Annotated in this window: 58 protein-coding genes, 2 tRNA genes and 1 riboswitch (2 of these 61 cut by a window edge); of the genes, 30 read left to right on the top strand and 30 right to left on the bottom strand. The window is 59.7% G+C overall.

Translation table 11 applies throughout. The features are described from left to right. Together aztA and AC0Z8Z_RS03080 are read right to left on the bottom strand one after the other, a co-directional pair. Positions 1–133, bottom strand: the 5' portion of a protein-coding gene (aztA, locus tag AC0Z8Z_RS03085; protein ID WP_485617803.1) for a zinc ABC transporter ATP-binding protein AztA. Its footprint begins 620 nt before the window's first position; only the first 133 of its 753 coding nucleotides appear in the window; it begins with the start codon at positions 131–133; the stop codon falls past the left edge of the window. After that, positions 130–267 (bottom strand): hypothetical protein, encoded by a 138-nt coding sequence (locus AC0Z8Z_RS03080; protein WP_166650490.1) that lies wholly within the window; start codon positions 265–267, stop codon positions 130–132. The genes aztA and AC0Z8Z_RS03080 overlap by 4 nt, the downstream gene beginning before the upstream one ends. A 182-nt stretch (positions 268–449) precedes the next feature. On the opposite strand from AC0Z8Z_RS03080, the gene AC0Z8Z_RS03075 reads away from it, so the two are divergent. Beyond that, entirely contained in the window at positions 450–1058 is a 609-nt protein-coding gene (locus tag AC0Z8Z_RS03075; protein ID WP_485617802.1) for a flavin reductase family protein, read from the top strand. 80 nt (positions 1059–1138) lie between these two features. Here the strand turns inward: AC0Z8Z_RS03075 and AC0Z8Z_RS03070 are convergent, their stop codons facing one another. Then, the gene (locus tag AC0Z8Z_RS03070; protein ID WP_485617800.1) at positions 1139–2719 is read right to left on the bottom strand and encodes an aldehyde dehydrogenase (NADP(+)); all 1581 of its coding nucleotides are present in this window, start codon (positions 2717–2719) and stop codon (positions 1139–1141) included. Positions 2720–2849: 130 nt separating this feature from the next. Next, entirely contained in the window at positions 2850–3554 is a 705-nt protein-coding gene (locus tag AC0Z8Z_RS03065) for a hypothetical protein (RefSeq protein ID WP_485617798.1), read from the bottom strand. Positions 3555–3743: 189 nt separating this feature from the next. On the opposite strand from AC0Z8Z_RS03065, the gene AC0Z8Z_RS03060 reads away from it, so the two are divergent. After that, positions 3744–4088, top strand: coding sequence for a hypothetical protein (locus tag AC0Z8Z_RS03060; protein ID WP_122536207.1), 345 nt, complete (start codon positions 3744–3746; stop codon positions 4086–4088). Between the two features lie 349 nt (positions 4089–4437). On the opposite strand, the gene AC0Z8Z_RS03055 is transcribed toward AC0Z8Z_RS03060, so the two are convergent. Then, positions 4438–4514, bottom strand: a tRNA-Met gene (locus AC0Z8Z_RS03055). A 432-nt stretch (positions 4515–4946) separates the two neighbouring features. Here AC0Z8Z_RS03055 and AC0Z8Z_RS03050 point away from each other — a divergent pair. Both AC0Z8Z_RS03050 and AC0Z8Z_RS03045 read left to right on the top strand, forming a co-directional pair. Next, a complete protein-coding gene (locus AC0Z8Z_RS03050; RefSeq protein WP_485617796.1) occupies positions 4947–7004 on the top strand; it encodes a methyl-accepting chemotaxis protein in 2058 nt (685 codons plus the stop codon). Between the two features lie 148 nt (positions 7005–7152). Beyond that, entirely contained in the window at positions 7153–7809 is a 657-nt protein-coding gene (locus tag AC0Z8Z_RS03045; protein WP_485617794.1) for a class I SAM-dependent methyltransferase, read from the top strand. Between the two features lie 123 nt (positions 7810–7932). Here AC0Z8Z_RS03045 and ychF read toward each other — a convergent pair whose 3' ends face one another. The 8 genes from ychF to AC0Z8Z_RS03005 all read right to left on the bottom strand — a co-directional run bounded on the left by ychF (position 7933) and on the right by AC0Z8Z_RS03005 (position 14770). Further along, on the bottom strand, positions 7933–9033 hold the full coding sequence (ychF, locus tag AC0Z8Z_RS03040) for a redox-regulated ATPase YchF (protein ID WP_485617792.1): 1101 nt from the start codon (positions 9031–9033) through the stop codon (positions 7933–7935). Positions 9034–9054: 21 nt separating this feature from the next. Further along, complete coding sequence (gene pth, locus AC0Z8Z_RS03035) at positions 9055–9639, bottom strand: aminoacyl-tRNA hydrolase (RefSeq protein ID WP_108120616.1); 585 nt, start codon at positions 9637–9639, stop codon at positions 9055–9057. A 75-nt stretch (positions 9640–9714) separates the two neighbouring features. After that, a complete protein-coding gene (locus AC0Z8Z_RS03030) occupies positions 9715–10326 on the bottom strand; it encodes a 50S ribosomal protein L25/general stress protein Ctc (RefSeq protein WP_122622594.1) in 612 nt (203 codons plus the stop codon). A 140-nt stretch (positions 10327–10466) separates the two neighbouring features. Further along, entirely contained in the window at positions 10467–11408 is a 942-nt protein-coding gene (locus AC0Z8Z_RS03025; protein ID WP_037018241.1) for a ribose-phosphate pyrophosphokinase, read from the bottom strand. 47 nt (positions 11409–11455) lie between these two features. Then, positions 11456–11530, bottom strand: a tRNA-Gln gene (locus AC0Z8Z_RS03020). A gap of 36 nt (positions 11531–11566) precedes the next feature. Further along, on the bottom strand, positions 11567–12418 hold the full coding sequence (gene ispE, locus AC0Z8Z_RS03015; protein ID WP_485617790.1) for a 4-(cytidine 5'-diphospho)-2-C-methyl-D-erythritol kinase: 852 nt from the start codon (positions 12416–12418) through the stop codon (positions 11567–11569). Positions 12419–12420: 2 nt separating this feature from the next. Beyond that, positions 12421–13038 carry a lipoprotein insertase outer membrane protein LolB gene (lolB, locus tag AC0Z8Z_RS03010; protein WP_122622592.1) on the bottom strand — a complete coding sequence of 206 codons (618 nt, stop codon included), beginning with the start codon at positions 13036–13038 and terminating at the stop codon, positions 12421–12423. 4 nt (positions 13039–13042) lie between these two features. Then, the gene (locus AC0Z8Z_RS03005; RefSeq protein WP_485617788.1) at positions 13043–14770 is read right to left on the bottom strand and encodes a tetratricopeptide repeat protein; all 1728 of its coding nucleotides are present in this window, start codon (positions 14768–14770) and stop codon (positions 13043–13045) included. Positions 14771–15027: 257 nt separating this feature from the next. On the opposite strand from AC0Z8Z_RS03005, the gene hemA reads away from it, so the two are divergent. The 6 genes from hemA (at position 15028) to AC0Z8Z_RS02975 (ending at position 20410) form a co-directional block, all read left to right on the top strand. After that, complete coding sequence (gene hemA, locus AC0Z8Z_RS03000; protein WP_122536200.1) at positions 15028–16305, top strand: glutamyl-tRNA reductase; 1278 nt, start codon at positions 15028–15030, stop codon at positions 16303–16305. Then, entirely contained in the window at positions 16302–17384 is a 1083-nt protein-coding gene (gene prfA, locus AC0Z8Z_RS02995; protein WP_122536199.1) for a peptide chain release factor 1, read from the top strand. Before hemA ends, prfA begins: the two co-directional genes overlap by 4 nt. Then, positions 17385–18218: a peptide chain release factor N(5)-glutamine methyltransferase gene (prmC, locus tag AC0Z8Z_RS02990; RefSeq protein WP_485617787.1), complete on the top strand. Its 834-nt coding sequence runs from the start codon at positions 17385–17387 to the stop codon at positions 18216–18218. It abuts the gene before it with no gap. Next, a complete protein-coding gene (locus AC0Z8Z_RS02985) occupies positions 18212–18985 on the top strand; it encodes a molybdopterin-synthase adenylyltransferase MoeB (protein WP_485617786.1) in 774 nt (257 codons plus the stop codon). Before prmC ends, AC0Z8Z_RS02985 begins: the two co-directional genes overlap by 7 nt. Next, positions 18978–19778, top strand: a complete 801-nt coding sequence (murI, locus tag AC0Z8Z_RS02980) for a glutamate racemase (RefSeq protein WP_485617785.1) — start codon at positions 18978–18980, stop codon at positions 19776–19778. Before AC0Z8Z_RS02985 ends, murI begins: the two co-directional genes overlap by 8 nt. 113 nt (positions 19779–19891) lie before the next feature. Next, the gene (locus AC0Z8Z_RS02975; protein WP_065991785.1) at positions 19892–20410 is read left to right on the top strand and encodes an acyloxyacyl hydrolase; all 519 of its coding nucleotides are present in this window, start codon (positions 19892–19894) and stop codon (positions 20408–20410) included. Between the two features lie 156 nt (positions 20411–20566). Here the strand turns inward: AC0Z8Z_RS02975 and AC0Z8Z_RS02970 are convergent, their stop codons facing one another. The 6 genes from AC0Z8Z_RS02970 to AC0Z8Z_RS02945 form a co-directional block, all read right to left on the bottom strand. After that, positions 20567–20878 (bottom strand): YkgJ family cysteine cluster protein, encoded by a 312-nt coding sequence (locus AC0Z8Z_RS02970; protein ID WP_074883972.1) that lies wholly within the window; start codon positions 20876–20878, stop codon positions 20567–20569. A 53-nt stretch (positions 20879–20931) separates the two neighbouring features. After that, the gene (gene phrB / locus AC0Z8Z_RS02965; protein WP_485617784.1) at positions 20932–22377 is read right to left on the bottom strand and encodes a deoxyribodipyrimidine photo-lyase; all 1446 of its coding nucleotides are present in this window, start codon (positions 22375–22377) and stop codon (positions 20932–20934) included. A gap of 9 nt (positions 22378–22386) precedes the next feature. Further along, positions 22387–23325 (bottom strand): MerR family transcriptional regulator, encoded by a 939-nt coding sequence (locus AC0Z8Z_RS02960; RefSeq protein ID WP_172609717.1) that lies wholly within the window; start codon positions 23323–23325, stop codon positions 22387–22389. Between the two features lie 2 nt (positions 23326–23327). Beyond that, entirely contained in the window at positions 23328–24308 is a 981-nt protein-coding gene (locus AC0Z8Z_RS02955; protein ID WP_485617783.1) for a YbgA family protein, read from the bottom strand. A gap of 170 nt (positions 24309–24478) precedes the next feature. Then, the gene (locus tag AC0Z8Z_RS02950) at positions 24479–24694 is read right to left on the bottom strand and encodes a TIGR02450 family Trp-rich protein (RefSeq protein ID WP_485617782.1); all 216 of its coding nucleotides are present in this window, start codon (positions 24692–24694) and stop codon (positions 24479–24481) included. Further along, positions 24691–25677, bottom strand: coding sequence for an NAD(P)/FAD-dependent oxidoreductase (locus AC0Z8Z_RS02945; RefSeq protein ID WP_485617781.1), 987 nt, complete (start codon positions 25675–25677; stop codon positions 24691–24693). Before AC0Z8Z_RS02945 ends, AC0Z8Z_RS02950 begins: the two co-directional genes overlap by 4 nt. A 299-nt stretch (positions 25678–25976) precedes the next feature. Between AC0Z8Z_RS02945 and AC0Z8Z_RS02940 the strand changes: the two genes are divergently transcribed. Both AC0Z8Z_RS02940 and hemH read left to right on the top strand, forming a co-directional pair. Continuing rightward, positions 25977–26879 carry a TIGR01777 family oxidoreductase gene (locus AC0Z8Z_RS02940; protein WP_485617780.1) on the top strand — a complete coding sequence of 301 codons (903 nt, stop codon included), beginning with the start codon at positions 25977–25979 and terminating at the stop codon, positions 26877–26879. Between the two features lie 14 nt (positions 26880–26893). Further along, positions 26894–27922: a ferrochelatase gene (hemH, locus tag AC0Z8Z_RS02935; RefSeq protein WP_172609712.1), complete on the top strand. Its 1029-nt coding sequence runs from the start codon at positions 26894–26896 to the stop codon at positions 27920–27922. A 219-nt stretch (positions 27923–28141) separates the two neighbouring features. On the opposite strand, the gene AC0Z8Z_RS02930 is transcribed toward hemH, so the two are convergent. Further along, entirely contained in the window at positions 28142–29422 is a 1281-nt protein-coding gene (locus AC0Z8Z_RS02930) for a uracil-xanthine permease family protein (protein WP_037018282.1), read from the bottom strand. Continuing rightward, the gene (gene upp / locus AC0Z8Z_RS02925; RefSeq protein ID WP_122536186.1) at positions 29422–30060 is read right to left on the bottom strand and encodes a uracil phosphoribosyltransferase; all 639 of its coding nucleotides are present in this window, start codon (positions 30058–30060) and stop codon (positions 29422–29424) included. Before upp ends, AC0Z8Z_RS02930 begins: the two co-directional genes overlap by 1 nt. 197 nt (positions 30061–30257) lie before the next feature. Here upp and AC0Z8Z_RS02920 point away from each other — a divergent pair, with 197 nt between their 5' ends. The 4 genes from AC0Z8Z_RS02920 (at position 30258) to AC0Z8Z_RS02905 (ending at position 32563) form a co-directional block, all read left to right on the top strand. Next, a complete protein-coding gene (locus tag AC0Z8Z_RS02920; RefSeq protein ID WP_037018287.1) occupies positions 30258–30815 on the top strand; it encodes a hypoxanthine-guanine phosphoribosyltransferase in 558 nt (185 codons plus the stop codon). Positions 30816–31034: 219 nt separating this feature from the next. After that, on the top strand, positions 31035–31520 hold the full coding sequence (locus AC0Z8Z_RS02915; RefSeq protein ID WP_122536185.1) for a hypothetical protein: 486 nt from the start codon (positions 31035–31037) through the stop codon (positions 31518–31520). 66 nt (positions 31521–31586) lie between these two features. Then, positions 31587–31874 (top strand): PA4642 family protein, encoded by a 288-nt coding sequence (locus AC0Z8Z_RS02910; protein ID WP_122536184.1) that lies wholly within the window; start codon positions 31587–31589, stop codon positions 31872–31874. A gap of 227 nt (positions 31875–32101) precedes the next feature. After that, a complete protein-coding gene (locus tag AC0Z8Z_RS02905; protein WP_485617779.1) occupies positions 32102–32563 on the top strand; it encodes a hypothetical protein in 462 nt (153 codons plus the stop codon). Positions 32564–32676: 113 nt separating this feature from the next. On the opposite strand, the gene mqo is transcribed toward AC0Z8Z_RS02905, so the two are convergent. The 3 genes from mqo to AC0Z8Z_RS02890 form a co-directional block, all read right to left on the bottom strand. Continuing rightward, positions 32677–34182 carry a malate dehydrogenase (quinone) gene (gene mqo, locus AC0Z8Z_RS02900; protein WP_485617778.1) on the bottom strand — a complete coding sequence of 502 codons (1506 nt, stop codon included), beginning with the start codon at positions 34180–34182 and terminating at the stop codon, positions 32677–32679. After that, positions 34182–34376, bottom strand: coding sequence for a hypothetical protein (locus AC0Z8Z_RS02895; RefSeq protein WP_485617777.1), 195 nt, complete (start codon positions 34374–34376; stop codon positions 34182–34184). Before AC0Z8Z_RS02895 ends, mqo begins: the two co-directional genes overlap by 1 nt. Before the next feature lie 539 nt (positions 34377–34915). Next, positions 34916–35149: a hypothetical protein gene (locus tag AC0Z8Z_RS02890; protein WP_172609709.1), complete on the bottom strand. Its 234-nt coding sequence runs from the start codon at positions 35147–35149 to the stop codon at positions 34916–34918. 224 nt (positions 35150–35373) lie between these two features. On the opposite strand from AC0Z8Z_RS02890, the gene AC0Z8Z_RS02885 reads away from it, so the two are divergent. Next, positions 35374–35955 (top strand): YajG family lipoprotein, encoded by a 582-nt coding sequence (locus AC0Z8Z_RS02885; RefSeq protein WP_122536180.1) that lies wholly within the window; start codon positions 35374–35376, stop codon positions 35953–35955. A 99-nt stretch (positions 35956–36054) separates the two neighbouring features. Here the strand turns inward: AC0Z8Z_RS02885 and AC0Z8Z_RS02880 are convergent, their stop codons facing one another. Continuing rightward, positions 36055–36258, bottom strand: a complete 204-nt coding sequence (locus tag AC0Z8Z_RS02880) for a hypothetical protein (protein WP_205486732.1) — start codon at positions 36256–36258, stop codon at positions 36055–36057. A gap of 140 nt (positions 36259–36398) precedes the next feature. Here AC0Z8Z_RS02880 and AC0Z8Z_RS02875 point away from each other — a divergent pair, with 140 nt between their 5' ends. Continuing rightward, positions 36399–36668, top strand: coding sequence for a hypothetical protein (locus AC0Z8Z_RS02875; RefSeq protein ID WP_485617776.1), 270 nt, complete (start codon positions 36399–36401; stop codon positions 36666–36668). A gap of 4 nt (positions 36669–36672) precedes the next feature. Here the strand turns inward: AC0Z8Z_RS02875 and AC0Z8Z_RS02870 are convergent, their stop codons facing one another. Then, positions 36673–39741 carry an autotransporter domain-containing protein gene (locus AC0Z8Z_RS02870; RefSeq protein WP_485617831.1) on the bottom strand — a complete coding sequence of 1023 codons (3069 nt, stop codon included), beginning with the start codon at positions 39739–39741 and terminating at the stop codon, positions 36673–36675. Between the two features lie 197 nt (positions 39742–39938). Further along, positions 39939–41102: a 1-acyl-sn-glycerol-3-phosphate acyltransferase gene (locus tag AC0Z8Z_RS02865; RefSeq protein ID WP_172609706.1), complete on the bottom strand. Its 1164-nt coding sequence runs from the start codon at positions 41100–41102 to the stop codon at positions 39939–39941. Between the two features lie 214 nt (positions 41103–41316). On the opposite strand from AC0Z8Z_RS02865, the gene AC0Z8Z_RS02860 reads away from it, so the two are divergent. The 4 genes from AC0Z8Z_RS02860 to AC0Z8Z_RS02845 all read left to right on the top strand — a co-directional run bounded on the left by AC0Z8Z_RS02860 (position 41317) and on the right by AC0Z8Z_RS02845 (position 43429). Continuing rightward, positions 41317–41499, top strand: a complete 183-nt coding sequence (locus AC0Z8Z_RS02860; protein WP_485617775.1) for a CPXCG motif-containing cysteine-rich protein — start codon at positions 41317–41319, stop codon at positions 41497–41499. Then, positions 41499–41759 carry a putative signal transducing protein gene (locus tag AC0Z8Z_RS02855; RefSeq protein ID WP_122536174.1) on the top strand — a complete coding sequence of 87 codons (261 nt, stop codon included), beginning with the start codon at positions 41499–41501 and terminating at the stop codon, positions 41757–41759. Before AC0Z8Z_RS02860 ends, AC0Z8Z_RS02855 begins: the two co-directional genes overlap by 1 nt. 51 nt (positions 41760–41810) lie before the next feature. Beyond that, on the top strand, positions 41811–42455 hold the full coding sequence (locus tag AC0Z8Z_RS02850; RefSeq protein ID WP_485617774.1) for an SOS response-associated peptidase: 645 nt from the start codon (positions 41811–41813) through the stop codon (positions 42453–42455). Between the two features lie 155 nt (positions 42456–42610). After that, positions 42611–43429: a M48 family metallopeptidase gene (locus AC0Z8Z_RS02845; RefSeq protein WP_485617773.1), complete on the top strand. Its 819-nt coding sequence runs from the start codon at positions 42611–42613 to the stop codon at positions 43427–43429. Between the two features lie 172 nt (positions 43430–43601). On the opposite strand, the gene AC0Z8Z_RS02840 is transcribed toward AC0Z8Z_RS02845, so the two are convergent. The 3 genes from AC0Z8Z_RS02840 to AC0Z8Z_RS02830 form a co-directional block, all read right to left on the bottom strand. Further along, positions 43602–44186 (bottom strand): TMEM165/GDT1 family protein, encoded by a 585-nt coding sequence (locus AC0Z8Z_RS02840; protein ID WP_485617772.1) that lies wholly within the window; start codon positions 44184–44186, stop codon positions 43602–43604. A gap of 89 nt (positions 44187–44275) precedes the next feature. Continuing rightward, a riboswitch (yybP-ykoY riboswitch) is annotated at positions 44276–44396 on the bottom strand. Between the two features lie 39 nt (positions 44397–44435). After that, positions 44436–45434: a methyltransferase gene (locus AC0Z8Z_RS02835; RefSeq protein ID WP_485617771.1), complete on the bottom strand. Its 999-nt coding sequence runs from the start codon at positions 45432–45434 to the stop codon at positions 44436–44438. A 97-nt stretch (positions 45435–45531) separates the two neighbouring features. Then, positions 45532–46497, bottom strand: a complete 966-nt coding sequence (locus tag AC0Z8Z_RS02830; RefSeq protein ID WP_485617770.1) for a 2-hydroxyacid dehydrogenase — start codon at positions 46495–46497, stop codon at positions 45532–45534. 88 nt (positions 46498–46585) lie between these two features. On the opposite strand from AC0Z8Z_RS02830, the gene AC0Z8Z_RS02825 reads away from it, so the two are divergent. From AC0Z8Z_RS02825 to AC0Z8Z_RS02790, 8 genes are all read left to right on the top strand, one after another. Beyond that, positions 46586–47215, top strand: a complete 630-nt coding sequence (locus AC0Z8Z_RS02825) for a LysE family translocator (protein ID WP_172609700.1) — start codon at positions 46586–46588, stop codon at positions 47213–47215. 287 nt (positions 47216–47502) lie between these two features. Next, complete coding sequence (locus AC0Z8Z_RS02820) at positions 47503–49518, top strand: S-type pyocin domain-containing protein (RefSeq protein ID WP_485617769.1); 2016 nt, start codon at positions 47503–47505, stop codon at positions 49516–49518. After that, positions 49515–49778, top strand: a complete 264-nt coding sequence (locus tag AC0Z8Z_RS02815) for a bacteriocin immunity protein (RefSeq protein ID WP_485617768.1) — start codon at positions 49515–49517, stop codon at positions 49776–49778. The genes AC0Z8Z_RS02820 and AC0Z8Z_RS02815 overlap by 4 nt, the downstream gene beginning before the upstream one ends. After that, entirely contained in the window at positions 49744–49935 is a 192-nt protein-coding gene (locus AC0Z8Z_RS02810) for an HNH endonuclease signature motif containing protein (RefSeq protein ID WP_485617767.1), read from the top strand. Before AC0Z8Z_RS02815 ends, AC0Z8Z_RS02810 begins: the two co-directional genes overlap by 35 nt. Next, positions 49925–50188, top strand: a complete 264-nt coding sequence (locus AC0Z8Z_RS02805; protein ID WP_485617766.1) for a bacteriocin immunity protein — start codon at positions 49925–49927, stop codon at positions 50186–50188. The genes AC0Z8Z_RS02810 and AC0Z8Z_RS02805 overlap by 11 nt, the downstream gene beginning before the upstream one ends. A gap of 44 nt (positions 50189–50232) precedes the next feature. Then, the gene (locus AC0Z8Z_RS02800; protein ID WP_485617765.1) at positions 50233–51135 is read left to right on the top strand and encodes a hypothetical protein; all 903 of its coding nucleotides are present in this window, start codon (positions 50233–50235) and stop codon (positions 51133–51135) included. 218 nt (positions 51136–51353) lie between these two features. Then, positions 51354–53030 (top strand): fatty acid--CoA ligase, encoded by a 1677-nt coding sequence (locus AC0Z8Z_RS02795; protein ID WP_485617764.1) that lies wholly within the window; start codon positions 51354–51356, stop codon positions 53028–53030. 363 nt (positions 53031–53393) lie between these two features. Next, positions 53394–54218, top strand: partial view of a DUF1302 domain-containing protein gene (locus tag AC0Z8Z_RS02790; RefSeq protein ID WP_122622572.1) — the 5' end (the start) only. The gene runs 1098 nt beyond the window's last position; the window shows 825 of its 1923 coding nt (coding positions 1–825); the start codon lies at positions 53394–53396; the stop codon falls past the right edge of the window.

Genomic DNA, 54218 nt, shown 5'->3' with positions numbered 1-54218 from the left:
TGGATTTGCCGGCGCCGTTGGGACCGACGATTGCCGTCAGGCTGCCTGCCGCGAATCGGCCGTTGGCGTGATGCACTGCGGGACGGCGCTCATAGGTCAGTGTCAGATCATGGAGGTCGATGGCGGCACTCATGGAATTGCCACCGCCCAGGCAACGCCGATCCACAGCAGGACCAGCACGGCGAGGGAAATCAACACGCGTTTGCCAGCCGATTGAGCCAGTGCGGACGTTGCCAGGGAGGGGGAAAGCCGGGAATCGCGTTTCACAGAAAGGACTGCCTGAAATACTTTGTTATAGTATTACATCACCTTTAGCTTCCTCTGCAAAGCGCGATTTGGGCGAAGTTCAGGGAGGCGACAGTTTCTTTCTGCCAGCGAAGCGCAGCGTTTCCCCGGCGCGATAAACCCTGTAGTTTTCGATCACTTTTTTCGCAGCCAGGATGATTTTCATGACCGCTTCTCATCGGCGTCCCGTACCCCTCGCCAAATGCTATCGCCTGCTCAACCACGGCCCGACCGTGCTGATCAGCGCAGCCCACGACGGTCAACGCAACATCATGGCAGCGGCGTGGGCAATGCCGCTGGACTTCCAGCCGCCGAAAGTCACGGTCGTGCTGGATAAGTCTGTCTGGACGCGGCAGTTGCTTGAGGCCTCCGGCACGTTTGTGATCAACGTGCCGACCCTCAGCCAGATCGATATCGTCGAAACGGTCGGCTCGACTTCAGGGCTGGACATCTCCCAGGAGCAGGGCCTGGATAAATTCAAGGCGTATGGTCTGGAGACCTTCGCGGGTTCTCACGTTGAAGCGCCGTTGCTGGAAGGCTGCGCAGGCTGGCTGGAGTGCCGATTGATTCCCGAGCCGCACAACCAGAGTGCGCACGATCTGTTCATCGGCGAAGTGGTCGCGGCGTGGGCGGATGAACGCGTGTTCTCCGACGGGCACTGGCATTTCGAGGGGCATGACGCGCTGCGCACCCTCCACCATGTGGCGGGCGGGCATTTTCTGGTGATCGGCGATGGGGTGGACGGCAAGGTGCTGCAGCGATCTGCTGACTGACTGTGGCGCGTCTGCTATGACCGCGCCCCTGATCGAAAAGGACGCGGTAAGCGGGTTCAGCCGCCCGATGTGGATGCAGCTCAGTCCTTCGACAGTTCGCCGTTCACAAGACGCCAGGTCTTCAACGGATTGCTGGCTTTTAACGCAGTTGGCAGCAGCGAGTCCGGCACGTTCTGGTAACAAACAGGACGCAGGAAGCGATCAATAGCGGTCGCGCCCACCGAGGTGCTGCGGCTGTCGGAAGTGGCTGGGAACGGTCCGCCATGGACCATCGAATAACTCACTTCGACACCGGTCGGGAAGTCGTTGAACAGAATCCTTCCCGCCTTGCGCTCCAGGATCGGCATCAGCGACTGGGCGGTTGCCTCGTCGCCGTCGTCGAACTGCAGCGTCACGGTCAGTTGCCCATCGAAGCTGGCAGCGACTTTCTGCAGATCGGCGACGTCGGAGCAGACGATCAGCAGCGCGCTTGGGCCGAAGTTTTCATCCTCCAACGCGGGGTTGGCGAGGAAGGTGGCCGAGTCGGTCCGGAAGAAGGCCGCGCGGGCCTGGAATGAACCTTCGGCCTCCTGACCCTCTGCTACCAGCGTCACGCCTGATGCGCTGTGCAGGTGATTCAGACCGTTGCAGTAAGCGCCGTGGATGTTCGGCGTCAGCATGGTGGTCGGTAGCTTCTCGGACAGCGCCTTGGCCGAAGCCGACACGAATGTTTCCAGCGCGTCGCTTTCCAGCGCCAGCAGAATGCCCGGGTTGGTGCAGAACTGCCCCGCACCCATGACCAGCGATTCAACAAAACCCTTGGCGATCGTTTCGGCGCGGGCCAGCAAAGCAGCGGGAAGCAGGAACACCGGGTTGATGCTGCTCATCTCGGCATACACGGGAATCGGGACCGGACGCGCTTGCGCCGCCGCCACCAGCGCCAGACCGCCACGGCGAGAGCCAGTGAAGCCCACGGCTTGAATCAGGGGGTGACTGACCAGCGCCTGGCCGACGGAAATGTCCTTGTCGATCAGTAGCGAGAACACGCCTTCAGGCATGCCAGTGTCGCGCGCTGCTTTTTGAATCACACGGCCCACCAGTTCGCTGGTGCCCAGGTGAGCCGGGTGCGCCTTTACGATAACCGGGCAACCGGCCGCCAGCGCGGAAGCGGTATCGCCGCCGGCCACGGAGAAGGCGAGGGGGAAGTTGCTGGCGCCGAACACCGCCACCGGGCCGAGGCCAATGCGCCGCAGACGCAGGTCGGCACGCGGAAGTGGCTGGCGCTCCGGCATCGCAGTATCGACCACGGCGCCGTGCCAGCGCCCATCCCGCAGCAGGCTGGCAAATAGTTTCAGCTGATTGACCGTGCGCATCCGCTCGCCTTCAAGGCGGGGCTTGGGCAGGCCGCTTTCGATGTGAACGCGTTCGGTGAGCACATCGCCCAGGTCCAGAAGGCCTTGGGCGATGACTTCGAGGAAGCTGGCGCGTTGGTCGTCACTCAGTTGCCGGTAGCTGTCGAATGACGCTTCGGCCAGTTCGCACGCAGCGTCGACATCATCCAGCGTGCTGGCGCCAAACGACGGTGTCAGGGGTTCACCCGTGGCGGCAGCGAGGGCGAACACCTCTCCGGCCTGACCCCGCACAGCGCGTTGTCCGATGATCGTTTCACCAAGAATCTGCATTGCTCAACACCTCTCGAGGGGCGGCGACCGTCAGTTGGCACCGCTGTGGCCAGCCCTTGAGGTTACATCATGGCGCTACGATCGCCACCCATCCGGGTGTTGAGCTAAGGGCCAGGCTTATTGCTGCCGCTTATTGCTGAGCGGCGCTGAACCCTTCGAACGCTGTCTGCTGTTGGATCGCGCTGACAATGTTCTTGCGCGTAGCCGGCTGCTGGTTGCCGTCCTTGTCCACGAACACTTCGCTCTGCAGCTCGGCTTCATCGCCTTCACCGATGAACGAGAAACCGAGGAACTCAAAGGCTTCGCGGTCAGCGTTGGCTTTCGAGCGCGGCGTGCGCAGAGGCAGGGTGACGCTGGCGCCGTCCTTACTGATGACGAACACCTCGGCTTCCTTCTTCGGTCGTGCCGCTTTGCTCTTGCCGCCGCTCGGGTTGCTGACCGCTTGATGCGTCTGGTTCAGCACCTTCAACGCCAGGCTGTAGACGAGTTCCTGGAAACTCGGGTCATCCTTGTAGCTGGAGAGAATCCGGCTGATCGGAAATTTCGCGCTCAGGTCTTCGAGGGCGGCCATGTCGGCGGCTTCGGCGTCCTTGAGCTGTTTAAGCTGACCCATCAGTTCGTAGGCCTGGTCATCATCGAATCGGTCATGGGCGGTGCGTATGGCCAGGCGCAGATCGCGAATCTGGTCGCTTTCCTTGGCGCTCTGGAAGGCGTCGAGCACCATCTCGCTGATGGTTTTGGCCTGGGGCACATGTTGTGAAAGGTTGATGGCTTCTTCGTAGGCTTGCTTCGACGACACGGCGTTTGCCACCGGATCGGTATGGGAATCAGACATTGAACATCCACTGCTTCGTTAACTGGGGTTGAGGCGCGAAAAGCTCGGGGCGTTTCGAGGGGCGTAATCTATTGGACGAGGGCGCTGTTGTCACGGATTGCTGCTCGCGCCCGGACCGCAGGGCAACATCCAGGCATCCCGCCCCATGCGCGCTACGCTATGAGTTCATCGACCCACAGGCGTCAGGCCATGCGAAAAATCTGGGCGCGCTACATCGATTTGCTGGAAAACGACCTCAGCACGCAAATCTTCGACAACATCAAAAACCTGCTGGTGTGCGCGCTGTTGTTCGCGGCGGGCACCAGTGCGTTGAGGGCTGATTACCACCAGTTCATCGGCGTGCTGGTATCTGGCGCTACCGGATGGGGGCTGATTGGCGTGTCCGCCGTGCTGATGTTCCTGAACGTCAGCGACGGCATTCGCCGCCTCGGCAAGTTGCGCTATCACGTGGCGATTCAGATTCTGGTGTCGCTGGTGTACTTGCTGATCGCTGCCCGATTGGTGGAAGTAGTCTGGGCGTTTCGGGCTGCTTGAGGTGGGTTTCTGCGAATGAACCGGGGGCGAGGCGGTATTGCATATAGCCTGGAAGGCCGACACCCGGACCTGAAACAGCCCGGCGCTTGCCGGGCTAGTCTTAAACGCAGGTCCCGCCTTTGTGGTGTGACCCCGTTCCGCCAGATGGGTGCGTGCCTTTCGGACACGCCGATGCGGAGAGAGAAACGATTGAAAGCAGAGCGACCAGTCCAGCGATAGCTATCTTCTTCATATTGCCTCCGTGCACTGCGAGATGCAGTACAGGGGTATCGGCGATTTGGGATCCCACATTAGCCACGGAACACCAGAAACAACAAAGCCCGCACAAGGCGGGCTTTGTTGAGGTACTTGGTGGCTACACAGGGACTTGAACCCCGGACCCCAGCATTATGAATGCTATGCTCTAACCAACTGAGCTATGTAGCCAAGTGGCGCGCATTATTCGCTCAGATCGGATATGTGTCAAGCGTCTCTTCTAAAAAATTTATCCACGTGATCAATCGGTTAGCCTCCCGGCTCTTCAGCCTTTGTTCATCCCTGCACGGCGGTGACAGTTTTACTCCCCACGCTGAGTGCTTTTGCCCCACTTTCGCGCATGCACCCTGCACTGTCCTCGATCAGGTGCCCGGTTTGATGGCTTCGTGCTATCGGTCCGGTTCTTGCTTATGCCTGCCGCATCGCTGCCGCTATAGATGAAAGCGGCAGCAGATCTCGATAAGCCCAACCCCGCTCTTTGCATCGAAGATGGGCGGTTATCGTTTTCTAAACATAGACATGGCATTTTGCCGGTAAGAATGTAAGGCAGCGCTGTGATCATCATGGGTCAAGCAGCGGTCTGTCGGTGAGGAGTAGTCGGCTATGCAGAGTCTTTTGTCGCCAGGCATCCGCCTGCTCGGACGTCTCGGGTTCGCGCGCAAGTTTCAGGTGCTCTTCTTTCTGTTCATCTTGCCGCTCGCGGGCAGCCTGTGGATGATCGGGCAGGATTACCGCAGCAAGCTGGCGGTGATTTCTCAAGAGCAGGCCGGCGTGCGGCAGCTTTTGGCGCTCGATGCGCTGGATGTGCAGCTGACGGCCCAGCGCAACCGCGCCGCGCGCTGGAAGGCCGTCGACATTCTTCGGGATCCGACACCGGCCGCGAAGGCCGCCATGAACGCGCTGGATGCTGCCAACCCTGAGTTAACCCGAACTCTGGCGTCCCTTGGCGATGAGCTAAAGGCGCAGAACGCCAGTGGCGATATCATGACTCGGTATCAAGCGCTGCAAGCCTCAGTCAAAGGAATGGATTCAGATTCCCTGCGTACAGTCGGCTGGTGGCCGGATGGTTATGATCGCTTCACGTCCGCGCTCACGGCGCTGCAGAGTCTTCGTGAACAGATCGCCATGGACAGTGGTTTGATCCTCGATCCCTGGCTTGAAACCTACTTGCTGATGCAAATCGCCACGCAGCAGGCGCCGGACCTTGTCGAACGGGTAGGGCGCATGGCAAGTATCGGCCAGTCGTCGATCGCGTCCGGGCAGTTCTCATTGCAGAGCCGTCTTCAGATGCGCGACCTGCGCAGTCGCATCGGCGACGCCCGCGATCAGTTGGTCAAAGCAGTAGGCTCGCTAAAAGCTAAGGCTTACCCGGGCATGGAGGTCTGGACGCGTCAGTATGAAGACAGTCTTCAGCGCCTCGATACCGAGTTGAAAGTGCTCGACGACGGTGTATTCGGCGGCAGCATCAAGCTCGACCCGGCCGCTTTCGAACGCAGCGTCGATAACGTCAGCGACGGACTGGCGGCCCTGCGCAAGCAGTCACTGTCGTCACTCACCAGCCGGCTCGATTATTACCATGAACAAGCCACTCAGCAGTTCGTGCCGGTGGCCGCGATTTTCAGCATTCTCGCGCTCGCGGCGCTGTATCTCTTCATGTGCCTCCAGGCGTCGATTCAGCGCAGCGCCAAGGGCATTACGACCTTGGCCGAGTCCCTGCGCGACGGCAATTTGTGCGTTGAGGTCGCCGTTGAAGGGCGTGACGAACTGGCAGCCATCAGCACCGCACTCAACGTTGCGGTGGTGCAACTGCGCACCAGTCTGTTGGGCGTCAATCACGAAACCCAGCAGCTGGGCTCTGCGGTGCTGACCCTCAACGCGCAATCCGGCAGCACGCTCAACGAAGTCGAAGATCAACAGCAGCAGATCAGCCAGATTGCGGCGGCGGCCACCGAGCTGGCCGCGACGTCCATGGGCGTCGCCCGCAGCTGTGAAGCAGCGTCCGGCAGTGCCCAGGCCACCCGACGCATCGCCGAGGACAGCAGTCGCGACAGCCAACGCACCACGGCGAGCATTCAGCAGTTGAACCAGAAGCTGACCGACACCGCCAACGCGCTGGGCAAGGTCAGTGAGCAGGGGCAACAGATCCAGTCCGTGGTGGACACCATTCGCGGCATCGCCGAACAGACCAATCTGCTGGCGCTCAATGCCGCCATCGAGGCGGCGCGTGCGGGCGAGCAGGGCCGTGGCTTCGCCGTGGTCGCTGACGAAGTACGCAGTTTGTCCCAGCGGACCCAGGCCTCAACTGCACAAATTGCCGGGACCGTGGACAGTTTGCGCTCGACCGTCAGCCAGGCCGTCAGCCTGATGGAAGCGGCGTGTGGTCAGGCGGTGAGTGACGCGCAGTCAGTGACCGGGCTGGGCGAGCGGCTGGAAGAAATTGCCAGCGCGGTGCAGATCGTCACTGACACGCTGGCGCAGATCGCCACGGCGGTTGAAGAGCAGGCCGCGACGGCGGATGAGGTGAGCGGCAACATCCAGCAGGTGGATCAGGCCGCAGGCCGTTTGCTGGAAGGGGCGCGTGCGGTCAATCAGGCTGCAGACACCCTGACCAAAGGCAGCCGGGCCTTGAGCGACAACACCGCGAGATTCCAGCTGGGGTAAGCCGCGCATACAAGGCATGAGTGCGAATGACGTTCACGTCCTCATACGCGCGCGTGCGGCGTGGGTTGAAAGACGAAAGGCTGGCGACGTATAAGATTCGTCGCCTTCTCTTCGTATTTCGATACCCATAGCCGTGGGGGATTTTTCCATGACCGATAGCAGTGCCGCAGGTGCGGCGGTTTATTCGCCCCTTACGTTGGCGTTGTACGACGCCTGGGTGCTGGGCATTTCCAATCGGTATGCCTGGCGCTGCCCGACCGATCAGGTGCTGTTGCCGTTCTTCCGCGCCAATGTTCGTGCGCACCATCTGGATATTGGCGTCGGCACGGGTTACTACCTGGCGAAAGCCAAGTTGCCACCGCACACCAAAATCACCTTGATGGACCTCAACCCAAGCAGCCTCGCTGCCGCCAAGCGCAGGATCGGCCGGCCAGACACGCGCACCCTTCAGCATGACGTGATGACGCCGATCCCCGGGAAAGAGCGCTTCGATTCGATATCGCTGTTCTATCTGCTGCATTGCCTGCCAGGCCCGCTGGACGCCAAGGCGGCGATCTTCGCTCACCTCAAGCACAATCTGACCCCGGATGGCGTATTGTTTGGCGCGACTATTTTGGGGGATGAGGCGGGGCACAACGGCTTTGGCCGCAAGCTGATGGCGGTGTACAACAAGAAAGGCATCTTCGGAAACAGCCAGGACACTCAGGCAGGTTTCGAGGCGCATTTGCGGACGCACTTTCGTAATGTAACGCTCAAACGTGAGGGTGTGGTTTTGCTGTTTCGCGCAGCGCAGCCGATTGTCTGAGCCGCACCGAGGCAGGCGAGCGCTACTGACAGATACAAACCGCTGAAAGCAAAAAGCCCGCGGATCACTGGGTGATGCGCGGGCTTTGAAGTTCAACGGGGTTCGTGGAGGTCCACGAGCTCGTTAGACGTTGAAGCGGAAGTGCAGAACGTCGCCGTCCTTGACGATGTAATCCTTGCCTTCAAGGCGCCATTTGCCCGCTTCCTTGGCACCGGCTTCGCCCTTGTACTGGATGAAATCGTTGTAGGCGACGCATTCGGCGCGGATAAAGCCCTTTTCGAAATCGGTGTGGATCACGCCGGCAGCCTGTGGCGCGGTGGCGCCGACACGGACGGTCCACGCACGAACTTCTTCAACACCGGCAGTGAAGTAGGTCTGCAGGTGCAGCATTTCGTAGCCGGCACGGATCACGCGGTTCAGACCAGGCTCTTCAAGGCCCAGGGCCTCCAGGAACATGTCCTTTTCTTCGCCGTCGTCGAGTTCGGCGATTTCTGCCTCGATCTTGTTGCAGACCGGCACCAGCATTGCGCCTTCTTCTTCGGCGATGGCGCGAACCACGTCCAGGTGCGGGTTGTCCTCGAAGCCGTCTTCAGCAACGTTGGCGATGTACATGACCGGTTTGGTGGTCAGCAGATGGAAGCCCTTGATGACGGCTTTCTCATCGGCGCTCATGCTCTTCATCAGGCTGCGGGCAGGTTTGCCCAGTGTGAAGTGAGCAATGAGTTGTTCCAGCAGGCCTTTCTGGACCACTGCGTCCTTGTCACCGCCCTTGGCGTTGCGCGTGACTTTCTGCAGTTGCTTCTCGCAGCTGTCGAGGTCAGCGAAAATCAGTTCCAGATCGATGATCTCGATGTCGCGCTTCGGGTCGACGCTGTTGGAAACGTGAATCACGTTCTCGTCTTCGAAGCAGCGCACAACGTGGGCGATGGCGTCAGTCTCGCGAATGTTGGCGAGGAACTTGTTGCCCAGGCCTTCACCTTTGGATGCACCGGCTACCAGCCCGGCGATGTCCACGAATTCCATCGTGGTCGGCAGAATACGCTTCGGGTTGACGATATCGGCCAGGGCCTGCAGGCGCGGGTCCGGCATGGGCACGATGCCGGTGTTCGGTTCGATGGTGCAGAAGGGAAAGTTCTCCGCCGCGATACCGGACTTGGTCAGGGCGTTGAACAGGGTGGACTTGCCGACGTTGGGCAGGCCGACGATGCCGCAGTTGAATCCCATGGTGTTTCCCCTCGAGTGATGTCAGGCCTTCTGGCTGTGCAGGACGCGCATCGCCTTGGCGAAGTCGCCAGCGAGTACATCCGGCAGCACGCCGAGGGCAAAGTCGATGCTGGCATCCAGCTTTTCCTGCTCGGCGCGTGGCGCTCGACCCAGGACGAAATTGGACACCAGACTGGCGTCGCCCGGGTGGCCGATGCCAAGCCGCAGGCGGTGGAAGCCGTTCTGGTTGCCGAGCTGCGCAATGATGTCGCGCAGCCCGTTATGCCCGCCGTGCCCGCCACCCAGTTTGAGTTTGGCGACGCCCGGAGGCAGGTCGAGTTCGTCGTGGGCCACCAGAATGGCTTGCGGAGGAATCCGGAAGAAACCCGCCAGAGCCGCGACGGACTGGCCGCTGCGGTTCATGTACGTGGTAGGAATCAGCAGACGAACGTCTTGGCCCTGATGACTGAATTTAGCCGTCAGGCCGAAATATTTGCGGTCAGCGGTCAGATTGACACGCTGGGCGCTGGCAATACGCTCAACGAAAAGAGCCCCTGCGTTATGCCGGGTCTGTTCGTATTCGGGGCCTGGATTTCCCAGGCCGACGATCAGTTGGATGGCGGTCACGTCAGGGGCTCTTCCTTGGGTCGAGTGTGATGATGGCGAGCATCATCACGGGTTCAACCGGCTAGCGAGTAATGATTACTCTGCTTCGCCTTCTGCGGTGCCTTCTTCTTCGTCCTGGACGATGCGAGGGGCGTGGACGTTAGCGATGTCCAGGTCCTTGCCGTGCGCCAGAGCGACGAATTCAACACCATTCGGCGCCTTGACGTCGGACAGGTGAACGTTGTCACCGATTTCCAGCGCGCCCAGGTCAACTTCGATGAACTCAGGCAGGTCTTTCGGCAGGCAGGTCACTTCCAGCTCAGTGGTAGTGTGCGAGATCTCGCCGCCTTTCTTGACCGGTGCTTCTTCGTTGATGAAGTGCACTGGAACGATAGCGGTCAGTTTCTGGCCAGCTACGACGCGGATGAAGTCGGCGTGCATGATGAACTGCTTGGCCGGGTGACGCTGCATGGCCTTGATCAGTACGTTCTGCTTGGCGCCATCGACATTCAATTCGATAACGTGGCTGAAAGCAGCTTCGTTTTCGAACAGCTTGGCAATTTCTTTGGCTTCGATGGTGATCGAAACAGCTTCCTTGCCACCGCCGTAGACAACGGCTGGGACTTGGGCGGCGAGACGACGCAGGCGGCGGCTCGCACCTTTCCCCAGGTCATTACGCGCTTGAGCGTTCAGAGTAAATTCGTTCATTTTGTATCTCCAAAATAGCCATGACCGAGCGGCGTTTGCGACCAGCGCCAGACACGGTATGGGCAAAAAAGCCCCGCCCCGGCATTTGGTGTCGGGGCGGGGCGCTTTTCGTCAACGGATGGTTCGGCAGGGCAGGGCCCTTATCGGAACATCGCGCTGATCGATTCTTCATTGCTGATGCGACGCATCGCCTCAGCGACTACCGGTGCGATATCCAGTTGACGGATACGGTCACAGGCCTGTGCTGCAGCGGACAACGGGATGGTGTTCGTCACCACCAGTTCGTCCAGCACGGAATTTTCGATGTTCTCGATTGCACGGCCCGACAGAACAGGGTGTGTGCAATACGCAAAGACCTTGGCAGCGCCGTGTTCTTTCAGCGCCTTGGCCGCGTGGCACAGGGTGCCGGCGGTATCGACCATGTCGTCGACGAGAATACAGGTACGGCCTTCGACATCACCGATGATGTGCATCACTTCGGAGTGGTTGGCCTTCTCGCGGCGTTTGTCGATGATGCCCAGATCGACGCCCAGGGATTTGGCAACAGCACGTGCACGCACGACGCCGCCGATATCCGGGGAAACAATCATCAGGTTTTCGAAGCGTTGGTCTTCGATGTCATCCACCAGAACCGGGGAGCCGTAGATGTTATCTACCGGAATATCGAAGAAGCCTTGAATCTGGTCAGCGTGCAGGTCGACAGTCAGCACACGGTCGATACCGACGACGGTGAGCATGTCCGCAACCACTTTAGCGCTGATAGCCACACGGGCGGAACGCGGACGGCGATCCTGGCGAGCATAACCAAAGTAAGGAATTACAGCAGTGATACGAGTGGCCGAGGAACGACGGAAGGCATCAGCCATCACGACGAGTTCCATCAGGTTATCGTTGGTCGGAGCGCAGGTCGGCTGGATAATGAAGACGTCTTTACCGCGAACGTTTTCATTGATCTCAGCGGTAATCTCACCGTCGGAGAACTTTCCAACAGAGATGTCACCGAGAGGGATATGCAGCTGACGTACGACACGCCGAGCCAGATCGGGGTTGGCGTTCCCCGTAAAGACCATCATCTTGGACACGCGCAGTACCTGGAGGCTTAGGGTATGCCTGGATGACTATAGGAAAATGGCAGGGGCGGCTGGATTCGAACCAACGCATGGCAGGATCAAAACCTGCTGCCTTACCGCTTGGCGACGCCCCTGTATCTGTTGCACGAGTGCCTGGCACTCGGTTCCTTTTAGAGCAGTGCCTGTAACTTCCGGTGCAACATCGAGATGTTTGCGCCTTTTGCTACAAACCCTGTAAGGGTCTCTGTAAGAAGGGCCGAGACTTTATCAGCTTCAGCTTTGCTTGGGAAGGCCCCAAACACACAACTTCCAGTTCCGGTTAATTTTGCTTCGGTAAATTTACCTAACAAATTCAAAGCGTTACCAACTTCTGGATATCGCCTCGTTACAACCGGTAAGCAGTCGTTTCGACTGTTTCCCTTGGGAACGGGGCGCACTTTAATGGGCGGAGTGTCACGTGTCAACAGCGGATCTGAAAAAATTTCTGCTGTACTTACAGATACTTGCGGCACTAGCACCAGATACCAAGGTTCTTCGGGGGTGACGGGAGTCAGTATCTCGCCGATTCCCTCAGCAAAAGCAGCGTGTCCACGCACGAAAACCGGCACGTCAGCGCCAAGCTTGAGGCCCAGCCCCGCCAGCCGATCCTCATCCCAGCCAAGCTGCCAGAGATGATTCAGGCCGAGCAATGTTGTTGCGGCATCCGAGCTTCCGCCGCCAATGCCGCCACCCATGGGCAAGATTTTTTTCAGCCAGATATCGACGCCGAACGGAGAACCGGATGCTTCCTTTAGCGCACGAGCCGCTCTCACGATCAGATTGCTGTCGTGAGGGACGTCGGCGATTTCCGTCTGCAGCCGCACTTCGCCGTCGTCGCGAAGCGCGAAACTGAGTTCGTCGCCGTAATCGAGAAACTGAAAGAGCGTCTGCAGTTCGTGATAACCGTCGGCGCGCCGTCCGGTGATGTGCAGCATCAGATTCAATTTGGCAGGGGCGGGCAGTGTCAGTCGTGCTTGCGACATGCTCATTGCCCCAGTTTGCGTGGTTGCCAATCCTTGATGACCAGCGTGACGTCCAGATCCTGGCCGTGAAGTTTCATCCGTTCAGGCAACCAGAAACCGTTCTGCTGGGTGTAGCTCAGGTATTCGATCTGCCAGCCGTCCTGTTCGAGGCTGGACAAGCGACTATCACCGTCAAGGGTCAGGCTGCTTTTGCTGTCGGGGGCGGGCAGGCCGCGCACCCACCAGACCAGATGCGACACCGGCAGTTTCCAGCCGAGCTGATCCTTGAGCAGGGTTTCCGGATCCGGCGCGTCGTAGCGGCCCTGATTGGCGACTTCCAGCGACACAGCACCAGGGCGACCGGTCAGGCGGGCAGCGCCGCGACCCAGCGGGCCGGACAGGCGAATGTCGTAATAATCCTGGCGTTGCAGCCAGAACAGCGTGCCGCTGCCGGAATCCTTCGGCGCGCGGATGCCGACCTTGCCGTTGATCTGCCAGCCGTCGAGGCTGCTCAGTTGTTCTTTGTTAACACGCCATTGATTGGCGTCACCCTTGCCTTGTACGGCTTCGCGGGAGGACATGCCGGCACAACCGGCGAGCAGGGCGATCAGACTGAATACGAGTACGTGGCGCAATTGCATAAATTCAAAGGGTCTCGGCGCCGGTCAGGCGTTTAATGGTGCTGCGCAGGACCGGGCTGTCAGGTTGTTGTTCAAGGGCCTTGCCCCACACTTTGCGGGCTTCACGCTGCTCGCCTTTGGCCCACAGGACTTCGCCCAGGTGCGCGGCGACTTCGTGATCCGGAAAGCGCTCGAGCGCCTGGCGAAGCAGGCGCTCAGCTTCATCCAGATTGCCCAGGCGGTAGTTGACCCAGCCGAGGCTGTCGAGCACCGCCGGGTCTTCCGGGTTGAGCTGGTGCGCGCGTTCGATCAGCTCCTTGGCTTCGGCATAGCGCGTCGTTCGGTCAGAGAGCGTATAGCCCAGAGCGTTCAGCGCCATGGCGTTGTCCGGTTCGCGCTTGAGAATGGCCCGCAGGTCGCTCTCCATTTGCTTCAGATCGTTGCGTTTCTCGGCCAGCATCGAACGGGTGTAGAGCAGATTCAGATCGTCCGGGTACTGCTTGAGCGCCTGGCTCAATACCTGCCAGCCGCGATCGCTCTGGTTGTTATTGACCAGGGTCTCGGCTTCGACCAGATACAGCTGAATGGCGTAATCGGGTTGATCGGCACGTGCCTGAGCCAGCCGCTTCGACGCCTCGGCAGTGTTGCCATTGCTCATGAGGATGTCGGCCTGACGCAGCTGTGCTGGCAGGAAGTCGCTGCCGGCACCCACCTGAGCGTATTCACTGAGGGCGGTTTGTGGATCGTTGCGCTCTTCGTAAATGCGGCCGAGGTTTACGTGGGCCGAGTCGACGTGACTGCCGCGAGCAACGAGGTCTTCGAGATAACCCTGCGCTTCATCCCATGCTTTGTTTTCCAAGCACACGAGGGCGAGCGAATAACGCAGCTCGTCGTCATCCGGATACTGCTGAACAAGGCTGGAAAACTGCACTTTGGCGTCTTCCATGCGGTTCTGCTCCACCAGCATGCGCGCATAGGTCAGGCGCAGACGCTTGTCGTCCGGGTATTTCTTGATGCTTTTTTCCAGCAGCGGGATCGCTTCCTTGCCGCGGTCCATGCTTTGCAGCAAGCGACCGCGGAGCAGGATCGGTGCCACTTCGCCTTCACCCGGCGGGTTGTCTTCGAGCAGTTTCAGCGAGGCGGCACTGTCGCCTTCCTGTTGAAGCAAGAGTGCTTTGCCGAAGATTAGCTGACCATTTTTCGGGTACTTCGCCAACAGGCGGTCGAAGCTGGTGATCAACCCCTTGCGCGTAGTGGAATCGGTCTCCGACGCTGACAACGCAAGGAAGTCAAAGTGCGTGTCGCCCTGGCCCTGAAGGACCTTCTCCATATAGCGCATGGAATCGTCGTAGCGCCCGGCGCGCGCCAGCTGGATGGCTGCCGCGCGCTGTGCCTCGAGATTGCCTGGATCGTTTTTCGCCCAGATCATCGAGGTGTCGAGAGCGGCCTGATCGGCGCCCAGATACTCGGCTATGCGGAAGGCGCGCTCGGATATCCCCGGATCCTGGGTCTGGATCGCCTGGGTCACGTAGTTGTCCAGCGCGATGTCGAAGCGGTTGCGCTGGCCGGCAAGCTCGGCGGTCAACAGGCTGACGACGGTGTCCTGAGTAAACGAGCCGTACACCTGAGGTTTGGCCTCGGGCGCGGGCGGCGCTTCTTTCGCCGGAGCGGACGGCTCCGTAGAAACGGAGGCCGTAGACTGACAGCCACTCAGAGCGACAAGGGCAAGGAACAGCGCGGAGGATTTATTCATATAGAAGAGGGGCGGCTTACCTGCGGTTTGGAAGCATCATGACACAAGGCCGGGAGCAAACCCACAGCCCGCGCGAAATCTGGATACGCTCGATCTACAGCCTGAGCGCGGACATTTTGTCGCAGGCCAGAGCCGGTGATACGCAACCTGTATAGGGACAATCGTGCGCTGCGGACGTTCTGAATGTATTGCGGTGGTTGTCCTGAATCTACCGAAGTAGGACAATTGCCGGCTTCACGTCACCATCTGCGACCTTAATGGCCTTTCTTGCTCTGGGTATCAACCATAAGACTGCTTCAGTCGATGTCCGCGAGCGCGTGGCATTTACGCCTGAACAGCTGGTTGAGGCGCTGCAGCAGCTCTGCCGTCTGACTCGCAGCCGTGAAGCGGCCATTCTCTCCACCTGCAATCGCAGCGAACTGTATATCGAACAGGATCAACTGACCGCCGACGTCGTCTTGCGCTGGCTGGCGGATTATCACCACCTGAATGTCGATGAACTTCGCGCCAGTGCCTATGTGCATGAGGACGACGCAGCGGTGCGTCACATGATGCGCGTGGCGTCGGGCCTGGATTCGCTGGTACTGGGCGAGCCGCAGATCCTCGGCCAGATGAAATCGGCCTATGCCGTTGCCCGGGAGGCTGGCACGGTCGGCCCCTTGCTCGGGCGGCTGTTTCAGGCCACCTTCAGTGCTGCCAAACAGGTCCGCACCGACACGGCCATCGGCGAGAACCCGGTGTCCGTGGCCTTTGCGGCCGTCAGCCTGGCCAAGCAGATTTTCAGCGACCTGCAGCGCAGTCAGGCGCTGTTGATAGGCGCGGGGGAGACCATCACCCTGGTCGCGCGCCACCTCCATGATCTCGGGGTCAAGCGTATCGTCGTTGCCAACCGCACGCTCGAACGCGCGAACATTCTCGCCGAGCAGTTCGGTGCCCATGCTGTGCTGCTGGCTGACATCCCGGCCGAGCTGGTCAACAGCGACATCGTCATCAGCTCAACGGCCAGTCAGTTGCCGATTCTGGGCAAAGGCGCCGTTGAAAGCGCGCTGAAGCTGCGTAAGCACAAGCCGATCTTCATGGTCGACATCGCCGTGCCGCGCGATATCGAACCCGAAGTTGGAGAGCTGGACGACGTCTACCTCTACACCGTGGACGATCTGCACGAAGTCGTCGCTGAAAACCTCAAGAGTCGCCAGGGCGCGGCGCAGGCGGCCGAAGAGCTGGTGAGTGTGGGCGTAGACGACTTCATGTCGCGCCTGCGCGAGCTGGCCGCGGTTGACGTGCTCAAGGCGTATCGTCAGCAGAGCGAACGCCTGCGTGACGAAGAATTGCAGAAGGCCCAGCGCATGCTCGCCAATGGCAGCAACGCCGAGGATGTATTGATGGCGCTGGCACGTGGCCTGACGAACAAAATGATGCACGCTCCCAGCGTGCAACTCAAAAAGCTCTCCGCTGAAGGCCGCGTTGATGCGCTGGCCATGGCCCAGGAACTCTTTGCCCTCAACGAGGGCTTCACGGATAAATCCCCGCGATGAAAGCTTCACTGCTTAATAAGCTGGACGTGCTCAGCGACCGTTTCGAGGAATTGACCGCGCTGCTTGGCGATGGCGAAGTCATCTCCGACCAGACCAAATTTCGCGCGTATTCCCGTGAGTACGCCGAAGTCGAGCCCGTGATCCAGGTATACCGGCAACTGCAGAAAGTGCAGGCCGACCTCGAGGGCGCGCAGGCGCTGCTCAAGGACAGCGACCCCGACATGCGTGAAATGGCCGTCGAGGAAGTGCGCGAAGCCAAGGATCAGTTACTGGTGCTTGAGGCTGACCTGCAGAAAATGCTGCTGCCCAAAGACCCGAACGACGGCCGCAACGTGTTTCTGGAAATCCGCGCCGGCACCGGTGGCGACGAAGCCGCTATCTTTGCCGGCGACCTGTTTCGCATGTATTCCCGCTACGCCGAGCGACGTGGCTGGCGTGTCGAGATTCTGTCCGAGAACATCGGCGAGCATGGCGGCTACAAGGAAGTCATTGCGCGGGTCGAAGGCGAGCACGTCTACGGTAAGCTGAAATTCGAGTCGGGCGTGCATCGCGTTCAGCGAGTGCCGGAAACCGAATCCCAGGGACGCATTCACACGTCTGCGTGTACGGTAGCGGTGTTGCCAGAGCCTGACGAACAGCAGACCATCGAGATCAACCCGTCAGACTTGCGCGTTGATACCTATCGCTCCTCCGGCGCCGGTGGTCAGCACGTCAACAAGACCGATTCGGCCATCCGCATTACGCACTTGCCGTCCGGCATCGTGGTGGAATGCCAGGAAGAACGTTCGCAGCACAAAAACCGTGCGCGGGCGATGTCCTGGCTGTCGGCCAAGCTCAATGATCAGCAGACCGCTGCAGCGGCCAACGCCATCGCCAGCGAGCGCAAATTGCTGGTAGGTTCCGGGGATCGCTCGGAACGCATTCGTACTTACAATTTCCCACAGGGGCGAGTCACGGATCACCGCGTGAACCTGACGCTCTATTCCCTTGATGAAGTTCTGGCCGGCGGGGTCGATGCAGTGATAGAACCGTTACTTGCCGAGTATCAGGCAGATCAACTTGCGGCACTGGGTGATTAAATGACCATCATCGCCAGCTTGTTAAGAAGCGCCGAGTTGCCGGATTCTCCGACAGCGCGTCTGGATGCAGAATTGTTGCTGGCCGCTGCCCTGGGCAAGCCGCGCAGTTTTCTGCACACCTGGCCCGAGCGTATTGTCAGCACCGAAGCGGCGCACGCTTTCGACGGCTATCTCAAGCGTCGTCGAACCGGTGAACCCGTCGCGTACATCCTGGGCCTGCAAGGGTTCTGGAACATCGACCTGGAAGTCGCGCCCCATACGCTCATCCCGCGGCCCGAAACCGAGATGCTGGTGGAAACCGCGCTGGAGCTTTTGCCCGGTGCGATTCCTCACACACTGCTCGACCTCGGCACTGGCACCGGCGCGATCGCGCTGTCGCTGGCCAAGGATCGTCCGCAGTGGAGCGTCACGGCGGTGGATCGCGTTGAAGACGCGGTCGAGCTTGCCGAACGCAACCGCCAGCGCCTCCATCTGGATAACGCCAAGGTCTTGCACAGTCACTGGTTCAGTACCGTCGAGGGGCAGCGTTTCGACCTGATCCTGAGCAACCCCCCGTACGTTGCCTCCGACGACCCTCATTTGGTCGAAGGTGACGTGCGCTTCGAGCCAAGCAGCGCGTTGGTCTCCGGCGCCGACGGCCTGGACGATTTGCGCCTGATCGTGTCGCAAGCGCCCGCACACCTTGAAGCGGGCGGCTGGCTCTTGCTGGAGCATGGTTACGATCAAGGCGCGGCGGTGCGCGAGCTGTTGCTTGAGCACGGATTCGAAGAGATCAAGACTCGCCGCGACCTGGGCGACCACGAGCGCATTACCTTCGGGCGAGTGCCGTGCTGACGGACGAGGAACTGCTGCGCTACAGCCGGCAGATCCTTCTGCAACAGGTCGACATCGACGGCCAGCTGCGCCTCAAACAAAGCCGCGTGCTGATTGTCGGCCTCGGCGGACTGGGTTCGCCTGTAGCGTTGTATCTGGCGGCGGCCGGCGTCGGAGCATTGCATCTGGCTGATTTCGACAGTGTCGATCTGACCAACCTGCAACGCCAGATCATTCACGACACCCCGAGCGTGGGCTTAAGCAAAGTCGACTCAGCCATCACCCGGCTCACCGCCATCAATCCGCAGATCACGCTGGTGGCCCATCGCGCGGCCCTGGATGCCGACTCACTGGCGGCAGCCGTGGCCGGGGTCGATCTGGTGCTGGACTGCTCGGACAATTTCTCGACGCGCGAGGCGGTCAATGCGGCCTGCGTCGCCGCCTGCAAACCGCTGGTCAGCGGCGCTGCAATTCGCCTGGAAGCGCAACTGTCGGTGTTCGACCCGCGCCGTCCAGAGAGCCCTTGTTACCACTGCTTGTACGGGCACGGCAGCGAAACCGAATTGACCTGCAGCGAAGCCGGCGTGATCGGCCCTTTGGTGGGACTGGTGGGCAGTTTGCAGGCCCTTGAGGCCCTCAAGCTGCTGGCCGGATTCGGCGAGCCGATGGTCGGGCGACTGCTGCTGATCGATGCATTGAGCACGCGATTCCGCGAATTGAAAGTCAAACGCGATCCGGGCTGCAGCGTGTGCGGTACCGGCCGTCGAGCTGCCGTCGAGCATGAATAGAGACAGCGATGCGCCGGTGGCGGTGTTTGATTCCGGCGTCGGCGGGTTGTCGGTGCTGGCGGAAATACAGCAGTTGCTGCCACGGGAATCGCTGCTCTATGTCGCCGATTGCGGCCACATCCCCTATGGCGAGAAAACCCCCGAATTCATTCGCGAACGTTGCGCAACGATTGCTGACTTCTTCCACCGTCAGCGCGCCAAGGCGCTGGTGATCGCCTGCAATACGGCAACGGTGGCCGGCATCGCTGACTTGCGCCTCCGCTACCCTGACTGGCCGCTGGTGGGCATGGAGCCTGCGGTCAAACCTGCGGCCGCGGCGACGCGAACCGGTGTCGTCGGTGTGCTGGCGACCACGGGCACCTTGCAAAGCGCCAAGTTCGCCGCATTGCTCGATCGCTTCGCGGCAGACGTGCAAGTCATCACGCAGCCCTGCCCGGGACTGGTGGAGTTGATCGAAACGGGCGACCTGGTCAGCCCGACGATTCGGCAACTGTTGCAGAGTTACGTCGCGCCGTTACTCGCTGCAGGCTGCGACACCATCATTCTGGGCTGCACCCATTACCCGTTTCTCAAGCCATTGCTGCGGGAAATGATTCCTGCGTCCATCACACTGATCGACACCGGCGCTGCTGTAGCCCGGCAGTTGCAGCGGTTATTGGGCGAGCGCGAGCTGTTGGCGAACGGTCATCCTCAGACCACGCAGTTCTGGACGACCGGCGATCCAGAAGATTTCAGAAACGTCCTACGCGTGCTTTGTAACAACTCCGACAATGTGCGAAGCTTCGTTTCGTGAAAAAAACGTGAATCGCTTCGGCCGTGGGTGAACTAAAGTTCAGCCGCCGGCTTCTACAGCACTTCTGTCGACATAAAAATTTCTAACTGCTTTCGAAAAATAGGATGTTTCAGATGAAGCGACTGTTTTGTTTGGCTGCGATTGCGGCTGCTCTGTTGGGGCAAAGCGCAATTGCTCAAGCTGATGGGGTCGAGTTTTCCGTAGGACAAACTGGCGAGTCCACCATGACTTATCGTCTGGGTGCGCAGTTTGATTGGGATAAAAGTTGGTGGCAAACCGGTGTCGGTCGCCTGACCGGCTATTGGAGCGGCGCGTATACATACTGGGAAGGCGACAAGAACTCCAGCAACAACAGCCTGTCGTTCTCTCCGGTATTCGTTTATGAGTTCTCGGGTGAGAGCGTCAAGCCTTACATCGAAGCGGGTATCGGCGCCGCTGTGTTCCAGCGCACCGAAGTGGAAGGTAACAAGCTGGGCAGCGCGTTCCAGTTTGAAGACCGTTTGGGTTTCGGTCTGCGCTTTGCCGGTGGACATGAAGTCGGCCTGCGCGCCACTCACTACTCCAACGGCGGCATGACCACCAACAATGACGGCATCGAAAGCTACGCGATTCACTACACGATGCCGTTCTAAGCGCTCGAGTGTTTCATTGCAGGAGCGGGCTTGACCGCAATTGCAACGTACCCTGCGCTTCTTCTCGGCTCAAGCCGGTTCAACCGACGCAGCACATGGTAGGACCGGCTTTAACCGGGAAGGTCAGCCAACGCGGCTGATTCAGGCAAACAGTAATCACAGATACGCCGTCGCAATACCCTCTCGTTCGGCAATACACTCCGGCGCACCCATTTCGAATTCCCTGCAAATCAACGGCCGACGGTCGTAGATCGTGCACATCATCGTGTCGCGATCCAGTGCCGCGCACCAGCCATCGTCCAGGCGCAGCATGACTTCGCCTCCCCAGTCATCGGTGTCGATGTAACGCTCGGGCACGCCGGTGTCGGTGATCAACATGACCTCCAGCTGGCAGCAGCAGGCCGCGCAGGTGGAACACGTGATTGCGGGTTCGGCAGGGAGTTGAAGCGAAGGGATAACGGTCGTCATGGGCGGCAGTTTAAATCACCGCGCAGCGGACCGCGAACCGGCGTGACGAATGCTCACCCATTCTCCTGCGTCTCCGTCTGCCGTTGGGGCAGCGACTTGAACGCTTGCAGGGCGCGTTCGCGGCTGGCTTTCAAATCAACGATGGGCGCGGGATAACCCTCAGCGCTGAACAGGCCGCTCAGTGCGGCGGGGTTATGAATGTCGCGCTTGTTCAGCTCAGCCAGTTCAGGCACCCACTGTTGGATGAATCGGCCCTCAGGGTCGAAGCGCTCCGACTGACTTTGCGGATTGAAGATCCGGAAGTAAGGCGACGCATCGGTGCCGGTTGATGAACTCCACTGCCAGCCGCCGTTATTCGAGGCGAGATCGCCGTCGATCAGGTGCTGCATGAAGAAGCGCTCACCTTCACGCCAGTCGATCAGCAGATTCTTGGTCAGGAACATGGCCGAAATCATCCGCAGGCGATTGTGCATCCAGCCTGTCTCAAGCAGCTGACGCATGGCGGCGTCGACAATCGGCAGGCCGGTCCGGCCCTGCTGCCAGGCCTCGAGATCCTCGGGCGAGTTGCGCCATTTCAGCGCTTCGGTTTCCGGGCGGAAGGCGCGATGACGGGAGACACGAGGGAAGCCCACCAGCACGTGCTTGTAAAACTCACGCCAGAGCAGTTCGTTGATCCAGGTGACTGACCCCGAGTTACCGGTCTCGAACTCGCCGTTGTTGCTGCGCAGTGCCGAATGCAGGCACTGGCGCGGGGAAATCACGCCGGCAGCCAGGTACGCAGACAGCTGACTGGTCCCGGGCTTGGCGGGGAAGTCGCGCTCTTGATCGTAGTAATGCACTTGCTCGTCGGTGAAGTTTTGCAAGCGATCACGCGCCTCATCTTCGCCGGCCGGCCAGAGCGAACGCAGGGTATCAGTCGGTGCGGCGAAACCCTTGACCGCATCCGGCACGGCATCGCTTTTGACAGACAGCTTCTGCTGCGCTCTGGGCAGCGCAACCAGCGCCGGCATCGAGTAATGCAAACGGGCGTAACAGACCTTGCGGAATTGCGTGAAAACCTTGAAATACCCGCCGCTCTTGGTGAGCACGCTGCCAGGCTGAAAAAACAGCTGGTCGAGGTGGCGATGAAACAGAACGCCGGCGCCATCGAGTGCCTTCTCAACGTCACAATCGCGTTTGGTCTCGTTAATGCCGTACTCGTCGTTGACGTGCACGCTGTCGATCCCGTGTTGCTGACACAACCCAAGCAACGCCTTGGGCGCCTGCGACCACGTGTCCGCATGGACGATCAGCAAAGGGACATTGAGCGCCGCAAGTGCCTTGCTCAATTCGCGAAGGTTGCGCAGCCAGAAATCGACTTTGCATGGGGCATCGTCATGGCTTTGCCACTGGCCCGGGCTGATCATGTACACGGCAAGCGTCGGGCCCTGTTCCATGGCAGCGCTCAGCGCCGTGTTGTCATGCACACGCAGATCGCTGCGCAGCCATATCAATTGCATAGTTATTCCTTAGATGAGCCCTAGCCGCTGCAAGGCGGCCTGGGCGGTCAAAGGGTCTTCGGCGAGGGACAGGCCGGAGACTTCACCCTCGGCGGCGGATAATTCCGTCGAATGAATGCGCACTGCGGGCCCGACGATCAGCTTCGGGCACTCGATGTTGTGCAGCAGGCGGGGCAGCTGGCCGACGTTCAGAGACTTGCTGGAATACAACAGCACTGCGCGCGGCTTGAGGTACTCACAGGCCAGGGCGAGCTCGCCTGCCGGCAAAGGCCAGTCGAACACTTCTACGGGGCAATCGGCACTGCTGAGCAGCCACGCGGTCAGCCACAGATGCGGCTCGAGCGGCAGATCGGACTGGTTGACCAGCAGCAAGGGCGCGCCGCTGACCTGACGGTTGTTGTGGTACAGCCGGGCGCCAAACTTGCTGCGCAGCCACGAATAGAAAAACACCCTCTCCAGCTGCGCGCCGAACTGGCCTTGCCAGCGCTGCTCAAGTGATGCCAGCAGCGGCAGTAACAGTTGTTCACAGAGCGTGCGCGGCGGGTACAACGACATGGCGCGGTTGAGTGAATCGTCCAGGCGCCGCTCGGCCAGGGCGCCGATGGCTTCCTGAAGGGTCTGGCGAAGAATGTCCCAGTCATTCTCGACATTCGGCGGTGCCGCCTGCTGATCGTCGATCAGTTGCTTGACCTGACTGACCGACACGCCACGGTTAAGCCACGTGAGAATGGTCAGCACGCGGTCCACATGCTCGTTGCTGTAAAGCCGATGGCCCTTGGGCGTGCGGTGCGGAACGATAAGGCCGTAGCGGCGTTCCCAGGCGCGCAGGGTCACTGCGTTTACGCCGGTCAGTCGGGCAATTTCGCGAATCGGCAGCCAGCCGTTTTCAAAAGCGTTCGCGGCGTCCTGCGGGTCGCCTTCCGGCGGTTCTTGCTCGGTAGTGGTCATGTTCAAATCGCGTTGCGCAGACTGAGGTTTTCCGGATGTGGCTGCAGATAAACCTGCAGCGCAATGTACGGATCGGGGTGTCGGCGGAAATGATGTTTGAGCAGCGTCAGCGGCACGACCAGAGGCACGATGCCCTGGTGGTACTGATTGATGACGCCCTGGATTTCTTTCTTGTCGGACGCGCTGAGGGTCTGGCGCAGATAACCGCACAGATGCTGCAGCACGTTGGTGTGGGTACGTCGGGTGGCTGGCTTCTTCAGCGCGCTCATCAGTTGACTGAAATAGCGCGGGGCGATTTCAGCCGGGTCGTTTCGGCCCATGGTGCCCAGTAGATTCCCCAGCGTTTTGTACTGCACCGGATCGTTGGCCATGAGCTGGTATTTATAGCGGGCATGAAACTCGGTCAACGAGCGGCGGGTGATGCCGCTCTTCAGCAGCGTCTGCCAGGCGGCGTAGGCAAACACGCGGGTGATGAAATTCTCCCGCAGAACCGGGTCGTTCAAACGACCGTCTTCTTCGACTGGCAGATCAGGGTGACGCGCGCAGAACGCCTGGGCATAGATGCCGCGTCCACCTGTTTCGAACGGCACGCCGTTATCGCGGTAAACCTTGACGCGTTCCAGGCCACACGATGGCGATTTCTGCATGAAGATGTAGCCGCAGATATCGCTCATCTCCTTGGCCATGTGCTCGCCATAGTCAGCCAGTTGCTCAGTCACATCCATCACGTGATGAACCGTACCAACCGCCCGAGGATGATCCGTGTCACCCACCAAACGAATGGCTTCGCGAGGGATGCCCATACCAATGGCGACCTCTGGGCACGCCGGCACGAAATCGAAATATTCGGTGAGGGCGCGGGTCAGAAGGTGTGATTCCTTGTGCCCGCCATTGAACCTGACCTCCACACCCATCAGGCAGGCACTGACGCCCAGCTTGGGTTTGGAGGCTTGCTCTGATGAATGACCGAGTACTGCAGACATGACAACCCCTCGAAGAACTTCTTATACAGATTCTTTAGTCTGTACAACTTTGCTCATCATAGGTTTGTGGTTCTGCAAGTCAAATAATTTGTACAAGATCGGAGGCATGAAGCGACAAGTGCTGCGTTTTAGGCGCAGCAAGGGGATGGGTGCGGTAATTTGCGTGTGCTTTACTTCCAGCCCATTTGCCAGGTCTGGTCATTCTGCAACGTCTGCCAAGCCAGCTTCTGACTGCGTTTGGTCATCACTGCTTGCAGTTCGATCTCCAGGACCGTGCCTTCTTCATCACAGAACAGCTCGGTGACCAGAAAGTGTTTTTCACGGTTTTGGGGGGCCGCTGCCGTCCATTTCGATAGCAGCAGCTTACGCGGATTGAGTCGATTCATTTGAGGTGTTCCAGCAGACGCCGCGCGGCTTCCTGACCACTCAGCCATGCCCCCTCTACCCGGCCCGACAGGCACCAGTCGCCGCAGACATACAGACCGAGATCGGGATCGGACAACGCGCCGACTTCGCGCCCGCCAGCAGGCCTTGCGTACAGCCAGCGGTGGGCGAGGGTGAACGCCGGGGCTGGCATCGCGCAATTCATCAGCTCGGCAAACGCGCCGTGCAACTGATCGATGACGTCCTCCCTGGTCATGTCCAGATGCTGACGGCTCCAGATGCTGGTGGCGTGCAGAATCCAGGTGTCCATCTGGCTGTCGCGACCGGGTTTGCTTCGATTGCGGGCCAGCCAGTCGATGGGGCTGTCCTGCACGAAGCAGCCTTCGAGGGGCGTGTCCAGCGGAGTATCAAACGCCAGAGCGACCGCCCAGGTCGGCTCCATCTTCACGCCCGCCACGACGCTTGCCAGTTTCGGTGCGTCGGCCAGCAGGGTTGTGGCTTGAGGCGCGGGGATGGCGATCACGACCTGACTGAACGGGCCATGGCTTTGGCCGTCGGCGTCCAGCAGATTCCAGTGTTGTTCGCCACGAAAGACTTCGGTGATGCGGCAGGAGAAGGTCACCGGCATATCGCCGAGCATGGCCCGGGTGATCGCGCTCATGCGCGGCGTGCCGACCCAACGCACCTGCTCGTCAGGTGACAGGCTGAGTTTTCCGCCATGGAAGTTGTAGAGCAGCGGTGTCCACTCGGCCACATGACCATCGGCCTGCCACTGCTGCACAGCGGAGGCAAAGCGGCGGTCGCGGGCCGTGAAATACTGCGCGCCCATGTCCAGTGCGCCAGCATCGCTGCGTTTGCTGGACATCCGGCCGCCACTGCCGCGGCTCTTGTCGAAAAGGTGAATGCTATGCCCGGCGGCTTGCAACGCCTGGGCGGCGGAGAGTCCGGCGATGCCGGTACCGATGATTGCGATGGGGACAGTCATAGGGGCCTCGTTACCTTGTCTGCACAGACTACGCCTCAGGCAAAAGCTGTACAATGCCGTTTTTCGGTATAAGTTGTCGCCCTGCACACGCAGGACGCGGACCTTTCCAAGGGCTCGCTGACAAGTCTGACGCTTTGCTTCAATCGTTCAACTGCACGATCGGGCTGTCCTAAAGAACAGCGAGGGAGTGGATCACGCCAAGGTGACCTAGAGTTGAGTGATCACTCCGCACACGAGCTCATGGCTTGTGAAGAAATAGACTCCGCAATTGCGATGAACGCCACGTAAGGAACTCAGTCATGCACATCTTGCTGACCGGCGGTACAGGCTTGATAGGGCGTCGTTTGTGTAAGCACTGGCTCGCACAGGGCCATCAATTGACGGTCTTGAGTCGCAAACCCGATGACGTGGCGCGGCTCTGCGGCGCCAATGTTCGCGGGATTGCACACTTCGATGACATTGGCACTCAACACGTCGATGCGGTGGTCAACTTGGCCGGCGCGCCCATCGCCGACCGCCCCTGGACACGCAAACGCAAAATACTGCTGTGGGACAGCCGCATTACCCTGACCGAGCAACTCGTCACGTGGCTTGAGCGCCGCGAGCAGAAACCTGACGTACTGATTTCCGGCTCGGCAGTGGGCTGGTATGGCGACGGCGGGGAGCGCGAGCTCGACGAGAATGCGCAACCGGTCAGTGAGGATTTCGCCAGTCGCCTGTGCATTGCCTGGGAAGAGACCGCGCAACGTGCCGAAACCTTGGGCATTCGCGTGGTGCTGGTGCGCACTGGTCTGGTGTTGGCCGATGAAGGCGGCATGCTGCAACGACTGTTGCCGCCGTTCAAGATGGGCATGGGCGGGCCGATCGGCAACGGACGCCAATGGATGCCATGGGTTCACATCGAAGATCAAATCGCCCTGATTGATTTTCTGATGAGTCGGGACGATGCCCGAGGTCCTTATAATGCCTGCGCGCCATCACCGGTTCGCAACCGGGATTTTGCCAAGACCCTTGCGTCCGTGCTGCATCGCCCGTCATTCATGCCGATGCCGGCCGTTGCGCTCCGAGTGCTGCTGGGCGAGCTGTCGATCCTGCTGCTGGGCGGTCAGCGCGCCCGGCCAGACCGTCTCCAGGAGGCGGGTTTCACTTTCCGATTCACTGATCTGCGTGCGGCCCTGGAAAACCTTCTGGGCCGCCACTGACATCAAGGTGTTGCATGACCGATCACGCTTTATTGCTGGTTAACCTGGGTTCGCCAGCGTCCACGTCGGTTGCCGACGTGCGCCGCTACCTTAATCAGTTTCTGATGGACCCTTACGTTATTGACGTGCCGTGGCCAGTGCGTCGCCTGATCGTCTCGCTGATTCTGATCAAGCGCCCGGAGCAGTCGGCCCACGCATACGCCTCGATCTGGTGGGACGAGGGTTCGCCGCTGGTGGTGCTGAGCAAGCGACTTCAGCAGGCCATGGTCAATGAGTGGAAACACGGACCGGTCGAGCTGGCGATGCGTTATGGCGAGCCTTCGATTGAGACCGTGCTCACCCGCCTGGCAGCCCAGGGCATTAAAAAGGTCACCCTGGCGCCGCTGTATCCGCAGTTCGCCGACAGCACCGTGACCACCGTCATCGAAGAAGCCAAACGCGTAGTGCGTGACAAAAAGCTGAACTTCGACTTTTCGTTGTTGAAGCCGTTCTTCAATCAACAGGAATACCTCGACGCCCTGGTGGCGAGCGTGCGGCCGCATTTGCAGCAGAATTACGATCATCTGTTGCTGAGTTTTCACGGCCTGCCCGAGCGGCATATCACCAAGCTCGACCCGACCGGCAATCACTGCTTCAAGAGTGGCAACTGCTGCGAAACGGCGTCTCCCGAAGTTCTGGCGGTCTGCTACCGCGCGCAGTGCATGCGTTCGTCGGCAGAGTTCGCCAAGCTGATGGGGATTCCCGATGGCAAGTGGTCGGTGTCGTTTCAGTCGCGACTGGGCCGCGCCAAATGGATCGAACCCTACACCGAGCCGCACTTGGCCGAACTGGCGGCTAAAGGCGTGAAGAAGCTGCTGGTCATGTGCCCGGCGTTTGTCGCGGACTGCATCGAGACGCTGGAAGAGATTGGCGACCGCGGTGCCGAGCAGTTCAGGGAGGCGGGGGGCGAGGAGCTGGTGCTGATTCCATGCCTGAATGACGACCCGAACTGGGCGAAGGCGCTGAATACGCTGTGCGAAAAGGCACCGGCGATGGTGGTGTAATAACCCGAGCCTAGCTTTAACGTAGATCCCTGTGGGAGCGAGCTTGCTCGCGAATGCGTCTGTTCAAGCGGCATTGATGAACCTGATGCGCCGCCTTCGTGAGCAAGCTCACTCCCACAGTTTCGGTGTACGCCGCAAATCTAAGCTACTCCTACAGATTCCCCCCAAAAAAAAGGGGGCATCACGTGAGTAATGCCCCCTTTTCATTACGCTTCAGAACTACGGCAACTGATCATCCAGGTGCTTGTTCTTCCACGCGTCATTCCCCGGCAGGATCAGGTTCAGCACAATCGCGGTCACGGCGCACAGCGCGATGCCTTTCATGCCGAAATCATCAGGGCCGTTGCCGGTGCCGATCAGCACGCCGCCAATGCCGAACACGAGTGTGACGGACACGATCACCAGATTGCGCGCTTCGGCCAGATCAACCTTGTGGCGGATCAGCGTGTTCATGCCCACCGCAGCAATCGACCCGAACAGCAGGCACAGAATCCCGCCCATGACCGGCACCGGAATGCTTTGCAGCAACGCGCCGAACTTGCCGATGAAGGCCAGGGTGATGGCGAAAATCGCCGCCCAGGTCATGATCTTCGGGTTGTAGTTCTTGGTCAGCATCACCGCGCCGGTGACTTCGGCGTAGGTGGTGTTGGGCGGGCCACCAAACGCGCCGGCCACGGTGGTTGCAATGCCGTCACCCAGTAGCGTGCGATGCAGGCCAGGCTTTTTCAGGTAATCGCGTCCCGTCACGCTGCCGACCGCAATCACGCCGCCGATGTGCTCGATGGCCGGGGCCAGTGCCACCGGGACGATGAACAGAATCGCCTGCCAGTTGAATTCCGGCGCCGTGAAGTGCGGCAGTGCCAGCCAGGGCGCCGCAGCAATTTTCGCCACATCGACCACACCGAAGTAAAACGACAGCGCAAAACCTACCAGCACGCCGGAGATGATTGGCACCAGGCGGAAGATGCCTTTGCCGAACACCGCAACGATCAACGTCGTGAGCAGCGCCGCCATCGAAATGATGATGGCGGTGTTGTACGGGATCAGTTCTGCTGCGCCATCACCCGTCCGGCCCATCGCCATGTTGGCGGCAATGGGTGCCATCGCCAGACCAATGGAAATGATCACCGGGCCAATCACCACCGGCGGCAGCAGGCGGTCGATGAATCCGGTGCCTTTGATCTTCACGGCCAGACCCAGGAAGGTGTAGACGAAGCCCGCTGCCATGACGCCGCCCATGGTTGCAGCAAGACCGAACTGGCCCTTGGCGAGAATGATCGGGGTGATGAAGGCAAAGCTGGACGCGAGGAAGACCGGCACCTGACGGCCTGTCACCACCTGAAAACACAGGGTGCCCAAGCCTGCCGTGAACAACGCGACGTTGGGATCGAGGCCGGTGATCAGCGGCATTAATACCAGTGCGCCGAATGCCACGAACAGCATCTGCGCGCCCGACAGGATCGTGCGCCAGAGTGGGTCGTTGAACTCATCCGGCTTCATCAGGCGTCCTTCTGCTTGGTGCCGAAAATCTTGTCACCGGCATCGCCCAGGCCCGGGATGATGTAGCCGTGTTCGTTCAGTTGTTGATCGATGGACGCGGTGTAGATGTTGACGTCCGGGTGGGCTTGCTCGACGGTGGCGATGCCTTCCGGCGCGGCGACCAGGACCATCGCGCGAATGTCGCGGCAACCGGCTTTTTTCAGCAGGTCGATGGTGGCAACCATGGAAGCGCCGGTGGCGAGCATCGGGTCGATGATCAGCGCCAGACGCTGGTCGATCTCGGGAGCGAGTTTTTCCAGGTACGTGTGGGCTTCGAGGGTTTCCTCATTGCGTGCGACGCCCACGGCACTGACCTTGGCGCCGGGGATCAGGCTGAGCACACCTTCAAGCATGCCGATGCCCGCTCGCAGGATTGGCACCACGGTAATCTTCTTGCCGGCGATCTTCTCGACCTGAACCGTGCCGGCCCATCCCTGGATGTCGTAGGTTTCCAGCGGCAGATCCTTGGTCGCTTCGTACGTCAGCAGCGCGCCGACTTCTTGAGCCAGTTCACGAAAATTCTTGGTGCTGATATCGGCACGGCGCATCAGGCCGAGCTTGTGGCGGATCAGCGGATGGCGGATCTCACGAATGGGCATAGGGGAAAGGCTCCAGCGGGCGGGCAAAAAAAACGGCTTAGATTAATCTATTCAGCTGTAACTTGTCCTGACGGTTAGGTTCGCGCGCCGAGATTTATGGAACGACAGTGCAACGTTAGTCCAGAAACACTTGCCCTGATGTCGGCGGATGCGTACCTTTGCCCGCTTTTCCTTACACAGCCCCCTTGGAGAGCGTCATGTCCGCTGATCTCGAGCATATCCGTCAAGTCATGCGCGAGGCTGACTGCCTTTACAATGAGGCCGAAGTCGAAGCCTCCATCGCCCGCGTCGGCGAGCAAATCAATGGCGTGCTGGCCGACCGTAACCCGGTGGTGTTTTGCGTCATGAACGGTGGCCTGATCTTCGCCGGCAAGTTGCTCACTCATCTGAACTTCCCCTTGGAAGCGTCTTACCTGCACGCCACCCGCTATCGCAACGAAACCAGCGGCGGCGACCTGTTCTGGAAAGCCAAGCCTGAAGTCTCGTTCATCGACCGCGATGTGCTGATCATTGACGACATCCTTGACGAAGGCCACACCCTCGGCGCGATCATCGACTTCTGCAAACACGCCGGCGCGCGCGCTGTACACACCGCCGTGCTGATCGACAAGGACCACGACCGCAAGGCGCGGCCTGACCTGAAAGCCGATTTCGTTGGCCTGCCGTGCATCGATCGCTACATCTTCGGTTACGGCATGGACTACAAAGGCTACTGGCGCAACGCGGCCGGGATCTATGCCGTAAAGGGTATGTAAGGCAAGCATCATCATAGTGTGGGAGTGAGCTTGCTCGCGAAGGCGTCGGGTCAGTCGCCATCGGTACTGCCTGACTCACCGCATTCGCGAGCGAGCTCCCACAAATGCCTCGCCCACTGATGATTTCGGATGCTGCCGGGGTTTACTGACGCCCGAGGGGAGTGGAAGATCGCCAGGTCTTGCATGCTAGAGTGCCCCCCACTTTTTCGGGAGGCGCCCATGCCGTTATCTGTTCGAAGTACCGCTGCGTTGATGTTGCTGTTGACGCTGCCACTCCCCGCACTCGCCGAACCCATGCACGCGCAATACTTGCCGCCGGACGAATTGTCCGTGCGCGAAGGTGAACCCGAGCAGCAGCAATTGCTGCAGATCACTGAGTATTCGGTGGTGGTGGGCAGCCAGCGTCAGTCCAATCAGCAACCGATCCCTGTCACCTCGCCGCTGATCCTGCGCCTGAAAGGCAAACCCATGAACAAGGGCGCGACCATCGCCGACGTGTTGATCCACTTCGACGGCGAAAGCAAAAGCCTTAAGAAACCGACCTACGACGAGCCTTCGCGCACGCTGACGCTTTACTACCCGGCGACGCAATACCGGGTGTTCGTGGATTTGCTGCGTAACGAAAAGGTCTACTGCCAGTTCCTCAGCTATGCCAACGGTCACGTCTGGGCCGACCTGCACACCGGCAGCGTACGCGCGCGTTGAGCCCGCGACCGGGCGGGGGGTAAACTGCCCGCCCGTGAAATGTCCGCAAGTCAGTTGGAGTCAGCAATGCGTAAAGATAAGAAGCAGGTGATTGGCGATGAAATCGGCGACGCCCAGATCAAGCTGTTCCTGGATTTCGAACCGGTCGATGCCACGTCGCCGTCGCTGCACAAGCTGATCAAGGCCTACCGTGGCCTGCGCATCGATGACTTCGGGCGTTTTCTGACGTTCTTCAAGGAGGCCGGTTACGACCTCGACGGCAAAGACGAGCACGGCAATGACTTCGTTACCCTGATCAGGGATCAACGTAACGCCGATGAATACATCGAATTGATCGAGAAGGCGAAAGGCTGAATCGCGCAATTTCCGGGCGCCATCCTTCGGCGCCCGATGCTCCCCTCCTACGAGAGCAGCCGCCTGCTCCCGCGACGTAACCACGCAATCGAAAGACCCTTCCTACTGCATGCCTCGGCGTTTGCGACTACCGAAAGCGGCACGCTGAATCATACTCAGCCTTGTGACGACGTTCACAGAACCGCGAGCAGGACGCTCGCATTGATGACTGAAAGGGAATTCATGACATGAAAAACGTAAAGACTTGCTTTACCCGCACCATCGCCGCCATCGCAATGATGGTCGCAGCAGCATCCGCTCAGGCGGCTTACCCCAAAAAAATTCAGCTCAACATGGAAATGTGGAATCAGACAGGCATCGACCTCGCGCTGGTATGGGCCAGCTGGGCCAAACCCAATGCTGATTACACCGGTTATGGCTTTGCGGCTGACGCACCCACTGCGTCTGTGTCCATCCCGCTGAAGAACCCGCGCAATGATTCTGCGAGTTTCCGCGTGAGCGGGGAGGGCAAAATCTGCGAGTTCAGGGCAGCCCACGCAGTCACGTTCAGTTGGGTCTCGATCACCCCGGCGCCGGAGAAAACCGCAACGGGCAAATCGATCGGGACCGTACCGGCAGAGTGCACCGCGTCGGTGACCAAAGGCACAAACTCGATGCAGGCGTATTCCGTCCGATTCGTGATGAAGTGATGTTGAAGCTGCGAAACTGCTTTCCGGCCCAGGCCGGTACCTGAGTGCAAAAAGAAAACCCCGCCTGATAGGGCGGGGTTTTCCAGTACAGCTTCTTTGGAGCAACCCGTCGATCAGGCGAAAGTGGCTGCTTCGCTGTTCGGCACCAGGTCCAGGCTGGCATCGCTCTGAGCACTGACGCGCTGATAAAGCTGCGCATCGGTTTCCAGGGCCTTTTCGCGAGCCGGGAAGATCTCGTTCAGCTTGGTGGCCCACTCGGTGCGGGCTTTGTCCGGGAAGCAACGCTCGATCAGGTCCAGCATGATCGAAACCGTCACCGAAGCGCCCGGCGAGGCGCCCAACAGTGCGGCAAGGGAACCGTCCTTCGCCGACACCAGCTCAGTCCCGAACTGCAAAACGCCGCCTTTTTTCGGGTCTTTTTTGATGATCTGTACGCGTTGACCGGCCACTTCCAGACGCCAGTCTTCGGCTTTCGCCTCCGGGTAGAAACGGCGCAGTGCATCAAGCCGCTGTTCCATCGACTGCCGCACTTCGCTAATCAGGTACTTGGTCAGGTCCATGTTGTCGCGGGCCACCGCCAGCATCGGCGCGATGTTGGCCGCTCGGATCGACAGCGGCAGGTCCAGCAGCGAACCGTGCTTGAGGAACTTGGTGGTAAAGCCGGCGTAAGGACCGAACAGCAGGGACTTTTTGCCGTCGACGACGCGGGTGTCCAGGTGCGGCACCGACATCGGTGGCGAGCCAACCGCTGCCTGGCTGTACACCTTGGCCTGGTGGCGCTTGACCACTTCAGGGTTGTCGCAACGCAGCCACTGACCGCTCACCGGGAAGCCGCCGAAGCCTTTGCCTTCTTCGATGCCGGACATCTGCAGCAACGGCAGTGCCGCGCCACCTGCGCCCAGGAACACGAATTTGGCGTCGATGTCGCGGGTGCTGCCGTTGTTTACGTCCTTGATGGTAACGGTCCAGCCGTCACCCTTGCGGCTCAGGTCAGTGACGCGTTTGCAGTATTTGACCTGCGCATCGGGCGCCGCTGCCAGGTGCTTGAGCAGCATGTTGGTCAAGTTGCCGAAGTTGACGTCGGTGCCATGCATGACCCGGGTCGCGGCGATGGGCTCATCGGCGGGACGGCCGGGCATCATCAGCGGCATCCATTCAGCCAGTTTGCTTTTGTCTTCGGTGTATTCCATCGAGGAGAAGGCATGGTGAGTGCGCAGCGCTTCGTAACGCTTCTTCAGATACGCCATGCCTTTTTCGCCCTGAACGAAGCTCAGGTGAGGAACTGGCGTGATGAACGAACGGGAGGAGCCGAACGTGCCTTTGCGCGCCAGGTAGGCCCAGAACTGCCTGGAGACCTCGAACTGGGTGTTGATGTGAATCGCTTTTTTGGTGTCGATCGAGCCATCAGCCGCTTCCGGCGTGTAGTTCAGCTCGCACAGCCCGGCGTGGCCGGTGCCTGCGTTGTTCCAGGGGTTGGAGCTCTCTGCCGCACCGGAATCCATCAGCTCGACGACTTCAATCTTGAGGTTCGGGTCCAGCTCTTTGAGCAGCACGGCGAGGGTGGCACTCATGATGCCCGCCCCGACCAGCACTACGTCGACTGCTTCGTTATGCGCCATTAACGCGTCTCCAAAATCTGCAGCACCAAATTGACGGCATGCGTTCCCGTGGTCAGTCGCCGGGTTCGGGCGGCGCGGTGTTCGCGCAGTGCCTCGTTCAACCCGGCCGGGATCGCCATGTCCGATTCTTCGCAATTTTTTGCATCTTCAGCGGACGCCACCGAACGAGCCTGGTTGATGCTTTTATAAGGCAAGCATGAACGCATTTTTCGGCCCGTACAGCCATTCGACTATCGTCAAGACGTCCGGTTGTGCAACCAAATCCGTAGCGGACAGGCTTCAGGCTCTTTTGACGGAGACTGCGTTGCGGTCGGTCCTTTGCAAGGGGGCTGGGTCAGACGCTAACGGTGCATTTACAAACGCGAAACTATTCATTTGCTTGCCACACTCTTGTGAAGTTGTGAAAACCCGTTTTTTTCACGCTCTTTTGGAGACGCGAACCTCAAAAAGGGCTGCGCGATGGCAGCTCTGCAGATCAGGTTCATACGCGATGTGAGGCAAGAACTGGCGAAGGACGTTCGGATTAATCGACGATCCGGCGTCTGCGCTGCGGCCACATCGGGCTGCACATGTCTGTGTGGAAGGCTCTCTGTGGGCGATACGGAGGAGTCGATAGTGGCTATCGACGATGCTGCGAGGCCCGATCAGGAGACGTCCTTATAATCGGGGGAAGATTATAGCGATGAATCGGGCAGAAATGATCCAGGAAAAATGACTTTTATTCGCCTTTCGGTCAGATGCTGAGCATATGTCGGGCGGTAATCGCACGTGACCGGGGAGTCACTCGGGCGCTGGCAGGAAGTGGGCGCTGTAGCCAGCACAGCTTTGCCTCGTGGACTTCGACCCAGCCCTGACCACAGGGTGTTTCGGCGCAGTGCTTGAACGCCAGGCAGATGCCCTGCTGGTCCAGACGTGCATAGTGACGATGACGGCGGCGCAACGAGAACAACGACCAAAGAAAGTCCATGGCAGGACTCCTTGCTGGAGAGTTGAAAAAAGTATGGCCGGCGGGCATGACATCGCTGTGACGTTGCGATTGCGCAATTGTGTTGATTTCGGGCAGGTGAGCCATCGCGCCCCCTCGCCGGAACCGGCGCGATGGCACTCTGTCGTATCTTTACCCTAGTGAGCGGCCTTGGGAGGTCGCTATACTGCGGCACATTTTGTGCCTTGGCCCATGGAGAAATGAGCATGTTGCGTCGCGTTCTGTTCGGTTTGCTTGCCGCTGGCAGTCTGACCCTGGCGGGCTGTGCCCACAGCCCGCAGTCCCTCACCCCGGAACCCAAGCTGAACGCTCAACTCGCACCGGTCGGTCACGGTCAGCAAGTCGTCGTTCGCGTGGTTGACGGTCGTCAGTCGCAGACGCTGGGCACCCGCGGTGGCCTGTACCCGGAAACCAGCTCGATCACGGTCAACGGTCAGCAGTTGTTGCCAAGGTTGCAGGCCCAGGCTGAAGCGGGCGTGCGGTTGCTCGGTTTCACGCCGGTGCCGAACGGTAGTGGTCCGCAGTTGACCGTTACCCTGGCCGACCTGAAGTACCAGTCGCCGAAAGAAGGCCTGTACGTCACCGAAGCCAACATCAGTTCCACGTTCCGCGCTGACGTTCAGAATGGCGGTCGTAACTACAGCGGCCGTTACGCGGCTTCGATGGATCAACGTTTTGGTATGGCGCCGAATGAAGAGACCAACACCAAGCTGATCAGCGACGTACTCAGCGACGCGCTGACTCGCCTGTTCCAGGATCAGACAATTGGCCGCACCCTGGGCCAGTAAGCTTAACGCCTGGTTCTGATGTGCAAAAAAGCCCCGGTTTCGCCAGAAGCCGGGGCTTTTTCATTCAGCGGGGTCGCTCGGGATTCACAATGCCGGGGGTCAAGCCGCCTGATAGAAATCCAGAAAACTGAAGCCGGTCTGCAGATCCATTTCCGGCAGATCGTTATGCGCATGACCGCCGAGCGCGCAGTACACCAGCCAGTGCCTGTCCTGGACGTTGAACGCCAGTGCGTCGATCAATGCTTCCTGTTCGTCGCTGGGGGCGATGAGGTAAAGGCGGTCCTGGTTGTGGGCGTGCAGCATGACGCTCTCCGTGGCGGTGGGTCGGTTTGGGGTCCCACACAGTGCCCGGTTCAGGTGACGTTAAGGTGACAGCGACTAGTGTGAGCGGCAGAGCCAAACAGAGTTTGCGGCGCCCATTGATCCGGCGTCATCGAGGCACCATGTCGCTTATCCATCACGCCCCCGGTCTCGCCATCAACCTCTGCGCCTTGCTTGCCGCCGGCCCCGGCATCTGGCTGCTGCACACCACACGCACTCGGGAGCAGCGAGAGATGGCCCATTTGCACCATCTCATCGAACAAGCCCCGATCGACGAACCCATGCACCTGATGGATGTACCCACCTTGCGCATGATCCGCCTGAGCTACCGCTTCGGCACTGCCTGCCTGGCGTTCGCGCTGTTGCTGTCGTGGGTGAGCACGAAGCTGTGATCGCTTAGAACGCCAGCGTCACTCGCGCATTCAACGTCTGATCCGACGCATCGCTGCTTACCTGTCCGTTGTAACTCAGCCCGACACTCAACGTGTCGCTCAAACCCAGATCGACACCCGCGCCCAGCACCGCTGCGTTGCGGGCAATCGGTGCGCCGGAGAGCTCGAAAGTGTCGCCGCCGCTGAAGGCCGCGCGGCTCTCTGGCGTCACGTCGCCGTAGGCAAGACGCCAGCCCAGTGTCGCGTTGGGTTTGATCGCGACGCTGCCCGCATTCAAGCGAGTGGCGGCACGCAGGCCGAAGGTGCTGAAGGTGATGTTGTTGTCCTGAGACTTGTTCTCCAGCCTGATCGCGTTGCTGTTCTCATCGAAGGAGTCCGTGTCCAGTCGCACATGGGCGAGGTTGGCGAAGGGTTCAAGCTGCGCGTTGCCCAGCTCGATGGCGTAACCCAGTTCGCCAAACACCTGATTGGTCGCCGCGTTGTAATCTTCCTTGAAACGCTCGGAAGCACCCGGCAAGTCCAGCGTGCGCTTGGCCGTCAGCTCGTGCCAGGTGCGGACCGCGCCGAGGCGCAGACCCAGTTGGCCCCACTTGGCGCCCGCATAGACGCCCAGATGGTAGTTGTCGCTGTCAGTGGAGCCGGAGGCATGGCGCAGGTCAAAGCTACTGTTGCTGAAACCGGCCAGCGCACCCACGCGCCAGGTCTCGTCGAGTGGCACGTCAGCGCCGAACAGCATGCCGCTGGTGTGCGTGGCGAGGCCCGAAACGTCACGGGTGCTGTCGGTTTTGCCGGTCGCACCGATGGCTTGAGTCCACACCACACTACGGGAGTCATCACCGGCGAGGGTTTGCGTCGTGCCGCGAAGTGCCGGTGCGGACTGCGCTTGCTGCAGGCGATCATTCACGGCGTTGCGCACCAGACGGCTGTCTTCGATCAGCGCGGACTGGGTCGACGCATGCAGCTCGTTGGACAATGCTTTGAACGTGGCCTGCGCGGTCGAGACATCGTCTTGCACCACCTCACGCCAGAGCGCGTTGCCTGCCCCGGCGCTGTCCAGCCCTTGAGCGACGGCTCTGGCATTGCGGGTCGTCGCCAAGCTGGCGAAGGTCTGTGCGTTGCGGTCCAGCGTCAGCCCGACATCGGTCGCCGTGTAGTTCAGCGTCGGGGTGAGGAAGGCGTAGTTGGTTTGCACGTTGGCAAACGCACCAGTGACGCCCCCGGCTGCCGAGAGAATCGAGTAACGGCTGGCGGCCAGCCAGCTACCGCCTTCAACCAGCGAAAGCGTGCTGTTGTTGAGCGTCGCGCGGCCGCTGGCGACGATACGATCGGCATTGCCATTGGCGTCTGATTCGACTTCATAGACCGAGCCCTGAGCAAGGTTGACGTCGCCGTTGACGTTCAACTGCCCGACCGAATTACCCGGTGCAACCACGCCGCCCTGCGCGACATTAATGCCGCCGACGGTGCCATTGCCACCCAGCGTTGCGCCTTGCTGCACGCTGACGATGGAGTTGCCCAGGTTACCGTTGACCGCCAGCCGACCCGCTTGCACCGTTGTTGCGCCGGACAGGCTGTTGTTGCCGGTCAGGTTCAGCGAGCCGACGCCACGTTTGATCAACGCACCGTTGCCCGTGAGGGTGTTGGCGAGGGTGCCGTTGGTCGATTGATCGACGACCAGCGTCCCGTTGTCGGTGATCGTCCCGCTACCGAATGCCTTGGCATGGCCGGTCAGCACGCCACCGTTGATCACCGTGCCGCCCGAGTAACTGTTGTTGCCGGTCAGCATCAGGTTGCCGCTGCCGTTCTTGATCAGCGCGCCGCTGCCGCTGATGTCGTTGCGCCAGGCATCAACGGCGTTATAGCCGCCGAGGCTGGCGTTCATGTAGACCGTCACGTTGGAATTGAACGCCGCATAACCATCCCCCGCTGCGAACAGGTTCAGACGGCCGTAGCCGCCTGACTGATCGATCACCGCATAGCCGGACGAAATCTCGGTGGTCGCCAGTATCTCGCGGCGCTGACTGGCGTCCAGGTACGGGAAGCGGGTTTCCAGCAACACTTCGGCGTTGGTCGGCACCACGGCGGCCAGGTTGGTCGGGCCCACCGGATCGAAGCCGTAGGTCATGCGCGAGGTGAACAGCGCCTTGTCCTGAGCGTGTTGAGACGTGCGATCTGTCGCCGGGTCGATGGTGGCCATGCAATTGTTGACGTCACCGCCGCACTGCGCCGTGAAATAGGTCAGTGCCTGTTCGCGAGCATCGGCGCGCAGTTGGGCGTTGGCCGGATTGGAAAGGTTATCGATGGCGAAGTAGGTCGCGGTGACGCGCCCGCCCATCACGTCGAACGGCGAATGCATGCCGGCTTCAATGCGGTTGTCGCCAATTTCCGAGGCGCGCAGCATCAACTCGCTGAAACGCTCGGGAATGGCGTACGCCAGTGCGTATGAAGACAGGTACGCCGCATTGGTATGGCCGCTGGGGAAACCCGAGTCGCTGGCGGGCGTGGTGCTTTTCGCCGGGCGCAGGGAGGGCGCAACCACAAAAGCCAGATTCTGACCGTCCAGACTCTGCCGCCATGGTCGCGGATATAAATAGTGGGATTTGGCCGGCGTGGTCGAGGCGTCGCTGCGTACAGCGCTGACCAGGTCTACGACTTTGCCCAGCGCCGAAGACGAACTGCCTGCGCCGTTGCCTTTGTCGTCGTATTTGACGGTTTTGTTGCTGTCGTCGAACTGCGTGATGGTCGTGAAGGCTCCGGCACCTGCCTTGTAGGCGGCGCTCAACGAGCCGAGGCCGCTGATGGCGCTGTAGCTCTGATCTCGGCGGTCATCGAAGTAGGCGGCGGTTTCCTGGGCGAGGGTCCGGGTGTTGGCGCGGTCGACCACGATTTGCAGGTTGCGCCTTAGCAGACTCTGACCCAGGGCGGTCGGTGTGCCCGTGTCCCAGGTCGCGCCGGTTGTCCACAAGGTGTCGAATCCGGAAAGGAGGTCAACGCCGTTGAGGGTGTCGTCTCCCGCACGGCTCGCCGCCTGAACCGACACGGCGAGCATTGAAAGTGCCAGGGAGGACACCATGACACGGGCAACCTGATTGCTGGATCGCATAGCGTACGCCTTCACTCGTTTGGATAGCCGACGACCTTAACGAGCGAGTCTTACGCTTAAGTGTGTCAGCAGTGACACATTTGTGAAGGCCGGTCTCGGCAACAACGGAGGGCGCACAACAAAAAACGGCGCCTTGAGAGCGCCGTTCATTCGTGGAAGGGCGAGGCTTAAAGCGGCAGGCCCGCCTTCACCCGGTACTGATTGCGTACCGGCATGGCGTATTGCTGAATCAGAAACGGACGGTGCTCGGCGGGGCAGCCATTGAGTCGGCGCTGCCATTCATCCTCCGCACGTTCCAGCTCGTCCGTCGGGAACACCTCGGCGGCCTTCGGCACCTTGAGTTCGGGCTCGGCGTCGGCCCACTGCGCATACGCCAGGTAATGCACCGGGAACAGTCGATAGCCGCCGAGGATCTGTCGGTCCATTTCGATAGCCAGTAATTTGGTGTCCTCGAACAGCTCGGTGATCGGCGGGGCAAAGTTCACGTGCACGCGGCCTTTATAGCCGGTGATCCCCAACGCAATGCTGACATCGTCCTCGCCCGGCACTTTGGTGTAACTGCCGGTGGTGGCGCGGATGTACAGCTCCCGCGCCTTGGCGTGATCGCACGGGTCGTATTCATAGCTGATCGAGACTGGCGTCAGGTTCAACGATTGGATGACTTCGCCAAACGGCTCGTCCTTGCGGCTCATGTGGAACATTTTGAGGATGGCCGATTCAGTGCGGTCGTCGCCGTCCTTGGCGCGGCCTTCGGCCTGGGCGATCCAGATCGACTGGCAGTCATTGCGGATGGAGTGGTTGATGTACGCCGACAGCAACTGGTAGGCCGCCATCTTCTCGCGACGCCCGATGATCGAGCGGTGCACGATGAAGCTTTTGTTCAGGCGCATCAGGTCGCTGACAAAAGGCTTCTGCAGCAGGTTGTCGCCAATGGCAATGCGTGGTGTCGGCAGACCCGCGTGATAGACCGCGTAATTGACGAAGGCCGGGTCCATCACGATGTCGCGGTGATTGGCCAGAAACAGGTACGCCACCCCGGACTTGAACTGCTCGACGCCGGTGTAGGTCACACCGTCAGTGGCGCGTTCGATGGTGTGATCGACGTAATGTTCGACCTTGTCCTGCAGGGCCGCGACAGTGTCGATACCGGCGAACTGGCGACGCAGCTTGCGCGCGATGGCCGGCTGCAGAATCCAGCCGAGGGAGCCGGCCAGACGCGGAAATCGGAAATGCGTGAGGATCGCGAGGAACGCCTTGTCACCCAGCAGCCGATCAAGCACGGCTTTTACTTCGGTGTCGTCGTATGGTCGGATGGCATCGAATTCGCCCATCATGCTCTCTTGTCGGAAACGGCTAAGGTAAAGGAGGTCGAGTCCGGTGCAGCAGCGAGTCACGACACCGCAGGCGTGGTGCCTGGGCGGCGGCCGCTCAATAAAGCGGCTTCGCTGAAGATGTCGACTCAGGCTGATGCCCGGATGCTGAGGAATAAAGCTCGACCGGCAAACAAGTCGGCGATTATACGCAAAACTGTGCCCGGAGACTGCGATGCAGGAAATACAGGATTACGACTGCCCTTATTGCGGCGAAGCGGTGGAGGCGGTGCTGGATATCTCCGGCGGCGATCAGACCTACATTGAGGACTGCCCCGTCTGCTGCCGGCCGATCATCTTCAGCCTGCAGACCGATGGGGAAGAGTGGACGCTGGACGTCCGCAGCGAGAATGAGTGATGCGCAAGATTTACGAGCCCGAACACCTGATGGAAGGCGAGCTGCTGCAGTCCATGCTGGCCAGCGAAGGCATCGAGTCCCACATCACCGGGCGTCATTTACTGGGCGCCGTCGGCGACTTGCCGGCGTTCGGATTGCTGGGCCTGACGGTCGAGGATGACCAGGCCGAGCGGGCGCGTCTGTTGATCACCGAGTACAATGCCGCCTTTCCGCTGCCTGGTGACGAGCCAGACAGCTACCCCGATGTGTTGCTGTGCTGAATCCGGTTCGCGCGCGCCTCATTCGCTTTCAAAAAGAGTTGTGCTGAACCCATGTGTGGACGCTATGCCCTGTTTCGTTGGTCGCCTGCCTTTGCGGCCCTGCCCGGATTCCCGAGCGACCAGCAAGCGCAGTGGAATATTTCTCCTGCCGCTTCTGTGTTGATGGTTCGGGCTGCACCGGGCGAGGTCGAGCAGGGTGGTGAGCGCGGACGCGAAGTGGCGCGGGCGCGTTGGGGGCTGACGCCGCCCTGGCTGACCGACATGTCCCGAACGCCGGCCCATGCCCGCGCCGAGACCGTGGCCGAGCAGCCGATGTTCAAGCAGGCCTTTCGCGAACGACGCTGCCTGCTGCCGGCCAACGGTTTTTACGAATGGCGTGGCAGCGTCCGCAAGCGGCCGTTCTGGCTGACGCCGGCCGAAGGATCGACGCTGTATTTCGCGGCGATCTGGGAAGCCTATCCCGTCGAAGGCCACACTTACCTGAGCGTTGCCGTGGTCACGCAGTCGGCCATGAACCAGCGTCGACCGTTGATTCTCGACGAAGAAGGGCAGCGCGCCTGGCTTGATCCGGATTGCCCGCTGATCACCTTGCAATCACTGCTCGCCGCCCCGCAAACGCAACTGCGCGAGCGGCCGCTGGCCAATCTGGTGAATGATCCGAAGCTCAACGCACCGGAATGCCTGACACCGTTGTAATCCGCTCTGGCTCGGTTCAAATCGTCATTCCGTTATTTCGCTGCCGTTACACAGGCGCGATTTGCTTGCGCCTTTTTACATGGCAGACGGCTGGCATCTGGTGCTCAGCCCGCGTATTGCCTAGGATGGCGCGATTGTTTCAATGGAGATACGAGATGCGCAGGATTTTTGCTCTTTGTGGCGTGACGGCAGCGTTGCTGGTTGCCGGGTGTCAGGCGGTCAATACCACCACCGGCGATTCGGTGGGTGTCGAGCGAAAGCAATACATGTTCAGCATGCTGTCGACTGATGAAGTCAACCAGATGTACGCCCAGTCTTATCAACAGACGGTCAGTGAAGCGTCATCCAAAGGCGTGCTCGACAACAGCAGCGCCGAGGGCAAGCGCGTTCAGGCCATCGCCAAGCGACTGATCGCCCAAGCGCCGAAATTGCGGCCCGACGCGGCCCAGTGGCAGTGGGACGTCAACCTGATCAAGAGCGACGAACTGAACGCCAACTGCGGTCCTGGCGGCAAGATAATCGTGTACAGCGGCCTGATCGATACGCTGAAACTCAGCGATGACGAACTGGCAGCGGTCATGGGCCACGAAATCGCTCACGCGCTGCGCGAACACGGTCGTGAAGCGATGTCCAAGGCCTACGGTGTGCAGATGGCCAAGCAGGGTGCCGGTGCCTTGTTGGGATTGGGGCAGGACAGTCTGGCGTTGGCCGACACCGTGGTCGATTACAGCCTGACGCTGCCGAACAGCCGCGCCAATGAAAACGAAGCGGATTTGCTGGGCCTCGAACTGGCGGCTCGCGCGGGTTACAACCCGAATGCCGCGATCACGCTGTGGCAGAAGATGGAAGCCCAAGGCGGCGCGTCGCAGCCAGAATTCATGAGTACCCACCCGGCCTCGTCGAACCGGATCGCCTCGTTGCAGGCAGCGATCCCGAAAGTGATGCCGTTGTATCAGCAGGCACCGAAGGGCTGATCAGCGCCTGATCTCGATAGCTGTGAGCTTGCGCGGCGTTTTTCGGAACGGGTTGGTGCATGAAACGCTGTAGGAGTGAGCTTGCTCGCGATCATCGAATAGTCGCTGCGTATCTGCGAAGCGATTGAAGAGCATCGCGAGCAAGCTCACTCCTACAGGTGATCGTTAGCGCCTACACCCAGCCGCTGAGCTGCATCGCCTTGTACACCGCAACGATCGCCAGAACGAAAAACGCCCCCGCTGCCAGACGACGGATCAGCGTCAGCGGCAGTTTCTCCGCAGCGAAATTCCCCGCCAGCACCACCGGCACATTGGCCAGCAACATACCCAGCGTTGTGCCGATAATCACCAGCCACAAGTTGGAATACTGCGCCGCCAGCATGACCGTGGCGATCTGCGTCTTGTCGCCGATTTCCGCGATGAAAAATGCGATCAGCGTGGTCAGGAAGGGGCCGAACTTGCGCCCGGTATTGGCTTCGTCGTCGTCCAGCTTGTCCGGAACCAGCGTCCACAGCGCCGTGGCGGTAAAGCTCGCTGCAAGAATCCAGTGCAGGACGGAATCCGAGAGGTAGCTGCTGAACCATGCGCCGACGGCCCCGGCTGCGGCATGGTTGGCCAGCGTGGCTGCGACAATCCCGGCGATGATGGGCCAGGGCTTGCGGAAGCGAGCGGCGAGAACGAGTGCGAGGAGTTGGGTCTTGTCACCGATTTCGGCCAGTGCGACGACGGCGGTGGGGACCAACAGGGATTCCAGCATCAGGGTTTTCCTAAGGGGCGGGTCAACACGGCTATGACACGTACAACCTCCCCGCCCCGGGTCAGGATGTTCGTGTCATAGGTCTTGTCAAACCACCGATCCGTCTGAGCGGATCTGGGGTCGCACGCACCATGGTCTGAGGACCAAGTATGTTGATGCGTGCCGGACGAGCATGCGCTCGTGGGAGACTACTCCCCTAGGACGGAGCGGATTCTGCCTACACGTCTCGTGTTCGGCAAGTGCTAATTATCACGCACGTTTCGCGCGGTAAATCCGGAAACCCTGGCCCTCGGCCATGATTGCGCACGGCCCGAGATGCGACTCGATGATCGGCTGATAGCGCAGAAAGCTGTTGGCTACCAACCGTAGTTCGCCCCCCTTTCTCAGGTGTTCACGCGCTTTTTTCAACAAGTTTTCGGTTGCGGCGTAGTCGGTGTGCACACCGGTATGGAACGGCGGATTGGTCAGAATCACGTCCAGGTCGTTCGGCGCGGCGTCAATTCCGTTGCCGGTCATGACGTCGGCTTCAAGGCCATTGGCCGCCAGGGTCAGCCGGCTGCTGGCGGTGGCAAACGCATCGACATCCAGCATCGTCACATGTGTTTCGGGGTAACGACGTTTCACCGCTGCACCGAGAACCCCCGCGCCGCAGCCAAAATCCAGCAAATGCCCGGCGGGAAGTCGGTCAATGTTTTCCAGCAACAGCGCCGAACCGCGGTCCAGACGGCCGTGGCTGAACACGCCGGGCAGACTCACCACCTTCAACGTGCCGCCTTCGACTTCGATGTCGAAACGTTTGGCCAGGCTATCGAGTTCAACGGCTGGCGGAGGCGTTTCGACGGTGACTTGCCAGAGCTGGCAATGCCGGGCGCTGTCGAGCTTGCGCGTACGCCCGAACGGGCTTAGCTGGCGGGCGGCGGCTTCAATGCCGCCGCGTTTTTCACCGACCAGAAACAGCTCACGTCCGGCCAGACGCGAAGCGAGCGCGTTGATGAGGTAATCGGCGAGGTCGCGGGCCTTGGGCAAAAACAGGACCGCGGCGTCAAAGGGTTCGGCCGGTGCTTCGGTGCCGAAGTGCACGCGCTCGGGAAAACGCGTTCCAAGGGTATCGAAGTCGCCAGCGTGCCAGCTCCAGCCACGTGCATTGGGCAGCGTGCTCAGCAGGTCGTCGGCGGGGAGGCCGGTCAGCAACAAGGAGCCCTGAAACAAATCGGCCTGCCGGAGTAACACTTCACTGCGCGGGTCCATCATCGGCTCCTCGAAAAAAAGGGCGAAGTTTAACAGGCCTGCCACGCCGCGCACGTGCCCTGTGCGGCGGATCGGCTGGCCTGCGAAGTGCTGCGTGTCAGCTCACGACCCGGACCGGCTTGCCTTCATAAAACGCCAAAGCGTTTTCGTTGATCTGGCCGACGATGCGCTGCCGCGCTTCCTGGCTGCCCCACGCGCTGTGGGGCGTGATGATCAAGCGCGGAATATCGCCCGACAGCAGCGGATTGCCGTTGACCGGCGGCTCGACGGTGAGTACGTCCGTGGCAGCGCCGCCGAGATGGCCGTTGCGCAGCGCATCAGCCAGTGCCTGCTCGTTGATCAAGCCGCCGCGCGCGGTATTGACGATGAAGGCTTTCGGTTTCAACAGGCTCAACTCGTGGGCGCCAATCATGTCCCGAGTGTGCTCGTTGAGCGGGCAGTGCAGCGTGAGGGCATCGACCTGGGGCAGCAGCTCGTTCAGCGGCACGCGGTCGGGTCGTGCCGGGCGGCCGGGGATCTGACCCGATAGAACGCGCATCCCGAAAGCTTCGGCCAGCTTCGCGACGGCGCCCCCCAGTTCGCCATGGCCCAGTAGCCCCAGTGTCTTGCCTTCCAGCTCGACGATGGGGAAGTCCAGCAAGCAGAACTGCTTCGATTTTTGCCACTGGCCCAGATGAATGGCCTGTTGATAATCCGGCAAGCGGGTGGCCATCGCCAGCAGCAACATCAGCGTGTGCTGGGCGACGGAAGGGGTGCCGTAGCCCTGACAGTTGCTGACAACCACGCCATGCGTGCGCGCTGCATCGAGGTCGACGTTGTTGACGCCGGTGGCGGTCACCAACACCAGTTTAAGATTCGGGCAGGCGGCGAACGTGGCGGCATCGATCATGATCTTGTTGGAAATGGCCACATCGGCGTCCTTCAAGCGCTCGGCCACCTGATCGGTTGTGGTGCTGCCATGAAGCACCAGTTCGCTGAAGGTTTCACGCCACGGCGCGAGGTCGAGATCCCCCAGATCCAGAGAGGAGTGATCCAGGAAAACTGCTCGGCGTTGACTGGGCATCAGCTGTACCTTTTGCTCGGTGGGTGGGAAGCGTAATGTGACGAGCCTACCAGAGCCTGCCGCTCGCCATAACGCCTGGAGAACTCCGATGTACTGGACGGAATTTTTAACCGTTGCCCTGATTCACCTGCTGGCCGTCGCCAGCCCCGGTCCGGATTTCGCGGTCGTCGTGCGCGAAAGCGTGACCCACGGGCGCAAGGCCGGCACCTACACGGCCATGGGCGTGGGCACCGCGATCTTCCTGCACGTCGGCTATTCGCTGCTGGGGATTGGCTTGATCGTTTCGCAGTCCATCGTGCTATTCAACGCCTTGAAATGGGCGGCGGCGGCTTACCTGATTTACATCGGTATCAAAGCGCTGCGGGCCAAACCTGCGAGCGCATCGGATGCGCCCGTGGACATCGCCAAAGGCGAGCGCACCGCGCGCGGCGCCTTCACGGCCGGGTTCGTCACCAACGGGCTGAACCCGAAAGCGACGCTGTTTTTCCTGTCGCTGTTCACCGTCGTGATCAACCCGCACACGCCAATGCTGGTTCAGGCAGGTTATGGCGTTTACCTGGCATTCGCGACTGGCGCATGGTTTTGCCTGGTGGCACGCCTGTTCAGCCAGCCTCGGGTCCGCGCGGGCTTCGCGCGGATGGGGCACTGGTTTGATCGGGCGATGGGTGGCGTGCTGGTTGCGCTGGGTTTGAAGCTGGCGCTGACGGAAATGCATTGAGGTTGATGTGATGGTCTGTTGCGACGTCGCGCCTCAAGGTGAATGCTGAGCAATGCGATTCGATCAAAAAAGACTTAGACAGTTGCTAGGTAACCTGTTTGGAAACATACCCGCCTAAATGGCGGGTTTTTTTCGTCCTTGTTTTTTATTCCGATGTGAAAAGGGTAGGGCTCGTAGTGCGGCGCCCTATATCACAAAAAATAAAAAAATCTCCATAACTATGTATTACCTGACATCAGAGGGATGAGCGTTACGTGGTTGCCGTACAGACAAAAAGGAGAACCTGTATGAGCAACACCGGAGAAAAAAATATTGTAGTCAATCGAGGGATACCTCCTGGGAATCCTTACGGCTCTGGCGGGGGACTTCGACCCTCCCGTGATGGATGGAGCATTGGATGGGGTGGTGGCAGAGGCGGTGAGGGTGGCAGAGCCGGGACGTTGTCTGGCTCCAAACGTCGCCGTCTGCGCATTCGCGATAAGCGCCGCCGTGCACAGGAAGCGCGTCAGCGTGCTGAAGCGGCCCGCGTCAAGGCAGCCGCTGAATTACAGGCTCAAAAAGAAGCTCATCAGCAATCCATTTCTGACGCTGAGACACGGGTTCGAGCCCAGGCTCACGCTGAGGCTGAGCAAGAAGCCAGAAGGGAGGCGCAAGCTCAAGCTGCTATGGCTGCGGCAAACGCTAGAGCCGAGCAAGAGCATCAAGCAGCGGCTCACCGTCAAGCCCTGGAATCTTTACCTCTCGCGCAAGCAACTCGAAAACGTGAGCTTGATCTTCAGCATGATCACAATGTAGCCGCACTGCCTGTCTCGCTCATGTCCGAACTCGGCGAAGACAGCTCGTTATACGACGCTCAGCGTCAACAGCCACTGAACGTAATACTTGAGCATAAAGCCCGGATCAACTACTTGATCGCCCAAAAAAAGGCGGCTTCTGAAAGTAATCGTCAGAGCTCGCATGCTTTTACTGGAGGTGATCCTCTTCAAATAACCAGCGAACACTACGGAGCAATCTTACAAAGTCGAAGCGTTAGTGCAGAACAGGCTTTTCAGACTCACCAAGCGTGGAGTCTTGCCTATGAGCAGGCGCTTGAAGCCGACTTGCACGCAAAAGCAGTTACTCAGTTGCTCGATAAATCTGCGGCGCTTTCAGAGCGCTATGCCGAGCAAGCCTGGAATGCGCGTAACTCCATAGTTAATGACGAAGCTTTGGTTTTCAAGCATGCCACTGAAGCGAGCCGGCTCTGGTCGGTGGTGGCAGGGCCGAATGCTCCAGCGCACAACTTTCCCAATGCGACCGAAACAGCCAGAGCTGTTGCGCAGAAGTTGTTCACCCGACAGGCAGCTAAGTTACTAGGGCGGTTGCTACCGCAACTTGCTTTACTTTATCCAACCGAGTTGGCTGATGGTGAAATCGCGTCCTCAATGATCGCTTCGCCTGCGTCGGAGATTGGCGTATCTGGCAACGTCGACCTCAATTTCATCGCAGGTCACAGTGGGACAATCGACGTCAGCCACCGGTTAAGGATTGAGGAGATTGAAGGTGAACTGAAAACGGTATGGGCTGAAGCTGATGGTTTGATAGTCGGCTCCAAAGTCCGTGTGCGAACGTTCGTTTATAACTCAAGCGCTAACTCGTATGAATTTAAACAGGATGGAGCGGACCAGCCCGCGCTGATATGGACACCTGCGGTTAGCCCGGAGAGCAGTTCCACTGTTTTGCCGGCGGATGATTCCAAGGGCCCTGAATATTCCGGGGCCGCTATTTTGCCCGTTTCGGAGCAGCTTGGACGGTTCCCGACTTACGACATAGAGGACTTTGAGGACTACATACTTGTCTTTCCGGCGGACTCGGGCCTTCCGCCTGTGTATGTCATGTTCAACAGCCCCAGGTATTTGCCTGGTGTTGTGAGCGGTTTCGGTGGCGACATCGATCCCCATTGGGAGACTAACGCCTCGTCCGGATTTGGATCGCCAATACCTGCAGTGGTGGCTGATGCCCTCAGAGGCAAAGAGTATGCTCAGTTTCGAAATTTCAAGCGTGCTATCTGGCGCGAGATGTCAAAGCATCCAGAGATCACCCAAGGCATGAGCGAAAGAAATATAAACCTAATCAAACAGGGTAAAGCTCCAGTTGCCCCCAATGCGGAGCAAAAAAATGGACGAAGGTGGTATGAAATCCATCACATTTCCTTAATTTCAAAAGGTGGAGATGTGTATGGGGTCGACAATTTAGGCATCAACACACCAGCGCATCACGATAGGATTCATCAAGAGATGCGTAAAAATGAGGAGCAGCCATGAAACATCACACGATCGCAGATATGACTGAAAACGAATTTCTGGAGTTGGTTAGAAAAGTATGCAGTGGTGATTACAAAACTGAGTATCAACATGGTCAAGCGATTGGAGAGTTTCAACGTTTGAGTGAACATCCCGACGGCTCCGATTTGATTTACTACCCCAAACCCGATGCTGATGATTCTCCGGAAGGCATCTTGGAGGAAGTGAAGCAGTGGCGGGCTGCTAATGGTAAAGCTGGGTTCAGACCTTCGTCTGATTGACTGGCGATCTACAGTCAAACTCGAAATACATCACGTTGTTCCAATCTCGCAGGGTGGAGATGTGTACGGCGTCGACAATTTAAGACTCACTACCCCAGCTCATCACGACAAAATCCACACAGACCTACGTAATGAGGGACGTAACAATGAAAGCTGAAACGATTCTAGACGTCACCGAAGCAGAATTTCTTGAGCTGGTCAGAAAAATCTGCGTTGTGGACTACAAAACTGAGTATCAGCACAACCAAGCGGTAATGACTTTTGAGCGCCTCGGCGAACACCCCGATGGCTCCGATTTGATCTACTACCCCAAACCCGATGCTGATGATTCTCCGGAAGGAATAGTAAAAGAAGTCAAGGCCTGGCGAGCAGCTAATGGTAAAGCTGGTTTCAAGTCGGCGTCTGATTGACTACCAATTGGGCATCTCCATATTTATTTAAAAGGAATTTATCAATGGCTCATTACACAGTGTTACTTCAGCAGCTTCCAGGCTCAATCCAGAGCGAAGTTATCGCTCATTTAGGCTCAACAACTGGAATGTCTGATCTTCAGATTGTTGAGCGGTATCGGGACGCTGCATCGCAACTGAGAGCAGCCAAGCTTGCGTCTATTCCCCCTTATGCCCCTGGGGAACGTGACGATGCAGGGCATCTCACCTTGGATCAGTTCAATAGCATGGTAGGGGCGGATCTTTCGTTTATGTCCGTCCCCCTTGTGGAGGTGCATCGCCAAATCATTGCTAGTGAGGTTGTTTGGTATTTGAGCAACTTCATCAATCAGCTTTCATCCACACATGCGCAAATGATTGAGGCAGCCCGCCAAGAGGCTCAGCGACGGGCTGAGGAGGCCGCGCGCCAACTTGCTCAGCAACAGGCAGAGGAAGCAGCTCGCCAGCTGGCGCGACGACGAGCGGAGGAGGCAGCTCGCCTCCACGCTCAACAGCTCGCGGAGCAACAAGCCCGCGAGCTTCAGCAGCGTCGGGCGAAGGAGGCTGCTGAAGTGGCCGCCCGCCAGCTTGCCGAGCAACAGGCCGAAGCTGCGGCTCAAGCACTGATTAATCAGCGAGCCCAAGAATCAGCGTTGCGGGAAGCCCGACTGGCAACAGAGTTAGTAGCGGCTACCAGGGAGCCCATTCCACAAACACGCTCGGACGGAAGCGGTGAACCAGAAGATGACCTTGCTGACAGCCAAGCGCTTCGCCATTTGCTTTTTGTTCCAGGTCCACTGGCGATGGCGGAAGTCGAACGCGCCACTGTCGTGCTTAAGCAACGGATTGATGCTGCGGTGGCTGAATATGCATCCTCAATCGGGCCTTACCTGACCACGCCGAGCATGTCGGGCAGTCTTGCCCCTTGAGGACTTAATGGCCGGCTAGCTGCCCCCAAAAAGACTAAACGCAGACAATCCGTCTGCGTTTGGTCTTATTTTTGTATCCTTTGGCTGGTATCCCACACGTGTAGGCTCGGTGACGTGGGATGACACAATTCATCCCTTCGGCTGATCCGATCGACGCGCCAAGCCCCTACAGTGCATATTTTCAAGCCCCCGCACCTGCACCGTGAAAAGGGATTCCTATGCTGCACACCCGCGTGATTCCGCCCGCTGAAGGGGCGTACCCGTACCCTCTGTTGATCAAACGACTGCTGCTGTCAGGCGTGCGCTACGAAAAAAACCGTGAAATCGTTTACCGGGACCATTCGCGCTACTCATATCAAATGCTCAACGAGCGCATCTGCCGGCTGGCCGGTGCGTTGACCGCGGCGGGGGTGAAAGCGGGGGACACCGTGGCGGTGATGGATTGGGACAGTCACCGTTACCTGGAATGCATGTTCGCCATTCCGATGATTGGCGCAGTGATCCACACCATCAACGTGCGGCTGTCGCCCGAGCAGATTCTGTTCACCATGAACCACGCCGAAGACAAGGTCGTGCTCGTCAACAGCGAATTCGTGCCCCTCTACAACGCTATCGCCGGGCAACTGACGACCGTGGAAAAAACACTGTTACTGACCGACACCGATGGCGCTAACGCCGACCTGCCCAACCTCGTCGGCGAGTACGAAGCATTGTTGGCCGCCGCGAGTCCGCACTATCAGTTCGAGGATTTCGACGAGAACTCGGTGGCGACCACGTTCTACACCACCGGCACCACGGGCAACCCCAAGGGGGTGTATTTCACCCATCGCCAGCTCGTGCTGCACACCATGGCCGTCGCGACGATCATGGGCAGCGTCGAAGGCATGCTCGGTGGTGACAAGGTCTACATGCCGATTACGCCGATGTTCCACGTTCATGCGTGGGGCGTGCCGTACGCCGCGACTATGCTGGGCGCGAAACAGGTGTATCCCGGTCGTTACGACCCCGAGTTGCTGGTAGAGCTCTGGCAAAAAGAGAAGGTCACGTTTTCCCACTGTGTGCCCACCATCATGCAAATGGTCCTCAACGCCAAAGCCGCCCAGAACATGGACTTCACCGGCTGGCACATCATCATCGGCGGCAGCTCACTCAATCGTTCGCTGTACGAGGCAGCCAAGGCCAAGGGCATTCAGCTGTCTGCGGCCTACGGCATGTCCGAGACCGGGCCGTTGGTGTCGGTTGCGCACCTGAACGACGACCTGATGGCAGCCAGTGAAGACGAACGCACCGCGTACCGAATCAAGGCGGGCGCGCCGGGCGTGCTGGTCGAGGCGGCGATTGTCGATGGCGAAGGCAACTTTCTCCCGTCAGATGGTGAGACCCAGGGCGAGCTGGTATTGCGCGCACCTTGGCTGAGCGAAGGCTATTACCGCGAGCCGGAGAAGGGCGCCGAACTGTGGGCCGGCGGCTGGCTGCACACCGGCGACGTGGCGACGCTGGACAGCATGGGCGGGATCGACATCCGTGACCGGATCAAAGACGTCATCAAGACCGGCGGCGAGTGGGTGTCGTCGCTGCAACTGGAGGACCTCTGCAGCCGCCATCCCGGTGTGCGCGAAGTGGCCGTTGTTGGCATCGCCGATCCGCAGTGGGGCGAGCGCCCGTTTGCGTTATTGGTCGCCCGCGAGGGCCACGTCCTGGATGCGAAGATCCTGAAGGAACATCTCAAGCCGTTTGTGGAACAGGGGCACATTAACAAGTGGGCGATTCCGAGCCAGATCGCCCTTGTTACCGAAATTCCCAAGACCAGTGTCGGCAAGCTCGACAAGAAGCAGATCCGCCAGAACATCCTCGAATGGCAGGGCAGCAACAGCGCTTTCCTCTCTACGCTCTGACGCTTTCCTTCGCGGCCATTTTGTCGGTTGATTACGGTCAAAATGTGCCGCGAAGGCTCTACTCCGCCGTCTTCCTTGCCAATTCCTCTTTTTCAGCCATGCTCCCCCTGCGTTGTGATTGGCCACTCTGGAGTCGGCGTGCCAGAGGTGTCGGCGCTATAAATCACACTTTAGAGGGATCAAGCAGCAGCACCTGCTGGCTATAGTCGGCAGTAGGTCGTTACCGGAGAAAAGCGCCCTGATCGTTTCGCAGTTGTTTGGCTGCCCGATCGGCGCTGACACGCAGGCGCTGCGGCCCGTCCGCCTGAGTCGTTTCTGGAAGCACCCACTGCCATAAAAATAAAAGCACATGGAGTAGCGTCGATGACATCAGCTAACCAGTTCTGGCGCCGGGCTAAATTGCCTCTGGCCGTCAGCCTCGCTTCCACGCTCGCCGGTCCTGCATTCGGCGTCAGTTTCAATATCGGAGAAATCGAAGGCAACTTCGACTCGTCGCTCTCGGTGGGGGCGAGCTGGTCCACCGAGAATGCCAACAAGAACCTGATCGGCTCCAACAACGGCGGTCACGGTCTTTCGCAAACCTCCGACGACGGTCACTTGAACTTCAAAAGCGGCGAAACCTTTTCGAAGATCTTCAAGGGCATCCACGATCTTGAACTGAAGTACGGCGACACCGGCGTGTTCCTGCGGGGCAAATACTGGTACGACTTCGAGCTCAAGGACGAAGGCCGCGACTTCAAGGACATCAGCGATTCCGGCCGCAAGGAAGGCGCCAAATCCTCGGGTTTCGAGCTGCTCGACGCTTTCGTTTATCACAACTATTCCATTGCCGACGAGCCGGGTTCGGTGCGTCTGGGCAAGCAAGTCGTCAGTTGGGGTGAAAGTACCTTCATCCAGGGCGGCATCAACAGCATCAACCCGGTCGACGTGTCCGCGTTCCGTCGTCCTGGCTCGGAAATCAAGGAAGGCCTGATTCCGGTCAACATGTTCTACCTGTCGCAAAGCCTGACGGAAAACCTGTCGGCAGAAGGCTTTTACCAGCTGGAGTGGGACCAGACCGTCGTCGACAACTGCGGCACCTTCTTCTCGCAACCCGACGTCATCGCGGACGGCTGCAACAGCAACCTTGCCGTGCTGCGCACCCGTGACAGCCTCAATTCGGCTCTGCCAGCCGCGTTGCGTGGTCCC

The organism is Pseudomonas sp. 1L-C-7-B-C1 (genome assembly GCF_057291635.1).
Note: the sequence above shows the minus strand (reverse complement) of the source record. Positions and strands in the feature narration are given on the sequence as shown.

Coding starts and splice junctions, on each gene's coding strand:
- AC0Z8Z_RS03075 (WP_485617802.1), top strand. CDS start 450: ATGACCGCTTCTCATCGGCGTCCCGTACCCCTCGCCAAATGCTATCGC.
- AC0Z8Z_RS03070 (WP_485617800.1), bottom strand. CDS start 2,719: ATGCAGATTCTTGGTGAAACGATCATCGGACAACGCGCTGTGCGGGGT.
- AC0Z8Z_RS03065 (WP_485617798.1), bottom strand. CDS start 3,554: ATGTCTGATTCCCATACCGATCCGGTGGCAAACGCCGTGTCGTCGAAG.
- AC0Z8Z_RS03060 (WP_122536207.1), top strand. CDS start 3,744: ATGCGAAAAATCTGGGCGCGCTACATCGATTTGCTGGAAAACGACCTC.
- AC0Z8Z_RS03050 (WP_485617796.1), top strand. CDS start 4,947: ATGCAGAGTCTTTTGTCGCCAGGCATCCGCCTGCTCGGACGTCTCGGG.
- AC0Z8Z_RS03045 (WP_485617794.1), top strand. CDS start 7,153: ATGACCGATAGCAGTGCCGCAGGTGCGGCGGTTTATTCGCCCCTTACG.
- ychF (WP_485617792.1), bottom strand. CDS start 9,033: ATGGGATTCAACTGCGGCATCGTCGGCCTGCCCAACGTCGGCAAGTCC.
- AC0Z8Z_RS03030 (WP_122622594.1), bottom strand. CDS start 10,326: ATGAACGAATTTACTCTGAACGCTCAAGCGCGTAATGACCTGGGGAAA.
- ispE (WP_485617790.1), bottom strand. CDS start 12,418: ATGTCGCAAGCACGACTGACACTGCCCGCCCCTGCCAAATTGAATCTG.
- lolB (WP_122622592.1), bottom strand. CDS start 13,038: ATGCAATTGCGCCACGTACTCGTATTCAGTCTGATCGCCCTGCTCGCC.
- AC0Z8Z_RS03005 (WP_485617788.1), bottom strand. CDS start 14,770: ATGAATAAATCCTCCGCGCTGTTCCTTGCCCTTGTCGCTCTGAGTGGC.
- hemA (WP_122536200.1), top strand. CDS start 15,028: ATGGCCTTTCTTGCTCTGGGTATCAACCATAAGACTGCTTCAGTCGAT.
- prfA (WP_122536199.1), top strand. CDS start 16,302: ATGAAAGCTTCACTGCTTAATAAGCTGGACGTGCTCAGCGACCGTTTC.
- prmC (WP_485617787.1), top strand. CDS start 17,385: ATGACCATCATCGCCAGCTTGTTAAGAAGCGCCGAGTTGCCGGATTCT.
- murI (WP_485617785.1), top strand. CDS start 18,978: ATGAATAGAGACAGCGATGCGCCGGTGGCGGTGTTTGATTCCGGCGTC.
- AC0Z8Z_RS02975 (WP_065991785.1), top strand. CDS start 19,892: ATGAAGCGACTGTTTTGTTTGGCTGCGATTGCGGCTGCTCTGTTGGGG.
- AC0Z8Z_RS02970 (WP_074883972.1), bottom strand. CDS start 20,878: ATGACGACCGTTATCCCTTCGCTTCAACTCCCTGCCGAACCCGCAATC.
- phrB (WP_485617784.1), bottom strand. CDS start 22,377: ATGCAATTGATATGGCTGCGCAGCGATCTGCGTGTGCATGACAACACG.
- AC0Z8Z_RS02960 (WP_172609717.1), bottom strand. CDS start 23,325: ATGACCACTACCGAGCAAGAACCGCCGGAAGGCGACCCGCAGGACGCC.
- AC0Z8Z_RS02955 (WP_485617783.1), bottom strand. CDS start 24,308: ATGTCTGCAGTACTCGGTCATTCATCAGAGCAAGCCTCCAAACCCAAG.
- AC0Z8Z_RS02950 (WP_485617782.1), bottom strand. CDS start 24,694: ATGAATCGACTCAATCCGCGTAAGCTGCTGCTATCGAAATGGACGGCA.
- AC0Z8Z_RS02945 (WP_485617781.1), bottom strand. CDS start 25,677: ATGACTGTCCCCATCGCAATCATCGGTACCGGCATCGCCGGACTCTCC.
- AC0Z8Z_RS02940 (WP_485617780.1), top strand. CDS start 25,977: ATGCACATCTTGCTGACCGGCGGTACAGGCTTGATAGGGCGTCGTTTG.
- hemH (WP_172609712.1), top strand. CDS start 26,894: ATGACCGATCACGCTTTATTGCTGGTTAACCTGGGTTCGCCAGCGTCC.
- AC0Z8Z_RS02930 (WP_037018282.1), bottom strand. CDS start 29,422: ATGAAGCCGGATGAGTTCAACGACCCACTCTGGCGCACGATCCTGTCG.
- upp (WP_122536186.1), bottom strand. CDS start 30,060: ATGCCCATTCGTGAGATCCGCCATCCGCTGATCCGCCACAAGCTCGGC.
- AC0Z8Z_RS02920 (WP_037018287.1), top strand. CDS start 30,258: ATGTCCGCTGATCTCGAGCATATCCGTCAAGTCATGCGCGAGGCTGAC.
- AC0Z8Z_RS02915 (WP_122536185.1), top strand. CDS start 31,035: ATGCCGTTATCTGTTCGAAGTACCGCTGCGTTGATGTTGCTGTTGACG.
- AC0Z8Z_RS02910 (WP_122536184.1), top strand. CDS start 31,587: ATGCGTAAAGATAAGAAGCAGGTGATTGGCGATGAAATCGGCGACGCC.
- AC0Z8Z_RS02905 (WP_485617779.1), top strand. CDS start 32,102: ATGAAAAACGTAAAGACTTGCTTTACCCGCACCATCGCCGCCATCGCA.
- mqo (WP_485617778.1), bottom strand. CDS start 34,182: ATGGCGCATAACGAAGCAGTCGACGTAGTGCTGGTCGGGGCGGGCATC.
- AC0Z8Z_RS02890 (WP_172609709.1), bottom strand. CDS start 35,149: ATGGACTTTCTTTGGTCGTTGTTCTCGTTGCGCCGCCGTCATCGTCAC.
- AC0Z8Z_RS02885 (WP_122536180.1), top strand. CDS start 35,374: ATGTTGCGTCGCGTTCTGTTCGGTTTGCTTGCCGCTGGCAGTCTGACC.
- AC0Z8Z_RS02880 (WP_205486732.1), bottom strand. CDS start 36,258: ATGCTGCACGCCCACAACCAGGACCGCCTTTACCTCATCGCCCCCAGC.
- AC0Z8Z_RS02875 (WP_485617776.1), top strand. CDS start 36,399: ATGTCGCTTATCCATCACGCCCCCGGTCTCGCCATCAACCTCTGCGCC.
- AC0Z8Z_RS02870 (WP_485617831.1), bottom strand. CDS start 39,741: ATGGTGTCCTCCCTGGCACTTTCAATGCTCGCCGTGTCGGTTCAGGCG.
- AC0Z8Z_RS02865 (WP_172609706.1), bottom strand. CDS start 41,102: ATGGGCGAATTCGATGCCATCCGACCATACGACGACACCGAAGTAAAA.
- AC0Z8Z_RS02860 (WP_485617775.1), top strand. CDS start 41,317: ATGCAGGAAATACAGGATTACGACTGCCCTTATTGCGGCGAAGCGGTG.
- AC0Z8Z_RS02855 (WP_122536174.1), top strand. CDS start 41,499: ATGCGCAAGATTTACGAGCCCGAACACCTGATGGAAGGCGAGCTGCTG.
- AC0Z8Z_RS02850 (WP_485617774.1), top strand. CDS start 41,811: ATGTGTGGACGCTATGCCCTGTTTCGTTGGTCGCCTGCCTTTGCGGCC.
- AC0Z8Z_RS02845 (WP_485617773.1), top strand. CDS start 42,611: ATGCGCAGGATTTTTGCTCTTTGTGGCGTGACGGCAGCGTTGCTGGTT.
- AC0Z8Z_RS02840 (WP_485617772.1), bottom strand. CDS start 44,186: ATGCTGGAATCCCTGTTGGTCCCCACCGCCGTCGTCGCACTGGCCGAA.
- AC0Z8Z_RS02835 (WP_485617771.1), bottom strand. CDS start 45,434: ATGGACCCGCGCAGTGAAGTGTTACTCCGGCAGGCCGATTTGTTTCAG.
- AC0Z8Z_RS02830 (WP_485617770.1), bottom strand. CDS start 46,497: ATGCCCAGTCAACGCCGAGCAGTTTTCCTGGATCACTCCTCTCTGGAT.
- AC0Z8Z_RS02825 (WP_172609700.1), top strand. CDS start 46,586: ATGTACTGGACGGAATTTTTAACCGTTGCCCTGATTCACCTGCTGGCC.
- AC0Z8Z_RS02820 (WP_485617769.1), top strand. CDS start 47,503: ATGAGCAACACCGGAGAAAAAAATATTGTAGTCAATCGAGGGATACCT.
- AC0Z8Z_RS02815 (WP_485617768.1), top strand. CDS start 49,515: ATGAAACATCACACGATCGCAGATATGACTGAAAACGAATTTCTGGAG.
- AC0Z8Z_RS02810 (WP_485617767.1), top strand. CDS start 49,744: ATGGTAAAGCTGGGTTCAGACCTTCGTCTGATTGACTGGCGATCTACA.
- AC0Z8Z_RS02805 (WP_485617766.1), top strand. CDS start 49,925: ATGAAAGCTGAAACGATTCTAGACGTCACCGAAGCAGAATTTCTTGAG.
- AC0Z8Z_RS02800 (WP_485617765.1), top strand. CDS start 50,233: ATGGCTCATTACACAGTGTTACTTCAGCAGCTTCCAGGCTCAATCCAG.
- AC0Z8Z_RS02795 (WP_485617764.1), top strand. CDS start 51,354: ATGCTGCACACCCGCGTGATTCCGCCCGCTGAAGGGGCGTACCCGTAC.